The sequence below is a fragment of the Legionella birminghamensis genome (assembly GCF_900452515.1).
Taxonomy (GTDB): Bacteria; Pseudomonadota; Gammaproteobacteria; order Legionellales; family Legionellaceae; genus Legionella_C; species Legionella_C birminghamensis.
The window spans coordinates 3,538,187-3,585,102 of record NZ_UGNW01000001.1 but is presented as its reverse complement, the minus strand read 5'-3'; the positions used below and the strand labels follow the sequence as shown (position 1 = coordinate 3,585,102).

Sequence of the window (46,916 nt, the reverse complement as noted above, 5' to 3'; positions counted from 1 at the left end):
AGAACACTCCTCATAACAAATCACATTGCAACAAATCGCAATCAATCAAGGTAACTGCCATTGAATCCATCCTGCTATCAGCAAGTCAACCCAAAAGGGGAAAACATTGAATATTGAAATATAAACACAACGAAAAAGCTTTTGAATAGCTTGCGTTGAATGGCAAAAAAATTATTGGGGAGCTAATTATACCTGCTGGCAATGAAAAAAACAGGCTTATCCACAAATTTAAGTCATTTAAATGCCATCTCGTGTTTATAAACACCTAGCCGAATCAGTTGCACAATGTCAAATCATAGTGAATTGAATCATCCCAAAGAGGAGAGAGCAGCTATTCAGATATTATTTTATTCGTTGTATTGCACCTTCTTCAAAATTGCTTAACTCAATTAATGCCTCACCTTGCATGCGAACAGGAATAGAATCCGGCCTAAAGGTACAATTCAAACTGGTATAAAAGCTAATGGCCTGAGTATTCCATGAAAAAGTATGCCATTCCATGCGGCAGCATTCCTTCTGCAGAGCAATCTGCGCAAGTCTGGATAAAAGAAGTGTCCCCATACGATGGTGCCGATGATTTTCAGAAATAAACAGATCTTCAAGATATAAAGCAGGAGCGCCAGCAGAAACAGAATAAGTAAAATGATAAATGGCCAATCCAGCTACTATATTATCTTCTTCAGCGACCAATAATGAAATATACGGTTGGCTGCCAAAGGCATGTCTGAGAAGCTTTTCCCTGGTCAACCCATTATCCTGGGGGGATTTATCCTCAAATACAGCTAGTTCATCAAGCAACTTGGTAATTGCTTCGAGATCATTAATCTCAGCTTCTCGTATTTTGATACTCATAACAGAAATCGAAACCAGAAAACTAACAGACTTAAGATGAATTTACGACATAAATAATAGTTTGTATATATGGTGATAGGAAATCTGTGAATAAACCTGGATAAAATAGCGCTGAATACAAGGGCATGAAGAATAACAACAATCGGTTCATTGCTGGATCAAGGCTTATGAACAAGATTTAACACGCCTTAACTCTATGTTTTATATAGTTATTTATGAGTTATTCACAGATCTTTCTGCTCTATATAATAAACACAAAATATAAACTATATTATTTTTTTATAATTAGTAACCGCGACTACAAAAACAGAAATTTGACAGAACATTTAAAGTCCACTATCATTGCCCACCTCTAAATCCTAAAGATCCGGTTTATTATGAAAAGAACTTTTCAACCCAGTAACTTGAAGCGCAAGCGCGATCATGGCTTTCGTCAACGCATGTCTACTCGAGGCGGACGTCTGGTTTTAAAACGTCGTCGTGCAAAAGGACGTAAACGTTTATCTGCTTAAGTGTATCGATTCACCAGAGCACGCCGGTTAACCAATAAAAAAGAGTTTAATCGCGTGTTTAATCAGGCTAATAAAACTGTAACATCAGATTTTGTAATACTTCATTGCAAAAATCCTGAGCAGTGTGCACGGATTGGGTTTGCTTTATCAAAAAAAGTGGTTCCCCAAGCCTGTCAAAGAAATCGCCTGAAGCGGCTTCTGCGTGAGAGTTTCAGGCACAGCAGTTTACCTGCTGTGGATATTGTAATCCTGGCACGCCCTGGTGTAATTAATTCAAGCAATGAGACCATACGTACAAAATTGGGTTCAGCATGGGAAAAATTAATCAAATTTTACGCCGCTTAGCTGTAATGCCCATACGATTGTATCAATTATTCATTCGGCCAGTTATGCGGCCATGCTGCCGGTTTTATCCGAGCTGTTCAGAATACGCCCTATCAGCAATTCAACAATTTGGCATTTGCAAAGGAACATGGTACGCCATTGCTCGTTTGCTCCGTTGCCATCCTTGGGCTGATGGAGGATTTGACCCTGTATTATCGAAAGAAGAGAAACCTTAATGGATACCCGACGAGTCGTTTTATATGCAGCCCTGGCGCTGATAATTTATGTTTTATGGACCAATTGGCAAATGGACTATCCAGCGCCGCAAACTACGAGTGCTGCAAATACATCCACCAGCAGCAAGCATCTGCTGCCTAATTTACCTGTAACAAACAGCAACACATCTGATTCTTTAGTCACCGATAAATCAGAGCCTTCTGCAAAGGAAAGTTCTGCACAATTAATCCATGTGAAAACTGATGTGTTTAACATTCTGATTGATCCCAAACAGGGCGATGTTGTACGGGCTCAGTTGTTAAATTACCCGGTCAGCGTTACCGAGCAAAATAAACCAATAACCATTTTGAATGAACAGGCTGACCAGCAGTATGTTGCTAATAGTGCTTTGTTTGTTCATGATGGGAAGCAAATCGACACAGTTGATTTTAATTTCACAAGTACCAGCAATGATTACCAGCTACAATCGGGTGAAGACAGTTTGCAAGTCTCTCTTGATGGAGAAACAGCTGATGGATTAAAAGTTAAAAAAATATTCACTTTTACCCGTGGAAGTTATTTAATCAACGTTGCCTATGTTATCAATAACCAGGGAACCGACATTTGGCAAGGTTACATGAATACGCAGCTGCTGCGATCTACTCCAGAAGAGGACAAGTCCAGCATGTTTCATGTTGGATCTTATACCGGCGCTTCCTATTCAGTTCCTGGCCAGTATAAGTACAAGAAAGTCAGCTTCAAAGACATGGAAAAAAATAATCTGAATGCAGATGCAAATGGCGGCTGGATAGCCATGCAGCAGCACTATTTTCTTAGCTCATGGATCCCCGCCAAAGAGGCTAAAAACACAATCTACACTCGTGCTTCTTCCGGCGATTACAGTATAGGTTCTGTCAGCCAGGCAATCCAGGTTAAACCCGGTCAGTCTCAAAATGTAAGTGCCGGTCTCTATGTAGGCCCCGAGAACACTGAAGTCCTTCAAGGTATAGCCCCTGGTCTTGATTTGACAGTGGACTACGGCTGGTTGTGGTTTCTATCCTCTATTTTGTTCTCGATAATGAAAGCAATTCATTCCGTTGTCGGCAACTGGGGTTGGGCGATTGTACTGGTAACTGTTTTAATCAAACTGGCTTTTTACCGTTTATCAGCAAGCAGTTACAAATCAATGGCGGGTATGCGTAAGCTGCAACCCAAATTACAGGCTCTGCGCGAACGCTATGGGGATGATAAGGCAAAATTAAGCCAGGCCACTATGGAGTTATATCGTGCTGAACAAGTCAATCCATTAGGCGGCTGCTTACCGATTCTGGTGCAGATCCCTGTTTTTATTGCCTTATACTGGGTTTTACTTGAAAGTGTTGAATTGCGTCAGGCTCCTTTTATATTCTGGATTAAAGACCTGGCTGCGGCTGATCCCTATCATGTTTTACCGATTATTATGGGCGCTACCATGCTTATTCAGCAGAAGTTAAATCCTGCGCCGCCCGATCCGACTCAGGCTAAAGTTATGATGTTTTTACCCGTATTGTTTACTGCCTTGTTCTGGAGTTTCCCCGCAGGCCTGGTTCTATACTGGATAGTTAACAACACACTGTCGATTCTGCAGCAATGGTATATTACGCGAAAGTACAGTGACGATAAGCCTTCAACCAAAAAACTGGTTACTGCGAAGTAATGAACAGTGAAACAATAGTTGCTATTGCTACTCCTCCCGGTCGTGGAGGAGTAGGTATTGTTCGTGTTTCCGGCAGCTTAGCCTACTCCATTGGTCTCCAGTTGAGCCGCCAAATCAAGTTAATCCCTCGACAGGCGATCTACAGCAATTTCTATAATCAAAATCAGGAAGTGATCGATCAGGGCTTGATTCTCTATTTTCAAAACCCAAATTCCTTTACCGGTGAGGATGTCATTGAATTTCAGGGACACGGTTCCCCAGTGGTGCTGGATTATCTTGTCAACGAATGTTTAGCTTGCGGTGCACGCTTAGCCCGTCCTGGTGAGTTTTCCGAACGCGCATTTCTAAATGACAAAATTGATTTGACACAGGCTGAAGCGATCGCTGATCTTATCCATGCCAGCTCACTGACAGCAGCAAGAATGGCTGTCCGTTCGCTGCAAGGGGAGTTTTCAAAAAAAATCCACGCCTTAAATGAACAAATAATTCATCTGAGAATGTACGTTGAAGCAGCAATTGATTTTCCAGAAGAAGAGGTAGACTTCTTAAGCGATGGGAAGATTCTCGGCCAATTGCAAACCATTCTTGCTGAACTTCAGGCAATTCGTGCTAATGCTAATCAAGGCGCATTATTAAGAGAAGGGCTTTCAATTGTTATCGTCGGTAAACCCAATGCCGGTAAATCGACACTGATTAATCATTTGGCTGGACGTGAAGTGGCTATCGTCACTGATATTGCAGGCACTACCCGGGATATAATGCGTGAGGAAGTATTGCTGGATGATTTACCCGTTCACTTTATCGATACGGCTGGCCTTCGTGAAAGTGAAGACACTGTAGAGCAGGAAGGAATAAAGCGTGCCTGGCAAGCTATCAAACAGGCGGACTGTGTGCTGATGATTATGGATATCACAAATAATCAGCCTGAATGCAGCATCAGTAATGAGGTTAAGGCCAGTCTTCCCGAGAATATTCCTTTCATTAAAGTCTATAATAAAATTGATCTTCGCCCTTCACTTTCTTTGCCTGATGACGAATCGATCTATATTTCGGCGAAGGCTGGAAAAGGGATTGAAGCTTTGAAAAACAAAATTAAGTCAATAGTTGGCTATCAGGCAGCTGAAGGCCAATTTATTGCTCGCAGAAGGCATTTACAGGCTCTCGAACAGGCGCATCTTTTTTTAATCAATGGCTTAAATCAACTAGTTGAACTTAAGGCAGGGGAACTCCTGGCAGAAGATCTCCGGCAGGCTCATCAGCAATTATGTGAAATTACCGGTGAATTCAGTTCCGATGATTTACTAGGCAAAATTTTTTCAAGCTTTTGTATTGGCAAATAATTCGAAAAGTCTTCAATCTGATAGCTAATCAAGCTAATCTAATTCTGCCTTTGATCAATCAGGAAGCATGATGTTCATTCTAAGCTGTGGCAGAACCATAGTGCAGGTAAAACAAGGTATCCCTTCCCAATATAAGAAAATTTTGACATTGGGTTTAATGGAAAAAATACTATTCTGTGATGATGAGCATCAATATTATTTGGGTAAAAAACCAGCTCCGCTCGCCATTGCCGAGGTCTATAGAGGCTACATACCCGATTCTGAATTGAGAAAACCCAGCCCAGTCCATCATCAACACATTTATAGTTTACAGCTTGAGAGTGCCTTTATTGAAGTACTCGTCCCCATTATGGCCAGAGCATTATTTTCAGAATTGCTGGTTACCCCGGAAAATTATTTGATCGTAGATCAGAATAAGGAAATAACACTCATATCTAAAATAATTCCCGGATTTGAGGAGTTTCTGGCAAAAAAAGAATGTGTTAATTCGCATACCCTTTTTTACAACAAGCAACTGCCAACACGAAAAGATTTACAGTTAAATGAGAAAGAAGCAGAAATCATTGGCGTTCTTTACGCAGTGGCTTTGGTATTTAATTTATGGGATTTACTCAATTCCTCGTTACAAAACTCAGGATATGTTGGAGGTATAAATGAGAAGAGAGCCTGCATCGTAGACTTTGGCTGCGCTCTGCATCTCGGTTATAAAGGACGGCATGCCGACAGTCTTTCAGCGGATGATCCGCAGTTTGCATCGACTGAAAAATTAATCTATCCCTTTACGCCGGATTATTTCCGCGATCATTATCGTCATCAGAACGCACTTCCCTTTGATGTGCTGGTTGGTCCCCTGCTTCCCCACATGATTATTCATGATCTGTTTGAACTTTCAGGAACAGATGAGTTTAGCCGGATAGCCTTGCAATCATTCGAATCTTGCCTGCAACGGGCCAAAACAAAGCTTTTAGCTAATCCTGTTTTGTTGCCTGAATGCATTAGTGAAGCCAAAAAACACATTTCGCTTGATGAAAAATGGAATGAAGATTCTTTGTTTGAATTTTTAAACGAATGTTTTTATCAGCAAAACGAAGGTCACAATCTCTGCAATATTATCGCCGGGCGTTTAGAGTCAACACTAAACTTGGCAAAGCAATTTAAACAAGGGATTCCTGCACTGGAAATCCAGGAGGAAGTCCGTGACTGTTATTATCTCGCGCAACCCGGCTAAACTATATTAAAGAATTGTTGACAAAGGATGTGCCATGAAAACTCGACCTGTGTATATTGCCGGAGGTATCCGCACGCCGTTTGTTAAGTCCATGGGAACTTATAGCCAGATAAGCACCCAGGATTTAATGATTGCCTCACTGGAGGCATTAGTGAAGAAATTCCGGCTCGAAAATCAAATTGTCGGCGATGTAGCTTTAGGCGCTGTGATTAATAGTTCCTTCAATTGGAATTTATCACGTGAATGTGTTCTGGGAACCAGTTTAAACCCGGCAACACCTGGATATTCAGTACAGCGTGCCTGTGGAACAAGTCTGGATACCAGTTTACAGATTGCTTTAAAAATATCCAATTATCAGATAGAGGATGGTATTGCTGGGGGTGTCGATACGAATAGCGATTTTCCGGTTATGTTTCCAAGAAGTTTTGCTTTGAAGCTAATGCAAATCCGACAGGCAAAGGATTTTAACTCAAAGATGAAAGCGGTTTTGGCGCTTAGACCCAGTGATTTTATGCCGCAATATCCCGGGGTTATTGAACCTCGAACGGGTCTGTCCATGGGGCAACATACCGAAAAAATGGTAAAGGAATGGAATATCAGCCGACAAGCGCAGGATGATCTAAGTCTGTTGAGCCATCAGAATGGGACAAAAGCCTATGACGAGGGCTTTTATGAGGATTTAGTAATGGAATTCATGGGCCTTAAACGAGACGGAATTTTACGAGCCAATGCCTCTTTGGAAAATCTTGCCAAACTGAAACCGGCTTTTGATACCCTCAGTGGTAAAGGCAGCTTAACTGCTGGCAACAGCACCCCTTTGACAGATGGATCTGCGGCCGTTTATATGCTCAGTGAAAAGCAGGCTGAACGGTATAATCTGCCTGTCCTTGCCCGTTTTGTAGATGCGCAGGTTGCCGCAGTCAATTTTGTTGCTGGTGAAGGATTACTGATGGCTCCGACGATTGCCGTTAGCGAATTACTGAAACGCAATCAGTTAACCCTTCAGGATTTTGATTTATATGAAATTCATGAAGCATTTGCGGGCCAAGTCCTCTGTACCTTAAAGGCTTGGGAGTCGCCGGAATACTGTCAACGTGTCCTGTCAAGAAATACTCCTATGGGTGCCATCGATCGCTCACGCTTGAACATTAAAGGTGGAAGCGTTGCCCTGGGCCATCCCTTCGCAGCCACGGGCGCACGTATCGTCGCCAGTTTGGCTAAAATGCTGCACCAAAGGGGCAGCGGACGCGGCTTGATTTCGATCTGCACGGCAGGTGGAATGGGAGTTGCAGCTATCCTTGAAGCGTCATAAGCAGAAAACAAGAAGTAGTTTTTGAGTGGTGGTGCTTTTCAATTGTCAGATTGAAAAAATAAAATACAGAAAGTCTTGTTTGTTGGCTTGTCTCATGATAAGTTATAAACTCGGCTTTCTGTGCATTTTATGGATTGAATTATGAGTAACCATGCATATACAAACTTCCTGAATCAAAAAAATCACTTTTTTGAACAAAAACTGCGAACTACAGCTGCAGTGGAAGAGTATATGGGGCTTACCATCAAAGAAGGCAGGAAACTGGATGACTATGAAGCAAACCTCATTGACTATCGCTTTATTGCTCCCAACAAAACGTTGATTGAACAGGAGTTTAACGATTTATTCGTCAGCATGGAAAAAAAGCTGAACAAACAGCAGGAAAACGATGAGCTATGGGCATGGGCCTATTTCTGCTGCCGGGCACTTGAGATATTTTACAACGCACAGGATCAGAAAGCCAAGGCTCAGCAGTTTGCAGCATATTGCCAGCAAATTAAAAACCGTATTGACAAAAAAAATATAGAGAATCGAAAAGCACACGAGTCATTCCTGACCCATTTACGAAAAAAAATCAGTGCAGCACTGCAGGATCTGGTTGAGACGCCTGCCCATTTATCCCTGGCTCGAAACAAGATTGCCTATTTGAATGTGTGTCGTCTTTGGTTGACATTCTATCGTTTGACCTTAAGCAGCGGTTTACGCCTGGCACGGGATACTCATGTTCTTGAGAAATTAGACAAGTTAGTGGGACATCATATTGATGCCGAAAAAATTATTCACAATCTGGAGCTACCTAATTCCATTTTCCGCGCATTGAGCGTTGGCTTTTTTGCTGCGCGTTTCATCCTCGATTCAGGCGCATTGATCAAGCATACGTTTTTCCCTAGCGAAGAAGAGAAACTGCGCAGCAGAACTGAGCGCTTTTTAGATGAATTGTATAAGCGTCATTGCAATTTTTTAAACGATATTGTGTGGTCTGTTGTGAATGGCGTGACTAACTATAATACTGTTTTCCATATTGCTGCCCCAGTTGCCGGCTGGATTACTGCCGGGTTTTTGGTCTTTGACGTGGGCATGATTATGTGGCGTCGTTTTCTTGCCCAGAGAGAGTTTCAGATCAAAAGAGATCAATACCGGCAAGAACTTGAAGATATCGATAAACGCTTGAAGAAAACTGATGATAAAGTGGAACAGAAAAGCCTGCTGGACCGCCATGAATCAGTACGGGCTCAACTGCGCGAACTGGAACTAAAATGGGAAGCGGCCAATTCCAAGTTTTTGTTTAATGCAACGGCAGCCAGTTTATTGGTCATGGGATTTTCAGCTTCGCTGTTATTTACCCCGCCAGGAATGGTATTGGCTTCCTATGCCCTGTGTACGATTGCCATTGGTATGTATTTGTCAGCTGATGCCTTCGGTGACTATCGCGAAAAATCTTTAAGATTACAGGAAGCAGTTGCCTTGGCTAAGCAACACCGTGATGATCCTTTTGATATGTTCTATGGTGAAGAATATTGGGCTGATCAACTGATCCTGGATGACCGGGTAAGAAAGATGACCCAGGAATTTGAGAATGCCCGCCATGATTTTATTTTTGCCATGGTAAAAAATACGGTAATGCCTGCTTTAATCATTGGAACCTTTGCAATTTGCTGGCAAGCCGCTTTAGTAATGGTTGCCGCCTATGCCGTCTATGAGCTGGTAAATGCCTATGTGAGATATCGTCAGCAGCAGGCTGCACTACCCCAACCGGAAAACGGGGATGAAGAACAATTGCTATTATCCCGAGAGGAGGAAAAAGTTGACGATCTTGATCTGGAGAGTATGGAGGATCACAGGCAGTGTTGCTTTGCTTGATACTAAAACAGTTTATAAATAGATCTGCCTTGAAGCGGCCACTGGCTTAATCAGGGTTTATACTTGCTTTTTTTCAGCCAATATGCAAATAGTATTTTTGTTGTAATTGAATCTATGGATAGAGAAAATAACAATAAGGATAATTATGACCTTGTACAAACGTTTAAGTGCTGAATTTTTAGGGACTTTTTGGTTAGTCTTCGGCGGCTGCGGAAGTGCCGTTTTGACGGCTGCGTTTCCAGAGGTTGGGATTGGAATTTTAGGTGTAGCGCTCGCTTTTGGCTTAACAGTACTAACCATGGTTTATGCTTTCGGTTATGTATCAGGCGGTCATTTTAACCCTGCTGTTTCTGTTGGCCTTTTTGCTGCAGGCCGATTCAATAGCCGCGATCTAATTCCCTATATCATAACTCAGGTCATCGCTGGAATTATCGCTGCCTGGCTGCTGTATTTTATTGCCAGTGGAAAAGCCGGATTCAGCCTGGCCAATGGTTTTGCAGCGAATGGTTACGACAATCATTCCCCTGGAGGCTATTCGATGATTAGTTGTCTGGTAATGGAAATGCTGATGACTTTTATGTTTCTGATTATCATCCTCGGGGCGACTAATGAGCTTGCACCCAATAATTTTGCACCATTAGCGATTGGTTTAGCTTTGACATTAATTCATCTGATCAGTATCCCTGTCACTAACACCTCGGTTAACCCTGCCAGAAGCACAGGCCCTGCATTAGTGGTTGGCGATTGGGCAGTAACACAGCTGTGGATGTTTTGGGTGGCACCGATCGTTGGAGGTCTGTTAGCTGGCTGGTTGTATCGCCTGATGGGCTTTAATAACCGTACCCCTTCTACATTGGAAAGTTAATCTCCGCTTTAGTTTGCTGGGCTTTGCAGCCCAGCCTATGATTAGGTTTCTGGATACATTGCTTTGACCGCAGCAATATCTCTATCGCTTAATCTTACCCGTTGTCCAATTTCGACATCATCCATTAAAGGAATAATTGTCCTCTGGCCGTTTTTAGAAAAAGCATAGGCGCCGTAATGCATAATCGATTGATAATCATACTCGCCAAAATCTTTACCGTCGGTTAATTGCTGATCAAAGTTATAACGATGATCCTCATCAATGTTTTCCCAGACAATGCGGATATAATTGGCACGATCTGCGCGGGATTGCTCATGCCATAAACCCAGGGCATGGCCGATTTCATGAACAGTATTCATGGTGGTGCAGCGCGGTGATAGATTAATCTCCTGCCTGCCGCCCATTTTGCCGACATAGGAAGAACAGGTTGTCCCTGCTGCGGGTATAAAATAGATATAATCTTTATATTCCGCGCGGTTTTTTGAAGTTAACTCGACAAATTCCAAAGCCGTATACTGCTGCCAGTGCGCAATAGCTTGCAGCACTGCTAACTTGTTCATCAGCGGCAGATCTTCCGACATTTCGAAAGGGATTACACCATGCTGCCAGCGATTACCGCCAATTTTTGGGCGAAATACAGCGCCGGCCTTGTCCAGTTCCCTGGTTTTGGCAAGCAGGATATCCCCTTCGGCCACGGCAAATTCATTGATTTTTTCATAGACAATCGTTCGGCTGCCAAGCACTGGATCACTAACAATCATGTGCCCGAGATTCGCAGCATTGGCGAGAGACAGAGATAAAAAAAGGCTGGAAAAACCGAGGTGTTTTGCAATAGTCATTATTAAAATCCTTATTAATAGAACGACGCAGATATACTATTGCAGAATTCAGGAAGAATTTAAATCGAGGCTGGTATTATTTTGCTGTTTTTGTCACTCGATCTTTGCGAGCCCAAGGCGAATCAATCCAGAGCGAAGCGCTGTCGGCACCGCTCCGGATTTCAATATATCAGCCGAAGCCTGGTCCTGTAGCAGGTAATTCGTTTTCAGATTCGAAGAATTTTACAGCTGAAAATGCCTCCTTCAAAACCATTAAATTATCGCTAATTTCATGAACGGCTTTATGTTTATCTGCTGGACTTAGTGCTTTGCCATCAACCGATTCCATTTTTAAATCCCTGCCGCTCGCAGTCAGTTCAATTTTGACATTACCTACTTTAATAAAGGGCTGTTGCGATTTAGGGTTTAGACTTATACTGGCATCCGCGGGCATTCCAGGATCAGCAAAGATATCCATTGTTTCCATAGCGTTTACTAAAGGAGTGGGACTTTTATCCGCAATGCCTTTTAGTTGCTGAAGAACATGGACCAGGAAATATGCATGTACTGATTCCTTGGGGAGTTTAGTCATAATTTTATACACGGCCTCGGTTTTATCCTGACCTGAGACCTCCTGCCATTGACCCGCCAAATCTTTATTCTTTTTATCTAAAAGCACCAGAGCACTGTCAACCACATCCAATTCATAGGATGGAGTTGCCAAGCCCTTATTACCGCTGGTGTTACTTGTGCCAATCTCAATGTAGTGATCGTCCAGTTTTACAAAAGAACCATCTAATTCTAACAGACGGGCCCAACCTAGCTGTGGTGCGGCATTAGTTATAAAAATTTTTACAACCTCAGCTACATGAGGGCTTAAAGGCATTACTGATTCATGACGGCCAGTTTGTGGCGGGTTGAAGAAACCATGCGAACTGCTGGATGTACTGCTTGTTTGTGAAGAAGCGGCAGTTGCTTTATTGAGTGCAGAAGATTCTGGTATTAACTGGGGTTCTATTATTTCATTCGACGACTCATCCGGTGCTTTTTCCAGAGAAATGCTACTAGTTATCTCTGCATGAGGTGCTGCATTTTTTATCGGTGGAGCGGAAAGCGGGATAGTGCGTAATTGCATATGAGGATTATAGGCCGCATTCAATACATCAAGACTGGCATTGGATGCCATGGCAGCATCAACGCTGGAATATCCTCCTTCATTACCGGTCATCGCATGCGGATCACCGCAATTGGTGCAGGCCACAACATAATTTTTATTATTTATATTTTGTCTTGGGGCAAAAGCATCATCGGAAGGCGTTCCTCCCCACTCAAGGCCTAATTTACCGACTATTTCTCCAATCTGCGTCAGTGTATCGTCAAAGCCTAAGGGTTTGGGTAGGTTACCTTGTATGCTCCCGGAAAAAGGCAATTCCAAGCGTTTGATTTTACCAATAGCCGCCTGCCGCTCCGCCTCTGGAAGAGCAGCGATTCCTTGTAAAGCCTTTAGAATGCCTTTTAATCGAGCATGCTCCAGATCGGGTTTAACATTCGTGGAAAGGCCCGAAGCGAAAAAGCCCATTCCTGCTTTTAAAAATTTGAAGGCCACCCCTGTCTCATTGGCGGTTAATTTTAATTGATTGCTTTGTGCAGCGACTGCAGACCAGGCTTGAATAAATTCTGCGGCAATGGCGTTGCTGACCAAATCGAAATCCAGAACGCCTTCAATGCCATTCCAGTGAACAACGTTACTATTGCCGGATGGGCTAATTGGCCGGTCTGAGCCATATATCGCCTTAAAACTATCCCTTTGCCAGGCGGCATAGCCTGCGGGCAGGTGTTTATCATTTGGATCCTTGGGATAAAACAACATACCGCCAGTGTTGCGAAAATCAGCCTGCCACTGTAATCCTGCCTGATCAACTACAATCATCTGCTGGGGTATCGGGAATTTTTTATTCTTTGAATAATAGCCCCCGTAAGCATGCACCGTTACAATACCTGCCGTGTTTGTTGCTTTAACCAGAGCCCGCAGTTGCGCAATCTGGTTATCGCTTAACATTCTCTCATACAGATTGGTAATCATCGCCCCGGTTACATTTGAAGACTCATTTCGCGCAAGCATTTGCAAATGTCTTCCGGTTAATTCTTCCGCCTTTTTGGGAAACCTTTCCGTTTTTTTGGTATAGGGATTATAAAATTTACTACCAAGGATAGAAGAGCCTGTTAATAGCGTCTTAAAGTTTTTAAGTACTTCATCAGGACAGTTCAGGTGAAATTGATTGGCGTTTTTGGGTAAGGAATTGGCTTTAAATGCTTGTACTGCTTCAATTTTAACTTGCGGCATTTTTGATCCTTAGCAGAGATGGTTTTTGTGTTTTTATAACACATAATAGTTATTGTTTGATCATAACACAAAGAAAACTTTTCTGCTTTCATCTTTCTAATCCGGTTGCTTTAACTGCAATGCCAATTGATAAAGTTCATTTTTTGCGGTTTTACTTAAACGAGAGGCAATTTTTACCGCCTGTTTTAAGGGTAACTCTTCGAGTAAAATTTCCAGCAGCTGATGGTCGTTTGTAACTTCCTCCTGGATAAGCGGTGGAAATAATAGAACGAACTCGCCTTTGCTGCGCCCGGATTCAGCCTGCAACCAGTCAGTAATTGCCTGGGCAGTTCCCTGCTCAAAATGCTCATAGGTTTTGGTAAGCTCCTTGGCCAATACCAGACGGTAATCAGGCCCATACACTTCGGCAACATCATTGAGACAATCGAGAATACGATGGGTTGATTCATAAACAACCTGAGTTTCAGAGCGGGCTTTCATAGCATGCAGCTGGTCTTTACGCGCCTTGCTTTTTGCGGGTAAAAATCCTAAAAAGCTGAAAGTATCGCAGGGAATCCCAGAGGCAGAAAGGGCCGTAATCAATGCACAGCAGCCAGGTACAGGTACCACAGGTATAGACTGCTCACGAAGCAGGCGTACAAGGACAAACCCGGGATCGCTAATGAGTGGTGTTCCCGCATCGCTAATCAAAGCATAGGACTTGCCTGACTGCAGCCAGGCAAGCACCTGCTCTGCTTTTGAGCTTTCATTATGTTCATGCAGGGAAATCAGAGGCTTTTCAATACCCAGCGCATGACAGAGCTGACCAGAATGCCGGGTGTCTTCTGCTAAAATCCCATCGACCTGTTTAAGCGTTTCCAGGGCGCGAAAACTGATATCCTGCAAGTTTCCAATGGGTGTGGCGACAATATAAAGGGTGCCGGGAACAGTTGCCGAAGTATTTACCATGGTTTATCCTATGTGGTTCCAGCGTTTTGGACTCATTTTCATGCTTGTTAAATCTCGTTTTGCCAAACTATCGTTACTGACGGTGTCAGTATTTTTTCTAACGTATTGCACCAGGGCGACGGTCGAAAACCGGCCTATGGTTCGGCAGTCTCAGGCGCCATCCCCGTTTAGTATGCCGGCTGAAGCTTATCTTGCCATGGCAAATAATCAATCGGGCGATGAAAAGAACGGGTTGCTCATTCTGGCTGCGGGCCGCTACCTCAATGATGGGCAATGGCGCGAGGCCAATGATATTTTAACACAGTCAAATGAATTAAATGCAGTGCAAAACAGTGAAAAAAATATCCTGCTCGCAAAAATTGATATGATGCGTGATCAGCCGAAATCTGCTATTTCGCGCCTGGCGGCTATTCAACAGTCAGATGAAATTCCGCCCTATTTTATTACCCAGTATCATGAGGTTCTGGCTAATGCCTATGAGGCGGGAAATAATGCAGTCTATGCGATTAATGAGCGAATAAAACTGGATAAACTGCTTGCCGATGAGAGTAAACTCAATAACCAAAAGCTGCTTTGGCTAGACCTGACCCGATTGCCCATTGCCGAATTAAATACCATGGACATGGAAGCGAAAGAGGGTTCGGAACTGAAGGGCTGGTTAAGACTGGCGTTGATTTCCCGACAACCTGACAGTGGCTCAAATCTGGTTTATAAGGTTCAGAAATGGCAGGAGATCTATGGCGACCACCCGGCTAATGGCCTTCTTCCTTCTTCGCTTGCAGCGATTAAACCCAATTTTCATGATAGTGGGCCTCAGCAGATTGCCTTGCTGCTGCCTTTGACCGGCGCATTGGCAGGGCCGGGCACTGCGATCCGTGATGGATTTATGTCTGCCCATAATGCAGATAATTCAGGCAGGACAGTAAATGTCCAGGTTTATGATACCGCTTCGGCTGATGTGGTCGGGCTTTACCAGCAGGCCATTGAAAATGGCGCCGATTATGTAGTGGGGCCTTTAACAAAAGCGGATGTCTCCCGCGTTGCTGCTGTTGATCATCCCGTTCCGACCATTTTTCTGAATGATGCAGAGGTAGAGAATAACCAGAATACTTATCATTTTGGCCTTTCTCCCAGCAATGAGGCCCGACAGGTTGCTGTTAAGGCTAGTAAAAAAGGCCTACGGCGTGCCTTAATCATTGCACCAGCGGGTTCCTGGGGAAGTGAAATAGTCACTGCCTTCAATGAACAATGGAAGTCTTCAGGCGGTCTGATGGTTGATCAATTAACTTACGATAACCAATCTGACCTGAATAAAGGCATTCGCGAGTTACTCCATGTTTCCGAGAAAAAAGCGAGTGAGAAACAGTTTAAGCCGGGTAGCGAGGAGGCGAAACTGGCCGGTCCTATTCGCCGCCAGGATTTTGATATGATTTTCCTGCTCGCCTATCCATCCAAGGCACGGCAGATTATGCCCTTGTTAAAATATTATTTTGCGGGCGATGTACCAGTGTTTGCCACCTCTACGGTCTATGCCGGTACTCCCAATACCATGCGGGATCGGGACTTGGACGGTATAATTTTCTGCGACATGCCCTGGGTATTTAATCATCAGCTAGCCAGCAAGAATTGGCCAGAACAATATAACAGCTACAATCGCCTCTATGCCATCGGTGCTGATAGTTATACCCTTGGTACCCAGTTGAACCAGTTGCTATTGTTTCCGGCTATGGGCATTAATGACAACAATGGTGTGCTCTATTTGAATCGGTCACAGCAGGTTGCCAGAGTCATGGCCTGGGGGCGCTTCAGCGGCGGCGTTGCCCGTTTAACCAGCGAAACAACCTAGAAGACTAAAAGAACAGTATGTCAGTAGCATTTGGGAAACAGCTTGAACAGCGGGCAGTCACTTTCTTAAGCAGACAGGGTCTGCAGCTGCTTGAATCCAATTTTCAATGCCGCTGGGGGGAAATCGACTTGATTATGCGCGAGGGATTAACGCTGGTGTTTGTGGAGGTACGTGCGCGAAGCTCCTCCGAATACGGGGGCGCAATTGCCAGTATCACTGCTGCCAAGAGGCGAAAACTAACCAAAACAGCAAATTATTATTTATTAGCCAAAAAACTGCAAGACAAGTGCGCGGCACGCTTTGATGTGGTTCTTTTTGAAGGTAAACAGCTAGAGATAGAGTGGATAAAAAATGCATTTGATAGTTATTACTAAACCTGGACAGGGAAAGTTATTATCATGACGCAAATGGAAGAAAGAGTGAGGCAATTGTTCGGTATCAGTATCGAAGCCAAGTTGGCGGTGGCCGACAGTCTGTCATCCTTGATTGCAAAAGCAGGCATGCGCCTGGTGAATTGTCTGTTAAGTGATAATAAAATACTGATTTGCGGCAATGGCGGCTCTGCAGCGAATGGCCTGCATTTGTCGGCAGCTATGCTCAATCATTTTGATGTCGAACGCCCTTCCCTGCCCTTTATTACGCTAGGCAGTGATCAGGCGGCGGTGACCTCGATTGCCAATCATAGTCATTTTGATCAAATTTTCGCCCGCCAGATCTATGCTTTGGGTCAGGAAGGTGATGTATTGCTGGTGATTACAACCTCTGGAAATTCAAACAGTATTTTACAAGCTGTTAATGCCGCCAATGATCGGGGCATGGATACTATTGCATTAAACGGCCGGGATGGCGGCCTGTTGGCCAACCATCTTGGTCCGGAGGACATAGAGTTACGCGTTGCCGGGGACAGCGCCGCACGAATAAGGGAAACACATTTGTTTATCCTGCACTGTTTTTGTGATTTAATTGACCAGTCGTTGTTTGGGCAGATGTTGAGGTAATCTATGAAATTTCGTGCGCTCTGTTTTTTATTGATCAGTGCTTTATTAAGTGGTTGCGTAGCTGCCGTAGTAGCAGGTGCTGCGGCTGGTGCCATCGTTTATGACAGGCGTAGTCTGACGATGCTTGAAAGCGATGCTCGAATATTCCATCTGGTACATAAAGAAATAGTCACGGATCCGCAATTTGCCGGTTCCCGCGTGGCAGTAGTGAGCTTTAACCAAATTGTATTGCTCGTAGGGCAAACGCCAACTGCATCCCTGAGAGCGATGGCAGAAAAAATAGCGCAAAGAACCCCTAATGTGCGGCGGGTATATGATGAAATCACGGTTGGCTACCCCTTGTCGATGTCACAACAAACCCGCGACAGCTGGATGACCAGTCAGGTACGCAGTCACATGCTAACCCGGAAAAATCTGGAATCTGGTTCTATCCGCGTTGTTACTGAGAATGCCGTGGTATATCTAATGGGGATTGTTACTCATGAGCAGGCCGATCTGGCTGTAGAAGTTGCCAGACAAGTACCGGGAGTACAAAAAGTGGTTAAAGTGTTTCAGTATATTACTTGACTATGAAACCAGGGATGGCGCGCGCCTTAATTATTCTCATGTCGCTGCTGCTTGGCGGCTGTCTCGGCAGTGTCTGGACAGGTGCCAATATGATTTATGATCGGCACGATATTTATAAAAAATTAAATGATTATCAGCTGGCTGCGGCCGCTCATCATGCATTATTTGACGATCGTATTCTCAAACAATCCGGCTGCTCTCTTGATTTGGCGGTGTTGAATGGCGATGTGCTGCTGGCAGGCCATGTTCCTTCGGAACGTCTTCGGGATCTCGCTACCCGCCGACTGAACAGCCTGACCGGCTATAGGGAGTTATTTAATCAGGTGGATGTAAGCCTGGCCGTAAATAATAGCTTGCAGGACAGTTGGATTACCGCAAAAATTCGCAGTCAGATTTTTGCAGACGCAGCAATCGATCCAAATGCTTTCAAAATTATCACTTCCGACAGGATTGTTTACATTATGGGGGATGTAAGGCCGAGACAAGCTGACCGTGTCATATATATTGCCCGAAATACTAGCGGTGTGCTTCGCGTGGTAAAACTGATGCGTTACTATAATTTAAGCGAGACCCCGTCTCCGAATGGATAGAGATCTGTGGCCTGTTTAAATGCAGGCCACAGTGTACCGACCCAAACCAGGAAGTGGCTAACCTGGAGGTTAGCATTAACTTTATCAATGGAATCGACCTTTATCCAGTCGTTTACGAATTTTTCTTAATTTAAATGCACGCAGCAGTCCCGTTGATTCATTATTTTCGTTCTCATCGAGACCATTGAGCGCCTGTACAGGATGGGATTTACAGTGTTTTCGGTAAGTGAAGTGATTTTTATTGTGTTTGTGGTGATGGCCATCATCATAGCGATGAAGCATTTTTTCCCGCATATTGGCTGCGGTGCCTTGTTGCTTTTCAGACATAATCTAATTCCTTAACTTGCCAAATCAGTTCAGACAGGAATAAATATCCCTATCTAAAATATAGGCAAAATGTTCTGAATAAGCCATGCAATAATGTGAAGATCTTGAAAGCTTGATTATTCTGCGCTTCCTCAAGGTGACAGTTATTCATGTAAAACGTTGCTTATCCAAATTGATTACATTATAATCCGCGCCTGAAAAGGTAGGTTTATTTGTGAAAGTTAATAATAATGTCAGGGGTGTCAAAAAACTTCAGGAAATACAGTTGCTAGTTATCCTGATAATTGTACTCAGCACATTACTGATGAATGGCAGAGAAGCTGGAATGTCGGCGTTTCTGGGCGGTATTATCGCGTTAGTCCCATCATTATTATTTGCAAAACTGCTTTTCAGGTATCGAGGGGCGAGAGCTGCGCGGCAAATAGTAAAAAATTTTTATTTAGGGGAATTTGTTAAATTAACTTCCTCCATTTTACTGTTTGTGCTGGTTTTCAGCACGTATAAAGTGCAGCCCATGGCGTTTTTTTTAACCTATATTGTAGTGGTAATATCACACTGGTTTTCTCCACTGCTTATTGATAATCAACGAAATAGGCCAGAAAGTGACTGAAATGGTATCAAGCACAGATTACATTAAACATCATTTAACTTATTTGACCTTCAATGTTAAAGAGATGCAGTTCGGTTCGGGTGGTTTCTGGACCTTAAACTTAGACACATTGTTTTTCTCTATTACACTCGGCGCAATAGTTCTTTTGCTGATGTATTTTGGAGCACGCAGAGTTACAACTGCTGTCCCTGGAAAATTGCAGAACTTTACGGAATTGCTTCTGGAGTTCGCTGACAATCAGGTTAAAGACTGTTTCCATGGCAAAAACAAGTTGATTGGCCCCTTGGCGCTGACTATTTTTGTCTGGGTATTCCTGATGAACTTCATGGATATCGTCCCTGTGGACGTGCTTCCGGAAGCAGCAAAATTGATGGGCGTACATTATCTCAAAGTTGTACCTACCAATGATTTGAATATGACTTTCGCAATGTCGTTGTCAGTATTTATTTTGATACTGTTTTACAGCATCAAAATTAAGGGAATAAAAGGCTTTACGAAAGAGTTGGCCTTACAACCTTTCAATAAATGGTATTTTATTCCTGTTAATCTGGTACTTGAGCTGGTTGGCTTAATTGCCAAGCCTATATCTCTGGCGTTGCGGTTGTTTGGAAATTTATATGCTGGTGAATTGATATTTATTCTTATCGCCCTGCTGACCTTAAATTCCATGTCTTCAGTAGCTGGAACTGTAACATTAGGTGTGGCCCAGTTCCTGTTATCATTGGGATGGTCTATTTTCCATATTTTGGTAATCACGTTACAGGCATTTATTTTCATGGTGTTGACAATTGTTTATTTAAGTCTCGCCCATGAGGATCACTAGGTTTAACTTTAATCATCGTCCATAAAGGGGATTTTTATGCAAGCAGCAAATTTAATAGCACAAGTTCAAGGTATGACTGTTATCGCAGTAGCCTTGTTGATTGGTTTAGGTGCCTTGGGTACAGCAATTGGTTTCGGATTGCTGGGTGGCAAGTTCCTCGAAGGTTCTGCTCGCCAGCCAGAAATGGTGCCTATGCTTCAGGTTAAAATGTTTATCGTTGCGGGTCTTTTGGATGCGGTAACAATGATTGGTGTAGGTATTGCCCTGTTCTTCACTTTCGCTAATCCATTCTTAAGCAATCTGGGTTCTTGATAACACCGTCTAGGGGCGTTTAACACGCCCTGAACTGTTACAGGGGAGAAACTGCGTTGGAAATTAACTTAACACTGATAGTACAAATGCTCGTTTTTGCAGCGTTTGTCTGGTTTACCATGAAGTTTGTATGGCCGCCATTAGCGAAGGCAATGGAAGAGCGTCAGGAAAAAATTGCCGACGGTCTTGCCGCTGCGGAGCGTGGACGGAAAGAGCTTGAGCTGGCTCAGCACCGTGTTAAAGACGAGCTGAAACAAGCAAAAGCACATTCTGCTGAAATTATCGAAAAAGCAACCAGAAGAGCCAGTCAACTGATTGAGGAAGCTAAAGAAGAAGCCAAACTGGAAGCACAGAAGCAGGTGAAATTGGCGCATGAGCAGTTACAGCAGGAAATTAATCGTGCCAAAGATGATCTGCGCAAGCAAGTAGCTCAATTAGCCGTTGCCAGTGCCGAGAAAATTCTAAAGAAAACGATTGATATTCAGGCAAACAGTGCCTTGTTAGATAACCTTATTGAAGAGATTTAACATGCCAGATACTGTAACCCTTGCCCGACCTTATGCTAAAGCCATTTTCGAACACGCCCTGAACGAAAAGAAATTGGCAGTATGGTCTGATTATTTAAATCTCTTGGCTTCGCTGGTAATGAATGAGCAAAGCGAGGGCTTTATCACGAATCCAGCGACAACGGCGTCACAACATAGTCAGTTTCTGTTGTCTCTGCTTCCTTCCGATACTGGTGCAGATTCTGAAGGCCTGGAAAATCTAGTCCGCCTTCTTGCAGACAATAAACGACTGATGCTGCTGCCGGATGTGATGGTTCTATTTGAAGCGGAGCGGGCTGAGCATGAGAAAACACTCGAAGTAGAGGTTCGCAGTTACTCCGAGTTATCCCATGACCAGCAGGAAAAATTGGCAAAGGCTTTGAGTGAGCGTCTGCAGCGTAAAGTCAAGTTGAATATTGTAGTTGATAAGTCACTGATTGGTGGCGCGATTATCAATGCCGGGGATTTGGTAATTGATGGTTCGGTTAGTGGTAAATTGAATACGCTTCGTACCAGCCTGGCCGCATAACAAGAGGATATATTCATGTCACAAGTTGCACTAAACCCTTCTGAAATTAGTGAATTAATCAGAAAAAAAATCGAACATTTTAATGTTGCCTCCGAAGCAAGAAACGAAGGAACAATCGTTAGTTTAAAAGACGGCATCGTCCGTCTTCATGGCCTGGCCGATGCGATGCAGGGTGAAATGATTGAATTCCCCAGTGGCGTTTATGGCTTGGCGCTGAACCTTGAGCGGGATTCAGTAGGCGCGGTAATCCTGGGTGATTACTCCAATCTTTCTGAAGGTCAGAAAGGTAAATGTACCGGCCGTATTCTTGAAGTACCTGTCGGTAAAAAGCTTTTAGGACGCGTTGTCGATGCGCTGGGGAACCCAATTGACGGAAAAGGTCCAATTGAAGCAGATAAAATGGCTCCAATTGAAAAAGTGGCGCCAGGAGTAATTGCACGCCAGTCAGTTGATCAGCCTGTACAGACAGGATTAAAAGCCATTGACGCGATGATTCCAGTTGGACGTGGTCAGCGTGAGCTGATTATTGGTGATCGACAAACCGGTAAATCGGCTATTGCCATTGATGCGATCATCAATCAAAAAGGCACTGGTGTTAAATGTATTTATGTAGCCATTGGGCAGAAAGCGTCTTCTGTGGCCTCTATCGTCCGCAAACTGGAAGAGCACGGTGCCATGGAACACACCATTGTCGTCGTTGCTGGTGCTTCTGATTCTGCTGCACTGCAATTTATTGCCCCCTACTCCGGCTGCTCAATGGGTGAATACTTCATGGAGCGCGGTGAAGATGCACTGATTGTCTATGATGATTTAACCAAACAAGCCTGGGCTTACCGTCAAATTTCCCTGCTATTACGCCGTCCGCCTGGACGTGAAGCTTACCCTGGGGATATTTTCTATCTGCATTCCCGTTTGCTGGAAAGAGCTGCAAGAATCAATGCTGCCGAAGTAGAAAAATTGACAAATGGTGAAGTAAAGGGCAAAACCGGTTCGCTTACCGCGCTGCCAATTATCGAAACACAGGCTGGCGACGTATCGGCCTTCGTACCAACCAATGTTATCTCTATTACCGATGGTCAGATCTTCCTGGATGTTGATTTGTTCAACTCGGGTGTAAGGCCAGCAATTAACTCCGGGCTGTCTGTGTCCCGGGTTGGTGGTGCTGCTCAGACCAAGATTATGAAGAAACTTGGCGGTGGTACGCGATTGGCGCTGGCGCAATTCCGCGAACTTGAAGCATTCTCGCAGTTCGCTTCTGATTTGGATGATGCGACACGCAAACAGTTGGAACGCGGCCAGCGGATTACAGAGTTAATGAAGCAAAAACAATATTCGCCATTATCTGTCGCTGAAATGGGACTCTCGCTGTTTATTGTCGAAAAAGGCTATCTGGATGATGTCCCGGTTGCTGAAGTCAGCGCGTTTGAAGCGGCACTACGCAGCTTTATGCATAGTTCATATGCTAGCCTGATGAATAAAATCAATGAAGCAGGTGCTTATGATAACGATATTGAATCTCAACTGAAAAATGCAGTTGAAGAATTCAAACGTACAGGCAGCTGGTAACAGTAAGAACTAATTGATTACGCAGGATGGGTTAACCATCCTGATAATTAAAGGCGAAGCAAGATATGGCTGGAGCAAAAGAAATCCGTACAAAAATCGCGAGTGTGAAAAACACACAAAAGATCACTCGCGCTATGGAAATGGTGGCTGCAAGCAAAATGCGTAAAACCCAGGATGCAATGAAAGCCTCTAAACCCTATGCAACAAAAATCTATAATGTCGTCAAACATATCGCACGCGCAAACTCAGAGTATCGCCATCCTTTTATGACTGTTCGTGATATCAAACGAATCGGCCTTATTGTGATTACAACCGATCGCGGCTTATGCGGTGGTTTAAATGCGAATCTTCTGCGTGAAACGATTCGAAGCATGCGCCAATGGCAACAGGAAGGCAAAGAGATTAGCCTTTGTGTGATTGGCCGTAAAGGGCAGGCTTTTTTCAGACGGGTAGGCGGTCATGTGGTTGCCAGTGCAGATCATTTGGGTGACAGGCCAGGCGTTCGCGATATCATCGGTGTTGTAAAAACCATGCTTGATGCCTTTTATCAGGGCGAGATTGATGCTTTGCATGTGGTCTATAACGAATTTATCAATACCATGACGCAGAAGCCGGTAATAAAACAAATGCTGCCCCTGCCTACTGATGATACAGATACTCAGGAGCTGGGCCATCATTGGGATTATATTTATGAGCCGGATTCCAAAGAGTTGCTGGATGCTTTATTAGAACGCTACAGTGAGCTTCAGGTTTATCAGGCAGTCGTTGAGAATATTGCCTGTGAGCAAGCGGCTAAAATGATAGCAATGAAGAGCGCCACTGATAATGCTGGTGCTTTGATTAAAGAATTTCAATTGGCATATAACAAAGCCCGACAGGCGGCTATTACCCAGGAATTAGCAGAAATTGTCGGTGGCGCAAGCGCATTATAAGAGGGTTTGAATATGAGTTTAGGAAAGGTAGTTGAAGTAATCGGCGCGGTAGTCGATGTGGAGTTTCCACGTGACAACGTTCCAAAAGTAAATGATGCCTTACACCTGATTGATGGTGACTTGGTATTTGAAGTACAGCAGCAGCTGGGCGATGGTGTAGTCCGCACGATTGCCATGGGCAGCACAGACGGCTTAAAGCGCGGTCTTGAAGCAAAAAATACGGGTGAGCCTATTCAAGTGCCAGTCGGTAAAAAAACACTTGGCCGTATCATGGACGTTCTAGGCCGCCCCGTGGACGAAGCTGGCCCAATTGATGCTGAAGAGCATTGGGCAATCCACCGCAAGGCGCCTTCTTATGAAGAACAAGCCGGAAGCCAGGAGCTGCTTGAAACCGGGATTAAAGTAATTGACCTGCTCTGTCCTTTCGCTAAAGGGGGTAAGGTTGGTCTATTCGGTGGTGCCGGTGTGGGTAAAACCGTTAATATGATGGAATTAATCCGTAATATTGCGATTGAGCATAGCGGATACTCCGTATTTGCCGGAGTGGGTGAGCGAACCCGCGAAGGAAATGACTTCTATCATGAAATGAAAGACTCCAATGTATTGGATAAAGTGTCACTGGTTTATGGTCAGATGAATGAGCCGCCAGGAAACCGTCTGCGTGTTGCTTTAACTGGCCTGACCATGGCAGAGAAATTCCGTGACGAAGGCAGGGATGTTCTCCTGTTCATCGATAACATCTATCGTTATACGCTGGCTGGGGTAGAAGTATCTGCATTACTTGGACGTATGCCTTCAGCAGTAGGATATCAGCCGACTTTGGCCGAAGAAATGGGTATGCTGCAAGAGCGAATCACCTCTACCAAGACAGGTTCTATTACTTCTATCCAGGCAGTGTATGTTCCTGCGGATGACCTCACGGATCCATCACCTGCAACGACATTCGCGCATCTTGATGCGACCGTTGTATTATCGCGACAGATTGCTGAGTTGGGTATTTACCCTGCAGTAGATCCGCTTGACTCCACTTCACGCCAGCTTGATCCATTAATTGTTGGCCAGGAGCATTATGACACGGCTCGCCGCGTTCAGCAGACACTGCAGCGCTATAAAGAATTGAAAGATATTATTGCTATTCTTGGTATGGATGAATTGTCTGAAGAAGACAAGCGTGTTGTATCCAGAGCACGTAAAATTCAGCGTTTCCTGTCTCAGCCTTTCTTCGTAGCAGAAGTATTTACTGGTTCCCCCGGAAAATATGTCGCTCTTAAAGATACCATTAAAGGCTTCCAGGGAATTCTGGCGGGCGAGTATGACGATTTGCCAGAACAGGCCTTTTATATGGTTGGTAGTATTGAAGAGGCTGTTGCTAAAGCCAAGACACTATGAGGCAAGAAAAAATGGCTATAACAACCCATTTGGATATTGTCAGCGCTGAGCGTGAGATTTTCTCGGGCGTTGTCGAAATGGTGGTCGCGACAGGCGAGCTGGGAGAAGTGGGTATAACTCCCGGCCATGCTCCGCTGCTTACTGTACTGAAGCCAGGTGAAATCCGTATTACTCATATGGGTGGCGCGCAGGAAGTGTATTATGTTTCCGGCGGCATGCTGGAAGTTCAACCTTTCTACGTTACCATACTTGCTGATGAAGTAGAGCGTGCAGAAAGCCTGGATGAAGCGGCAGCACTTGCTGCTAAAAGCAGGGCTGAAGAAGCGATTGCCAATAAAAACGCTGATATTGACTACTCCATGGCCGCAACTGAACTGGCTCGTGCAGTTGCCCAGATCCGCGCTATTCAGAAAGTCAGAAAGAATCTTAAATAATACTGCTTGATGCGCTGTGCCTTGGTATAGCGCATCAAATATACAAGCTATCAACAACCTCCTAAACCAGCTATAATAGACCCAATAAATTCATCCTTCTGTAAAACATCCAACGACCATGCCAGCAATTGATAATATCGAGCGGAAACCGCTTACTGAATTCACTGAGAAAGCCTACCTTGATTATTCAATGTATGTGATTCTTGACCGTGCGCTACCCCATATTGCCGATGGTTTGAAGCCGGTACAACGCCGAATTGTCTATGCAATGTCTGAACTTGGACTGAAGGCCACAGCGAAGCATAAAAAATCGGCACGCACAGTGGGGGATGTCTTAGGTAAGTTTCACCCCCACGGCGATTCGGCTTGTTATGAGGCGATGGTCTTGATGGCCCAGCCGTTTTCCTACCGCTATCCCTTTGTTGATGGGCAGGGAAACTGGGGTTCGCCTGATGATCCCAAATCATTCGCGGCGATGCGTTACACCGAAGCACGGTTGTCAAATTATGCAGAACTGCTGCTTTCGGAATTACAACAGGGGACAGTCGAGTGGGTAGACAATTTTGACGGCAGCCTGCAGGAGCCGGCGTTATTACCAGCCCGCTTGCCCAATGTGCTGCTAAATGGCGCAACTGGTATTGCCGTGGGGATGTCTTCCGATGTTTTACCTCATAACCTGAAAGAAGTGGCCAATGCCTGTATTCATTTACTTGACCACCCAGAGGCACAGCTGGATGATGTATTAGCTCACATTAAGGGGCCTGATTTCCCTACCCAGGCAGAAATTATTACTCCGTCGCAGCAAATTAAAGCGCTTTACCAATCTGGCCAGGGCTCCGTTAAAATGCGAGCCATCTATCATGTTGAATCGCATCAGATAGTGATTAACGCCCTTCCCTATCAGGTATCGGGCGCGCGGGTTATAGAACAGATTGCCGCCCAAATGCAGCAGAAGAAGCTGCCAATGGTAGAGGATTTACGGGATGAATCGGATCATGAACACCCAACGCGTTTGGTTATTGTGCCTAAATCAAACCGGGTTGATGTGGAAGGTCTAATGTCCCATCTGTTCGCAACCACCGATCTGGAACGTAGCTACCGCGTCAACTTCAATATGATTGGCCTTGATGGAAAACCCAGGGTAAAAGATCTCCTAACGCTATTGAATGAATGGCTGGTTTTCCGGCTTGCCACAGTCACCAGGCGTTTAGAATATCGTTTGAACAAAATCCTTGAGCGCATCCATGTACTTGAGGGATTAATAATTGCCTATCTGAATATTGATGAGGTGATCCGCATTATCCGTGAAGAAGAACAGCCCAAGCTTGCCCTGATGAAGCGGTTCGCCCTGAGTGACAGACAGGCTGAAGCAATTCTGGAAATGAAACTTCGTCATTTGGCCAAACTTGAAGAAATTCGATTGCAGGCTGAACTGGATGAGCTCAGCAAGGAGCGCGATCATATTCAGGCGCTGCTGGCCAATGAGGGAAAATTACGACATCTGGTTAAAACAGAAATAACAGCTGATCGGGATGCGTATGGAGACGTGCGTCGTTCGCCCTTAATGGAGCGCCAGGATGCACAGGCCTTAAAGGAAGAGGATATTCTTCCTAATGAACCCATTACGGTGATTCTGTCGCAAAAAGGCTGGGTACGTGCAGCGAAGGGTTATGATGTCAATGGTCAGGAGCTAGGTTATAAAGCCGGCGATGGATTTAAAACTCAAGCCAACGCACGCAGCAACCAACAGGTGGTTTTCTTTGATAGCGAAGGTAAAGTATATACTTTACCGGGCCATGTCCTGCCTTCAGCCAGAGGCCAGGGAGAACCGCTAACCGGTAAACTAAATCCTGCTGACGGCATGATGTTTGAAGCGGTAACGGCGGGTGAAGCCGAGAATCATATTCTGCTGGCTAGTGACGCCGGCTATGGCTTTATCACCCAACTGGGCGAACTTTATGTAAAAAATCGCAATGGTAAGGCCTGTCTCAAACTGCCGGAGAACAGCCGACTTTTAAACCCGAGAATAGTGAATAAGATAGAGACTGATCTGATTGCCTGCGCAAGTAATATTGGCCGCCTGCTGATTTTTACTGCCAAAGAATTACCCATCTTAAGCAAAGGCAAGGGAAATAAGATGATAAGTATTCCGGGCAGTAAAGCGAGTATACGCGAAGAATTCGTAGTCGATTTCCAGGTTCTTTCCGAGATGGATCAATTAACAGTTCATGCCGGCAAGCGCCATTTTACTTTGAAACCTGCTGATTTAAATCATTACCGAGGCGAGCGTGGACGTCGCGGCAATCGCTTGCCCCGAGGTTTGCAGGCAGTTACTTCGCTAGAAGTCATTAAAGCAACTGACAAATCCAGTGAGCCAACAGCATGAAACTTACTGCAGGTCGATTACGCTGGATCATGAATATCTGGCCGCCCTTCTGGGGGGCTGGGGTTCGTGTGGATGAAATAAAGCCGGATTATAGCTATATCCGGGTTTCACTCAAGCTGCGTTGGTATAACCAGAATTATGTAGGCGTCCATTTTGGCGGCAGCTTATTTTCGATGACTGATCCGTTTTTCATGCTCATCTTACTGCAACGTCTAGGCAAGGATTTCATTGTCTGGGACAAACAGGGAGAGATACAATACTTAAGCCCTGGAAAAGGCCGGGTGACTGCCGAATTTAAATTAAGTGATGAAGAGATTGAACAAATTCGCCAGGATGCTTTGAATCAGGGCAAAACCAATCCCTTTTTTTCGGTTACTATCTACGACGAAAATCAGCAGCCTGTTGCTATTGTGAAAAAAACACTTTATGTGAAGAGCAAGAATTTCAAGCGGTCGCAAACGGAATAAGCAGAGAAAGAGCCATTCAGATTGCACCAGAACCGTTCTGCCCTCAGAGCTCGGTCGAAGCCCCATAACTATCTATCTAAACCAATATTTTCCCCGTCCGAATCCCCGCGGCAACTGACCGCGGGGCCCATGCCTGTTGGAGTAGTATGATCCTCAGACAAGTTTCAATGTTGCCAAAAAATAGGGTTTAACAGGTAGTCATAAACAAGTGTGCTTAACATTCAATTGGCTTCGTGTGGGCCCCGCGGTCAAAGCCGCGGGGATTCGATAGCTTTTAATTCTCATGCGCTTGTGTAGATAGCTATGGGTCGCAGCCCCATAGCTATCTATCTACACCAATATTTTCCCCGTCCGAATCCCCGCGGCACTGACCGCGGGGCCCATGCCTGTTGAAGTAGTATGATCCTCAGACAAGTTTCAATGTTGCCAAAAAATAGGGTTTAACAGGTAGTGATAAACAAGTGTGCTTAACATTCAATTGGCTTCGTGTGGGCCCCGCGGTCAAAGCCGCGGGGATTCGATAGTTTTTAATTCTCATGCGCTTGTGTAGATAGCTATGGGTCGCAGCCCGGGCTGATGGATTTCTGCCTACGCGGAAACGACACTATTTAAAGTCATTTTGACCTAATAAGGTACGTATTTTTTGAATGAAAAAATGAGGGGATTCCTCAGGCCGAACGGATTGAGTTAAAAGCTGAAGTTGGGCTGTCCAAACTATTAGATTAGATCTCCAGTAAAGACCGCAAGTCCTGCTTCTTCTGCTCATTTAACGAAGCAAACTCAAGGGTTGCCAAACCTGCTTTGCGATATAAAGCTTGCACAAGCGGATCAGAAATTGCTTGCAGATGTTGCTTAACGGTTTGAATGTCCCCCCGGGCGATAGGTCCGGTTAAGGCCTCTGCGCTGCTGTCGGCCTTACTGATATTTGACAGGCTGGCTTGCATCAGGGATACAATGACCTCTTTTGCCAAATCATCCCCTACCCCTGCTTGCTGCATGCATTTACCGGCCACGTCAGCGAGGGTCACCAGGTAATTCGAGGCGATGGCGGCTGCTGCATGATAAAGCATCTTCTGTTCGGGCTGAATCGTAAATAATCGGGCGCCAAGGTTTAAAAACAAAGGCGATAAAATGTCGATTGCTTCAGAATCGCCCTCAATGCTGCAATAGCAGCCCTCGAAAATTTCTGCATCCGGCAATTGCCTTGGAAAAGGTTTCAGAGGGTGCAGGCAAACAATGTAGCAACCGAGGGCATGCAAGGGCGCTAATACCTCAGAGGACAAGACGCCGCTGCAATGAACTACTACAGAGCCTTTCAGAACAGGACCTGCTTCCTGGAGCTGTTGAACAATATGGGTGATCGCTGCGTCGGGCGTTGTAATGAAATGCAGATTCGCAGGCGCAAGTTTCCGCAAGTCGCTAATTGCGGTTCCTGCCCCCAGTATGCGAATCGATTCTTCAGTTGATGAAAAATGTCGATTAAATACGGAAAGCAGTTTCCCCTTTCCTGAATGAATTAAGGCATAGGCAAGTTGTGTTCCCAGCCGGCCTGAACCAATCAGATTAAAGTCCATAATGCCTCTGAAAATAAAAATGTTTTAAATGATAACAATATTTACACTATATTATCAGTATGAGCATTTAATTAAGAGTATAATTATACTTTACTGATAGCTTGAGGCCACTATATATGCCTTATTTGATAAGAGGAAGCTTTAAAAACATATTTGCCGCGTTTGGCCGGGATTTTTTCAGCTCAGACGGTTCGAATATTGAAGACCTGAGACGCGATCTGGAGCGCTCCCCTTTATTAGGAACGCCAGATCAATGCAAAACACATATTGAGACCTGGATGGATCCCGAACTGAGTGATCATGAACATTACTCACAGGGCAATATGTTTGGTGAAATACTGAAAATGCTTCTGGGCGCGGATGTTTATACCCACCCCTTGAAGCTGGCCAACGAACAACCCGAGGAAGCTGCGAAAAATATCGGCAAGCTCGATTTTGGCTTCATTGACCACGCGGGTCAATTGGCTGCTTTCCATCTGGAATATCGAAAAGATAAGCCGGGGCAATGGCTGGCAGGTATTATTAAAAACACGAATAAAATACCAGAAGAAAGAGAGGTCATATTTATAAGCAGCTTTAAACCGAAAGTTGTTGATTCTAAGCAAGGCATAGAGGTTGTCAATGTTGAATCAGGCCCAATTCCTTTGATTGGGACTAAAGATAAACCCTTGGTTCATAATCCATTAGTTCGCAATTTAGTGCAGAGCATCATTCAGAAAAATGGCGAGGTGCATCCTGATAGCAGTATTGCCAACCAATTTACTCAAATTGTCAGTGAAAAGGCTTATCAGCCTAATGAACGGTTGTTGGCAAGTCTCCATAAAAATGTGGGAAAGGCGCTTGCTAACCCCGGACTTAAAATTCTCGAGCAGCTTGATTTAGACACCTACAAGGTTCCGCATCTCGAAAAATGCCTTAACCAGAGTAAACCTTTTTTCCAGCATCTGCTTGCCTTAGGAAAATTAAAAGATAAGGCACTGGCACGAGACAAGGGAATACTGCTCCTGTTTCTGGATTCTTTAAATCTTCTTGAAACTTACAGCCAGCACAAGAATGCAGTCTGGCTCCCCGCGTTGGCCGATTACATAAAAAGAGACTTACTGGGATCATCAAGCCAGGACGTACTTTTAAACATCAGCCATGTGAGCCGATTATGGAGTATGCTGAGCAAAAGTTTAAGTGATAACAGCAAAGCCACCATCATTGATGCTTTTCTCCGTTCCTCTAAATCCCTTGGAATTGAGAAAAGCCTGCTTAACATTCAAAATGAGGATGAGGCAAAAGTCATTTTAAATCGTATTCGAAATGGCGAGAGTGAGCTTCAGCTCTTTCTGGATGAGATGCATAGATATGAGCACTTGGCTGGAGTATTGGTAAATCTGTCGTCAAGCGTAAGTATTCAGGAATTCCGTAAAATTGCGACTACACCAGCAATTCATGAAGCATATTTTCTTTTGCAGAAAAACAATATTATATTACCTGACAATAAGATTTTACTCGATCCGGTTCAGTTTGAGCAGCTGAATCTTTTTATCTCAGAACTAAAGACCCCCGATGCTGACAAAATCGCTAGGGTCGAGGTCATGCTATGGCTCAGTTATCAAAAGCGGTTTGACTATTTTACAGACAATCAGGATAACAATGAGTACCTGCAATTGTTGCAGCAATTGATCCACCTGCATGCGCTTGACGCAAGGAATCTGGACGAAAGTTTGCATAAGGTTGAGGTTTTTTTAAAGGATATCAGGCCTGAGATTTTAAAGCAGGGAAAGTCACACAATGTAAGAAGCATGGCAATGCTTATTCAATGTTATTTGAACTATCCGGGTGACAAGCCTCTGTTGGTACTGCCGCGTTTGCTAGATGAAACACAAATTCGATTATTCCAGTATTTGATAAAACATGAAAACAATGAATCGCTTCTCATTGCCCTGGTTGATCAGTTGCAAACCTACCCTGGTTTGGCTGGGCAATTATGGCGAATGGTTGACAGAGGGGAGTCAGTCAGCGGCATCATTAAGATTGGCACCGATCCGGCTCTAAGCCTGTTGCAGTCAGAAAATGTAGCGTTTAAAGCGGAGGGGGCGAGTGAGCTCACTCCGTTTGTGTCCAAATTACAGGAAATTACCCGGACAGAGCCGAATGCGGCCCTGCGCAAAAGCTTTCTGGAGGCAGCGCTGGTGCTTGCCAAAGATAATTCACTTAAGATGGAACTTCTTAACCCGCGGGCACAACTGCAGAGAAAAACCCTTGCTGATTTGCAGCATGCAGTACCCGGTAATGAAGACTATTTGAGACTGGCAGCTGGCGATGACAGCAAGTCACATGACTTCAATCTAATATTACAGCAGATATTCAGCCGGCAATTACCAGCATCTGGCCAAAAATTACTGATCGAGGCGGCCTATACCGCTCTAAACAATAATAAACTGGATAGTTTACAGGCAGATTCCCCCGAGAAGAAACGATTGGCCAAGCCTTTAGGGCAGATGCGTACCCAAATGCAATTAATGGATCATTTCCATGGATTGCAATTGGAGCAAAAATACCTGGATTTATTAATGGGACAGGACACCAATAGCCAAAGGTTCTTTAATGCTGCTGTTTTTGTAGAGACCCAGTGTGAGGAAATGCGCAAGCGTTTACTGAAAACCAATCCTGCAAAACATAATTTAATGCTCGAGCATGAAGCAAATTACCGTAAAGCACTCTATTCAATTTTATACGATGGATTGACCAGTCCTGCCGGTTCTAAGAATAAAAACGAGCTCTCTCAACGCCTGAGGGATGCAGAACAACCCTTATTATCTGTTCTGGATGTGGACAGTCGTCCTGCCCTACGGAGAACCATGAAAGTGATTGCCAATTTTTTCAGCATACTTCTGATTGGTATTCCCAATATGATTCATCACAGACGGACTGGTCACTGGGCATTTTTTGACAGAACTCGATCAAGCGAAACAGTGAGCACTGTCAGCGAGAAAGTAAGGAAGGAAATCGAATCACCCTCACCTAAAGCAGGGGGCTAAGGTTAAATTGAAGATTCTATGTTTTTATTAAAGCTTGATCGCTACAGCCTCAGCCTCTCTGGGATCCCGCGAACGAGTCCATCGATATCTACACAAATGTTTCCGCTCCGCAGCTCCTTCGAATCCCCCCGGCAGCGCCAATCCGAATCCCCCCGGTAGCGCCAATCCGAATCCCCCCGGTAGCGCCAATCCGAATCCCCGCGGCAGCGACCGCGGGGCCCATGTCTGGTGCCGAACATGCTCTTCAGAGGAATCCTATGTTGCTGAAAATAGCAATTAAAAGCAATTAGGAACAAGTCTTTCAAACATTTAGGCTTCGTATGGGCCCCCGCGGTCGTTGCCGCGGGGATTCGGATGGCGCTGTCGCGGGGATTCGGGTTGGCGCTGTCGGGGGGATTCTGAGCGAGAAAAAAATTGTGTAACACCTGTGGAACAACCCACAGAAACGCCCGACCCACGCGCAGTAAGTAGACGAAGCCTAATGCTTTGTCAGTAAAACCTTCATATTAAATATAAATATCTATATTAATCATAGTATTATCTAAAATTGCATAAATTTCATTCTTTCCTTGAGGATTTTTTGCACTTTGCTTCGTATCATTCAGCAGCAGGTTAATTAATAAGCAGTTTACTATTGAATTCTGGCAAGGTTTCTGCTTAATATGAATAATTCTGCACTGTACAGAAATTAAGGACGAGCCATGCCATTGAAGGCCTTTCAACAGGACCAATTAAAATTTATCACCACGGGAACAGAAGTTCCCACCTCTGGCCATAAAATAAGCCGCGTTGAATTTCTTGATACGGATGGTACAGTCAAAAAAGGGTTTTTTAAACCGGTCGATAATAGTCTTTACCCTGCTCTATTGGCAAAATACTCTGTAGCCAGCAGCGTGGCCTTGCGCATGTCTCTGGGTGATTTTTTTGCTGAAGAGCGATTAGTCTATGAAAAGGGGCAAATTGTAGGAACAGTGTCCTTTGCCCTGGACAATTATAAACCGCTACTACGATACAGACAAACGGAGCCCGAAGATCCCTTCGAGCGGGAATTGGTAAATCCCTCTAAAGAGACATTGCTCGATAAGAAAGTGGCGAAGCAAATAGCTGCCTGGCTGAGTATTGGTGATGAAGACAGGCATCCTGACAACTTCAGCCTGCTGGGGGGCATTGATTATGACATGTGCCATTACCGCTACACCAGTATAATCCGCGGGCCTCGGGCAATTGATGGTATTATAAAAGATCCGGAAGACGTGCGGATGACCTGCGCTAAAATCAGTGATTTGCCCATTGTCGAAGGCAGAACTCACTGGCCTGCCAATAGATATCCTGAGAATTTTTGGTTGCCAAAAAAATACTTGTCGACAACCGCCTTTCGCGATCTGGCCGGCAGTGAGGAATTCAAAGAGCAGATGTTTGAAGCGTTGACCCATCAGTTATTGACCTATGATCCTGACGCTTTGCGATCACGCCTTGAAGAATATCTTGGCGATGAGCCGCTGGATTATCGAAGCCTTTCTCAGGAAAAAATATTAGGACTGGAGAAGGCAAACCCGGTATTGTTTAATGCTGAAACAGACCGGAAATCGATGGTCGATCATATGCTTGCGGTATCACAGGAAGAATATGACGAGCTGTTTCGGGCAGTGGTTTATTATCCAGGCTGCCCTTCCAACAGAAGAGGAATTAGAGTCCCCAGTTTCAATGAATACCTGGCAAAAAAACCTAAAGTGGTCGAGCGTGTTAAACAATGGACATCTGCAGAAAACCAGAAGGTTGACGTTGCAGTTGAAACACACAATAAACTGATGCCGGAAATACAGCGGCGTAAACTTAGCCTTCAGGAAGAACTTGAAGCGCATAAAAAACATGTGCCTGAAGTGCCGGACAAAAAAGGCAGTGCTTTAGAGGAGTCCCTTGAAAAACTGAAGAAGATGGAGGCTTCATGCGCCGCATACTGCATGAGTGATGCCGGCAGGTATGATAATGAAAAAATTTCAAAGCGCTTTCATAAGGTCTGGCGTGATTCCTTCCTGCCTTATATCAATCAGATATTGCAAAGCCTTGATGGGTTGGAAAGAAGCATTTTGCAGGGGCTTAACTCCCACAGCTTGCCCTCAATTGAAAGTAAACCGGTTCCACTTGATCAAACCAAGGCCACTGAGTCCTGGCAATTGCTGTCCAAAGGCGATGATTTATCTACTATACAGGTGCAATGCAGCGAGAATAACTCGCAGTTGCTTGCTTTGAAGCAAATCAGACAATTTCGCGAAAAAATTTTTAAATGCTCAGATTCCTATTTCAAGACGGAGCTGGCTGATCTGACGCAAAGCAGAAACGACATTTTCCTTGAGGGAATACAAAGGGCCATTAATGAAGATGAAAATCTGATTCGTGAATCCCTGGGGCAAGGATATCAGAAGGAATTTACAGACATAATCGATCAGATCGATTCTTATAAAGTCAAGATGTACTGGGCCAGATATGCGAGCGGACGGGGCGATCAACCGCTCTATGATGCCAAAGCAGGGCAGCCGGATGAGGAGAAAAATTCGCATATGGATCCTCAGGTCATAGAGGGCTGCTTCAAACAACTGTTTGCCTGGGCGGATGAACAGGAAAATGGGCCAAAGAAAAATGGGGATTCCCCCTTGACCCAATTTATCGCAGAGGTGATTGAGCGGTGTTACACTCCAAGTCCCTTTAATTATCTTGCAAATCGTTGCCGGGGGGAAAGTGTTTTATGTTTCATTAAAAACTCTTCCTTAAAGGGATCTGAAAAACTGGCCTGGATCTTCAGTGCTGGAGGCCACGAAAAAAACTCGCTTAATACCTTATTGGTTATCCATCTAATTAATACAATGCTGGTTCATTATAAGGATCAGGTAGGCTGTAATTTATCCAGTGTGAGGCATGCTATCAATACAAAGACATTTAACAGCGCAGCCTACACCAAACTTATCATGGAGCATTCCAGCCAAAGCCCGGCATTTAGCCATAGCCGTAGCGTGAGTGCAGTCAGTAATTTTCATCAGGCAATGTATCGATGGGTGGACTCTTTTAAAACAGATCAGGAGTTTAAACTATTTATTGATAAATCGGTAAGAAAATATATGGAGCCGACTCTGTTAAATTATTTCTGGAAAACAAAAAACAGAGATGAGGAGGTGCCTAAATATTTCGATCCCAAGTTTGGTTATTCACGCAGCAATATATTAGCCCTGATATTAACGAAGGGTGAAACCAAGGAGACTTCACTCAATTCCATATTGATAAAAGATATTCTTGCGGATATTCAGAATAAATGGGCAGTTCATGAAGCGAAAGTGAATAAGCAGCAGGTTTCTGCACATGAAAAAGCCGGTAAGGGAGAGGGATCAGATACCCAATCGATATCTGAGCTCGAGCAGGATGCTAAGGAAATGGAGACGTTTGCCTATTATCATTCAGTGTGCCAGATGAAGCCTGAAGACATAACCTCTAAATTCTTAGAGGATTTGCGGATACAGTCTAAAGATAAAACGGCGGTGAGAAGAGCTGCGTCAGAGATGGTATGCTCTTAAACTCTTCCTGCAATACAGGAAGAGGGCTTTTCTAAGGCGTTTGAGTGCAGGGGTTACCAAGATGGTGCTCCTGGATAAAATCGTCCAATTCCAGAATCAGAGTATCTAATGCACTTTGATCATAGCGTTTGCCTGTTTGCTCCAGACGCAGCTGCTTGGCCGTACTGGTGAAATCTTCCAGGAGCAACTGATCCTCTTCATTTCCATAAGCCAGGATGTAGCCCGCAACTTTTGCCAGCGCATCATCGGCTGCGACCATGTCTTTATTAAATGTTGCAGGATCAGGGGTTTGCCGGCAATTATTGTCTTCAGCTTTTCCTGCTGTATGCCAGCTATCATAAAGAAGTTTCAGCAATAAAATTGTCATGGGTAATAAAAAAAGAGTGGCAAGAAAAAACGCAGGATTGATAACTGACACAGGCTGAACTGAACTTTGGGCAGTCGTTGAAGTGCTTGCCAGGGGTAAGGGTGAAGAAAGCGGCACGCGCTGTCCTGCGCTAATTGCGGGAGGTACAAACATCTGATTCAGAGGCTGAGGTGTTGATCTGAAAAAGCAATGCCCTGATTTTTGATTGCTTTTCTTTGGGTTGGGAGCAATTTGCTTTTTCCTGTTAGGCAGTTCATCTCCAGTATTTAGCAATTGCTGATTCTTAGGCAAAGGGGTAATTTTTTGCTGGGCAGTTAATTTTTCTGGCAGGCCCGCCAGACGATTTTGCTGATTGACCCAGGACTCCATCGATTGCATTACCTGTTGCATCAATTCCTTAGCGGAAGAAATTAATTCAAGTTGCTTTTCTTCAGATGCAAACTGGTGGAGGTGCGATTTGATCTGATTGGTCTGCTCCATGATTTGTTTTTCAACCTGATGTAAATCAACGGTAGTCACTCCAAAACGAGCCAGATTATCCTGGTTATTGATAAAGCTATCGAGTCTCTCCTGCTTGTCTGATACCCATTTTTCCCACCAGCGAATATCTTGTTTGTCTTGAATGGATTGATGGTAAGCGGCGCTGTTGGCTTCCAGAACTTCAAAAACAGGCGTTTGTGAACGTTTCACAAATATTTCAATGCCTTCAATCAGGTCAAGCATCTGCGTGCGGAATTGTGTGATTGTAAATACTTCTCCCGCCTGATCCAAAAGCTGTGTCAGTTGCTCAAGAATATGCTGAAACCTCAGAACTTCCTGCAAGTCACTGATTGCCTGACCGTAGGACTCATGGACGAATTGCGGTAAATGATCGATAAATTTAAATTCTGCACATTGATTCAGGTCTTCAGCGGTCAGGCGGATGGGAGGCGGTGAGACCGCAATATTATCCTGATCGCCAAATGTCTGGATTGATTCGCCAACGGATTGAGCGCAGCGTTTTGCTGCCAGTGTAGGAAATTCGCGATGGGAGCTAACAGGCTCTGAGTGTTTATAGAGCTCCCAGAATGGGTGTGGATTTGCGTCATGGCCGGTAATGGCAAAATGCATTCCAGTATGTCTTTTTTCAGCGAGGTTGGTTAGTTCATGGTAGAGGCGTTCGATTTTAATCTTGAACTGCCTGGATTGCATTTTTTGCTGAATATCAAACTGGATGTCTTTTTCGATTTTATTCCGGCAATCATCCAGAAACAGGCGATCACTGCCTGAAGTCGGTGAAATCATCACTTCAACCGAACGCAGATACTGGGTCAGAGACCGCAATTGCTCGCTGACATATTCTGCGTCATTGATTGCTGCCAGTTTGCGTAGAATTTGCACACAGTCCAATAAAACATAATTGAATGGCTGGTTGAGATGGGCTGCCGAAAGATCACTGTTTCTAAGCAGCAGGTAATCGCCGATATGCCGCATCATGACACTCAAGCCTGACCAGCTCACCCGCTGAGGCGGCAGGAGTTCAACATGAAAGTCATCCAGGCTCAATTCATGGCGTGGACGGTATTGCAGATTCAGGATCCAGGAATTCTCATTCACTGCAAGGAACGCCTGTTCTTTGTCCTCGCTAAACCAGCTATCCTCTGTTTTCAGCAGTTCGGTATCGATTTTGCTGGTCGATCTGAGATTGATAATGCGTTGCCTGAATTGCAGCTCTTCTTCGGTGTAACATAATTCGCTATAAAATGGTTTTGCCAGAATGCCCAAGCGCGCTGCATCCTGCATGGAACGATAGGGAATGCGATGCTGTCCTTCCTTCATGAGTGGCCCTCCGTGCTGGCTAAATATTGATTAGTTTTGAATAAATCAACATCTTTAAAGCAGAGAAATCTTCCTGATGTCCATGGTTTGATTTTTTAAAGCCAACTATTAATTAGCCACATTACAGAGCAATTGTAAATGGGAATCATTTGCCCCTCAGGTGACAGAATGAAGAATTTCACATATTATTCAGGTAATATTCTGTTGCAGTCATTTTATGCTTATCGATTTTCTTAAAACTGTTCCTCAGTATCTCTTACCCAAACAGGCTATAACGGCTCTGGCTGGTTTGCTTGCCGGGGTCAAATCACCGACAGTTAAAAATTTTATAATCAGGCAATTTATTGCTAAATATCAGGTGAATATGCAGGAAGCCCTGGCAGAAGATCCAACGACCTATGCCAGCTTCAATGAATTTTTTATACGCCAGCTCAAACCTGACAGCCGCCCCCAGGCTCAGGCAGACGTTATATCCCCCGTGGATGGCGCCGTCAGCGAGTTGGGCCGGATTAAAAAAGGGCAAATGCTGCAGGCCAAGGGGCGCTACTATAGCGTTGCGGATTTTCTGGCGAATGATCCGGTGTACGAGAAATTTTATGAGGGTCATTTTATTACCTTGTACCTGTCCCCGCGTGACTACCACCGCGTTCACATGCCTCTCGATGGCGTTTTACGCAAAATGGTTTATATCCCTGGCCGTTTATTTTCGGTACAGCCCACAACAGCGCGTGTTATCCCCCAGTTATTTGCACGGAATGAACGCTTAGTCATTTATTTTGAAACCCGTCTGGGTTTAATGGCTATGGTGATGGTGGGTGCAACGATCGTCGGCGCTATCGGCACGAGCTGGCATGGCGAATTACAACGGCAAAAGACCGTCCAGACCTTTGAGTATCAGCAGGCTGAAACCCTGCTAAAACAAGGCAGTGAAGTGGGATATTTTAAACTGGGATCTACGGTCGTTTTACTTTTTACAAATGAGCATCCACTGCAATGGGCAAACAATCTGCAGGCGGGAGCACCAGTACGTTTTGGCCAGGAATTGGCTGTGAGCAAGGATTGATTCGCTTCGTCTTTACGTGCAGAACCTGCCCTGTCCCTTAATAGGCTTTAACTGGCGATATAAACCCTGGTGGCTTAAGTGCCCAAAGGGAACAATTGATTTTTTGCAGGATATTCTCAGCCGTATTTCCAATTATAAATCCCGCCAGCCCGGTGCGTGCAACGGTTCCCATGATTAAAACATCGATCTGCTTTTCACTGACCATGTCGGGAATAATTTCGCTAGGCGTTCCTCTCATATAATGTATAGTTGGTTCCTGGATGTTTGCTTCCTGAAGCAATGCAAGCAGTGTCTGATACATTTTTTTGCTCTCTCGCATTGCCATTTCATCTACATCTGTTGCGGATGCATTAATAAAAACACTGCTTCGCAGATAGTGTTCCCAAATGAAACTCCAGCAGGTAATCACACTTAAATGCCCCTGATAGTGCTTGGAAAGTGTCTGAGATAATCTTAATAAATCAAGGGCTAAATCGTGACCGGAGATATCTTTATCTTTTGGGTCAATGGCAACGGCTATATGAGGGTTCTCAGTTGCTTTAAAGGGTCGATGCAAAAACAAGGTACAGGGGCATTTCCGTAATAAAGACATATCCAGAGCCTCAAACCCTTTCGCCTCCTCTTTATTCTCCACGGCTTTGATTACAAGATCATATGACTCGCGGAGTACGCGTTGAATAATGCGGATATCAGGGGTGTCTCCCCATTCAATCTCTAAGTTAAACGAGGTATTTTCCTTAGCCAGTGATAGAGAGGCTTTCGCAGAGTCAATTGACTGCTGCATTTTCTCTAACAGAAATGCTTCATAGGAGTTTCTATGTTCTTCGAGACTGGGTGGGAATGAGGGGCAAAAAATCAAAATATTTAACCTGGCATTATTGGCTAAAGCCAGGCTTATTGCCTCTTGCAGAGCTTGTGTGTCTTTTCCAAGTCCATTACTTACAAAGAGGATATTATGAAATTGATTCATTCTTGCACTCTCCCTGCCAGATTAGCGGTGTCCTATACTGCAACAGATGTGCAGTTGCATTGAATACCATAAGTGTAGCTTAAGTTAACTCATCATTTAAAGAATCTTGCCCAACAAAAATGGTCGCATTTAAGCCACTTCGGTGGTTTCAAAAGCTGCCGGCGTTATGGCCAAGCATTGAATGAAGCCGTTTTTGATTATAATAAATTTCAATATATTCGTAGAGTCTAGTGTGTATTTTTATTCTTTTTCTTACCCAGTAACCAGTCCACACTAACCTCAAGTTCACTGGCAATGGTTTGCATAGTGCCTGCGTCAACCATCATCCCATTTAGAACTGCTTCAGCCTTAAATCGAGGCAGTTTGAGCATTTTTGCGAAGGCTTGAATCCTGTCGGACATTAAATCGGGAACTCCTATCGCATCCAGTTCCTTATTCAAACGTTCAGACAATCCCCTATTAGACATGACAGTCTCCTTTTCTTTTTGTTTTAGTGTAAAACAGGAATGCTTAAGGTTTGATTAACAAAATAATTTATAATTCATTACATTACTAACACTAGGAATACAGCCGGATAAGTGTGAATCTGTAGTTAATAAGTTGCTTAAGTTGAATTGTCATTGTGCAAACACATGCAATTAGGTAAGGCCATTAAGATGAATAGACCCTATGCCAACCGACGACTTAATAGGCCTTTTTGAGGAGAATGCTAGCTTTAGATTTATCAGATCCTGGCAGACAATGTCACATACACTCAGAAATTGCTAGAGCTTGAGCGATATGGATTGAATGGAAGATTTACGAATTATTTAATATTGTGTTAAGAGTACTGAATGGTACCGAGAAGAGGACTCGAACCTCCACGGGGTTGCCCCCACTAGCACCTGAAGCTAGCGTGTCTACCAATTCCACCACCTCGGCATTGCGGCTAAGTTACTCAAGAAATGTGTTAATGTCAATCATTATTTATCGATTGATATAAAAAGCATTCGTTAACACCTTGGTGAAAAGCTGCTACACTTTTTATTTTAGCCAGGGATAGAATGACTTTTCTTGAGTGTCTTGAAAAAAGTATAGATCGATATTTCGCTTGTGTGCCCCGTTTGCAGCCAAAGAATCGATTATTTGACAATGTATATTTAATTGCCCACCGAGGGGCCCATAGCAGGTCTTTGAGAGTAATTGAAAATACGCTGCCTGCTTTTGAGCGTGCGCTGGAGTTGGGTTGCTGGGGAATTGAGTTTGACATACAAATGACTGCGGACAAGGTACCGGTTGTTCATCATGATCCCGATTTAAACCGCCTCTGGGGCCAGGATCTCTTAGTCAGCGATCTAAGCTATTCCCAATTAAAAAAAGTCGCGCCCATGATCCCTTCCCTGGAAGAAGTGGTTAGCCTCTATGGGAAAAAGATGCATTTTTTTATTGAGCTCAAGGCGCCTTTCGCTGGCGAAGACAGCCTGTTCCAGGTGTTAAAACCATTGCAGGCTGAAGTCAACTATCATCTTTTAAGTCTGGATGAGCGCATATTTCACAGACTGTCGTTATTTCCCAAACAGGCATTGCTGCTGGTGGCAGGACATAATAACCTGGGCCGTTTTTGCAAAGACAGCCTGAATTTTCAGTATGGCGGTGTTTTAGGGCATTACCTGCTGTTCTCCAGCAAAAAACTGAGAGCATTACAGGCCGCACAGCAAAAAGTCGGTGTGGGCTTTGTGGATTCCAGAAATGTATTGTACCGGGAGGTACGAAGAGGGATGCGCTGGATTTTCAGTAATAATGTCGCTGCTATGAGCAAACTATTAAAAGCACTGCGGGAGTGATCCCGCAGCATGGGGTATCAGCCAGCCGACACCATTTTTTCAGGTTTCACATACTCATTGAATTGTTCAGCGGTCAAATAACCTAACTTGACAGCCGCCTCCTGTAATGACGTATTATCATGGTGGGCTGTTTTCGCAATTTTCGCCGCTTTGTCATAACCAATATGCTGATTAAGGGCTGTAACCAGCATCAGTGAATGATGGAGGTAATAGTCAATCTGCGTGTAATTGGGTTCAAGGCCTTCGGCGCAGAATTCACGGAAAGAGTGACAGGTATCCGCTAGCAAGTTCAGTGAATGAAGTACATTAAAAATGATAACCGGTTTGAATACATTCAGCTCAAAATTGCCCTGACTGTCGGCTATGCCAACTGCGGTATCATTCCCTAACACCTGCGCGCAAACCATAGTCATTGCCTCGCACTGGGTAGGATTCACCTTTCCTGGCATAATGGATGAACCCGGTTCATTTTCGGGCAAAATCAATTCGCCAATCCCACAGCGGGGGCCAGAACCCAGCCAGCGGACATCATTGGCAATTTTCATCAGCGCACAAGCCAATGCTTTAAAGCTGCTATGCACCATAACCAGGGGTTCATGAGAGGCCAGTGCGGCAAATTTATTGGGCGCTGACACGAAAGGAAGTCCGGTAATCTGGGCAATATGGGCGGCCGCTTTTTCGGCAAATTGCGGGTGAGTATTTAAGCCCGTACCGACGGCTGTACCCCCCAATGCTAACTTATAAACGTCCGGCAGGGTCTGCTCGATATAGTGCAGGCAGGCGTCTAGTTGGGCCACATAACCGGAAAATTCCTGGCCTAAGGTTAAGGGCACTGCATCTTGCAGATGGGTGCGGCCAATTTTTACAATGTCCTTAAACGAATTCATCTTTTTGGCCAGGGTATCCCTTAGCTCGCGCACTGCGGGAAGCAGGCGCTTTTGTATAGCGATGGCAGTCGCAATATGCATCGCCGTAGGAAATGTATCATTAGAAGATTGCGACATATTGACATGATCATTGGGGTGCACCGGTGTTTTACTGCCCAGTTTGCCGCCTGCCAGTTCAATTGCCCGGTTTGATATCACCTCATTGGCATTCATATTGGATTGCGTACCGCTGCCTGTTTGCCAGACATGAAGGGGGAAATGTTCATCCAGTAAGCCGGCGCTGACTTCATCAGCCGCTTTAATAATTAAATCTGCTTTTTCCTTAGGTAGTTTTCCCAATTCAAGATTGGTAAGTGCGGCGGCCTTTTTCAAGATCCCAAAGGCATGGGTGACTTCTCTTGGTATGATGTCATGGCCAATGTTAAAATGATGCAGCGAACGTTCGGTTTGTGCCCCCCAGTAACGGCTGGCGTCAACCGCAATTTCGCCCATACTGTCGGTTTCAATGCGTGTGGCGGTCATTATTTTTCTCCAGAATAGAAAGCTAGAGATAGTAGCATAGTCATCGGCGGAAATTTAGAGGTTTTGTAAGAGGATCATTGTGCGCTTAATTCGAATATACCAGCCTGGCCAATACCAGGTTGGCGATGTCATTGAACTATCATCCGAAGCCGGACAGCATGTAGGTGTTGTCTTAAGAAAACAGCCTGGCGACCGGCTCAGTTTGTTCCGCGGTGATAATCTGGAATTTGAGGCCGAAATCATTCAGGCCCATAAAAAGCGGGTGATGGTTAAGCTGATTTCCGAACAGGAAAATAACCGTGAGTCGCCGTTGAGAATCCATCTTGTCCAGGGTATTTCGAAGGGCGAACGCATGGAGTTGGTGGTGCAAAAGGCAGTGGAGCTTGGGGTATCCAGCATAAGCCCTGTCATAACCGACTATTGTGCAGTAAAGCTCGATGAAGAGCGGATGAAAAAAAAGCAGGCCCAGTGGCAGAATATTGCTATTTCCGCTTGCGAACAAAGCGGTCGTAATACTATTCCTTTAATACAGCCAATATGCACATTTAATGCGTTTCTGCAGAAAATGCCAGCCGGAACCTGTTTTGTGCTGTCGCCGCTTGCGACTAAACACTTGCGATCCTATGAATGCAAAGAGAGGGATATTCGTTTATTTATTGGACCAGAAGGCGGTTTCTCAGATGATGAGCTTGCTAGATTAATTGATAAGCACTGCGCGGCGCTTTCTTTAGGGCCAAGAATTCTACGAACCGAAACGGCAGCGATTGCGGCATTGAGTATTTTGCAGGCTGTATGGGGCGATTTGTAGTACTCTTCTCTTGTGTATATAATCAATATCGACTTTTTTAAATTATTTTAAATCCTAGAGGCAATCACATGAGTGAACATATTAAAACGGTAACCGATGCGAGTTTTTCGCAGGATGTGTTGAATTCAACCAAGCCAGTGCTGGTGGATTTTTGGGCCGAATGGTGTGGTCCCTGCCGTGCGTTGACACCGATTCTGGAAGACGTCGCCGCCAGCCATCATGAAAATATTACTTTTGCCAAAGTAAATATTGATGAAAATCCGCAAACGCCCTCCAAATATGGCGTTATGAGTATCCCTACCCTGATCATTTTCAAGAATGGCCAGGTTGCGGCTATGAAAATGGGCTTGTTAAGCAAGTCTCAACTGACTGCTTTTGTTGAAAGCAATAGTTAAACAGTTGACTTCCTGCGGGACCAGTAGTGTTGGGCTTTACAGCCCAACCTGCACTATTTGATTATAATCTTGTTACCGCCTTGCAGCTTTCCTTCCTGCAGTGCCTGCGCTGCTTCAGTCAGCATATTGACGGTATTATGGTGCGTTTTGGGATCAAAGAACACTACGCCCAGTGTTGCCGTGGTACGTACCCGGCCAATTCGCGTCAGGTGCGATTCCTCGGCGATATTTTTTCGAATGCGATTGGCAACAGCCAGAATATCGGGTTGCTCTTCACAGGGCAGAACAATAACGAACTCCTTTCCTCCCCAATAGCCAAGAGAGTCCTCGCAGCCGCAGGAGTTAATCAGGGATTGTGTAATCGCCTTAAGCAAATCATTCCCCGCTTCCGCGCCATATTCGGTTACAAAGGCCTGAAAGCTATCAATGGAAAGATGGATTATTCCAAAATCACTTTTGTTGAACTTACTGAGTTTTCTCTGGTATTCGACTACCTGGGTAATTCCAGTTCTATTCCATAGACGGGTTAAGGGATCGAGCAATTCCCGCCTTTTTTCCGCGTTTAATTCATGAAGCTTTTTTTCCGGCGGGTGAATGTGCTGATGGTTCCTGATTTCTGTATCAACCAGCGAAGCAATATCTTTAAGAATCATTTTGTCATGAGCTGATATCTGCCGGGGGCGTGTATCAATAATGCATAAGGCGCCGATGCGGTGTTCATTGACAGTATGGATGGGGCAGCCGGCATAGAAGCGAATGGATGGCGGTTCGACCACCAGAGGGTTATCAGCAAAACGCGGATCAAGCTGCGCATCATCAACCACCAGTACTTCGTCCTTCAAAATAGTATGGCCGCAGAACGAAATATCGCGGGGGGTGGTATTTGCATCCAGGCCGATAATGGACTTGAACCATTGATCCTCTTTGTCAAGAAGACTGATTGCCACAATGGGGACATCAAAAATTTTTTTCGTAAGACGAGTGATCCGCTCAAAACCCTGCTCAATGGGAGTATGCATCAAGTGACTGTCGTAAAGGGATTTTAGCCGATCCGGTTCATTGTCCGGCTTGCCTGGCACTATCATATAACCTCCATTTACTATACTTTAATTTTAGGAAGAAAAGCCGGATAAAGCAAAAATAGCCTTTAATAAAAGACTGGATTTATGATTAACCCTGTGTTAGTCTCCTAATAACGAGGTCATTTGACATCTGTTTGACTTCAGATGCTCGTGTAATATCTAAACAACTGTCAACAATCCTCGGCTTTGGCTATATTCAGCAAATCTTATTAACCATTTGGTTTTGAGGGAAAGAGATATTCTTCACAAATGAGATTAAAATAAGTAAACTGATAATATAGCTTAAGTGGCAACAGCTTTCTCAAGCTGACCTTCCGTTTTTAAATAACCCCGGACAATCCAATTCTTTTAACCAATACATCAAGTGAGAAGTATGAAT

The 46,916-nt window shown here is 44.5% G+C and carries 43 protein-coding genes and 1 tRNA gene (1 of these 44 cut by a window edge); 32 read left to right on the top strand and 12 right to left on the bottom strand.

Features of this window, described 5'->3' with window-relative positions; all coding sequences use genetic code 11:
- Nucleotides 1-342: 342 nt before the first annotated feature.
- Entirely contained in the window at nt 343-852 is a 510-nt protein-coding gene (locus DYH42_RS15360) for a GNAT family N-acetyltransferase (protein WP_058524311.1), read from the bottom strand.
- A gap of 377 nt (nt 853-1,229) precedes the next feature.
- Here DYH42_RS15360 and rpmH point away from each other — a divergent pair, with 377 nt between their 5' ends.
- The 9 genes from rpmH (at nt 1,230) to aqpZ (ending at nt 10,205) form a co-directional block, all read left to right on the top strand.
- A complete protein-coding gene (gene rpmH / locus DYH42_RS15355; RefSeq protein WP_028372496.1) occupies nt 1,230-1,364 on the top strand; it encodes a 50S ribosomal protein L34 in 135 nt (44 codons plus the stop codon).
- Nucleotides 1,365-1,709 (top strand): ribonuclease P protein component, encoded by a 345-nt coding sequence (rnpA, locus tag DYH42_RS15350; protein WP_058524312.1) that lies wholly within the window; start codon nt 1,365-1,367, stop codon nt 1,707-1,709.
- A complete protein-coding gene (gene yidD / locus DYH42_RS15345; RefSeq protein ID WP_083503166.1) occupies nt 1,676-1,924 on the top strand; it encodes a membrane protein insertion efficiency factor YidD in 249 nt (82 codons plus the stop codon). The genes rnpA and yidD overlap by 34 nt, the downstream gene beginning before the upstream one ends.
- A complete protein-coding gene (gene yidC / locus DYH42_RS15340; protein WP_058524313.1) occupies nt 1,924-3,600 on the top strand; it encodes a membrane protein insertase YidC in 1,677 nt (558 codons plus the stop codon). The genes yidD and yidC overlap by 1 nt, the downstream gene beginning before the upstream one ends.
- Nucleotides 3,600-4,940: a tRNA uridine-5-carboxymethylaminomethyl(34) synthesis GTPase MnmE gene (gene mnmE / locus DYH42_RS15335; RefSeq protein ID WP_058524314.1), complete on the top strand. Its 1,341-nt coding sequence runs from the start codon at nt 3,600-3,602 to the stop codon at nt 4,938-4,940. Before yidC ends, mnmE begins: the two co-directional genes overlap by 1 nt.
- A 67-nt stretch (nt 4,941-5,007) precedes the next feature.
- The gene (locus DYH42_RS15330) at nt 5,008-6,168 is read left to right on the top strand and encodes a hypothetical protein (protein WP_131793025.1); all 1,161 of its coding nucleotides are present in this window, start codon (nt 5,008-5,010) and stop codon (nt 6,166-6,168) included.
- A gap of 34 nt (nt 6,169-6,202) precedes the next feature.
- Nucleotides 6,203-7,480, top strand: a complete 1,278-nt coding sequence (locus DYH42_RS15325; RefSeq protein WP_058524316.1) for an acetyl-CoA C-acetyltransferase — start codon at nt 6,203-6,205, stop codon at nt 7,478-7,480.
- 141 nt (nt 7,481-7,621) lie between these two features.
- Nucleotides 7,622-9,340 (top strand): hypothetical protein, encoded by a 1,719-nt coding sequence (locus DYH42_RS15320; RefSeq protein WP_058524317.1) that lies wholly within the window; start codon nt 7,622-7,624, stop codon nt 9,338-9,340.
- Nucleotides 9,341-9,485: 145 nt separating this feature from the next.
- Entirely contained in the window at nt 9,486-10,205 is a 720-nt protein-coding gene (aqpZ, locus tag DYH42_RS15315; RefSeq protein ID WP_058524318.1) for an aquaporin Z, read from the top strand.
- A 41-nt stretch (nt 10,206-10,246) separates the two neighbouring features.
- On the opposite strand, the gene legP is transcribed toward aqpZ, so the two are convergent.
- The 3 genes from legP to rsmI all read right to left on the bottom strand — a co-directional run bounded on the left by legP (nt 10,247) and on the right by rsmI (nt 14,315).
- Entirely contained in the window at nt 10,247-11,044 is a 798-nt protein-coding gene (legP, locus tag DYH42_RS15310; protein WP_058524319.1) for a Dot/Icm T4SS effector Zinc-dependent metalloprotease LegP, read from the bottom strand.
- Nucleotides 11,045-11,213: 169 nt separating this feature from the next.
- Nucleotides 11,214-13,367 (bottom strand): hypothetical protein, encoded by a 2,154-nt coding sequence (locus DYH42_RS15305; protein ID WP_058524320.1) that lies wholly within the window; start codon nt 13,365-13,367, stop codon nt 11,214-11,216.
- A 96-nt stretch (nt 13,368-13,463) separates the two neighbouring features.
- A complete protein-coding gene (gene rsmI / locus DYH42_RS15300; protein WP_058524321.1) occupies nt 13,464-14,315 on the bottom strand; it encodes a 16S rRNA (cytidine(1402)-2'-O)-methyltransferase in 852 nt (283 codons plus the stop codon).
- A gap of 40 nt (nt 14,316-14,355) precedes the next feature.
- On the opposite strand from rsmI, the gene DYH42_RS15295 reads away from it, so the two are divergent.
- Genes DYH42_RS15295 through DYH42_RS15275 form a run of 5 tightly spaced genes read left to right on the top strand, consistent with a single transcriptional unit; the run spans nt 14,356 to nt 18,316 of the window.
- Complete coding sequence (locus tag DYH42_RS15295; RefSeq protein ID WP_058524474.1) at nt 14,356-16,161, top strand: penicillin-binding protein activator; 1,806 nt, start codon at nt 14,356-14,358, stop codon at nt 16,159-16,161.
- Between the two features lie 17 nt (nt 16,162-16,178).
- A complete protein-coding gene (locus DYH42_RS15290; protein ID WP_058524322.1) occupies nt 16,179-16,535 on the top strand; it encodes a YraN family protein in 357 nt (118 codons plus the stop codon).
- 24 nt (nt 16,536-16,559) lie between these two features.
- Entirely contained in the window at nt 16,560-17,159 is a 600-nt protein-coding gene (locus DYH42_RS15285) for a D-sedoheptulose-7-phosphate isomerase (protein WP_058524323.1), read from the top strand.
- A 3-nt stretch (nt 17,160-17,162) separates the two neighbouring features.
- A complete protein-coding gene (locus DYH42_RS15280; RefSeq protein WP_058524324.1) occupies nt 17,163-17,726 on the top strand; it encodes a BON domain-containing protein in 564 nt (187 codons plus the stop codon).
- A 14-nt stretch (nt 17,727-17,740) separates the two neighbouring features.
- Nucleotides 17,741-18,316, top strand: coding sequence for a BON domain-containing protein (locus DYH42_RS15275; protein ID WP_242604331.1), 576 nt, complete (start codon nt 17,741-17,743; stop codon nt 18,314-18,316).
- A gap of 84 nt (nt 18,317-18,400) precedes the next feature.
- Here DYH42_RS15275 and DYH42_RS15270 read toward each other — a convergent pair whose 3' ends face one another.
- Nucleotides 18,401-18,643, bottom strand: coding sequence for a hypothetical protein (locus DYH42_RS15270; protein WP_058524325.1), 243 nt, complete (start codon nt 18,641-18,643; stop codon nt 18,401-18,403).
- Nucleotides 18,644-18,857: 214 nt separating this feature from the next.
- Between DYH42_RS15270 and DYH42_RS15265 the strand changes: the two genes are divergently transcribed.
- From DYH42_RS15265 to DYH42_RS15215, 11 genes are all read left to right on the top strand, one after another.
- Nucleotides 18,858-19,253, top strand: a complete 396-nt coding sequence (locus tag DYH42_RS15265; RefSeq protein ID WP_058524326.1) for an ATP synthase subunit I — start codon at nt 18,858-18,860, stop codon at nt 19,251-19,253.
- A gap of 1 nt (nt 19,254) precedes the next feature.
- A complete protein-coding gene (gene atpB, locus DYH42_RS15260; protein WP_083503167.1) occupies nt 19,255-20,076 on the top strand; it encodes a F0F1 ATP synthase subunit A in 822 nt (273 codons plus the stop codon).
- A gap of 36 nt (nt 20,077-20,112) precedes the next feature.
- Nucleotides 20,113-20,388, top strand: coding sequence for a F0F1 ATP synthase subunit C (gene atpE, locus DYH42_RS15255; protein WP_028385819.1), 276 nt, complete (start codon nt 20,113-20,115; stop codon nt 20,386-20,388).
- A 56-nt stretch (nt 20,389-20,444) separates the two neighbouring features.
- Nucleotides 20,445-20,915: a F0F1 ATP synthase subunit B gene (locus DYH42_RS15250; protein ID WP_058524327.1), complete on the top strand. Its 471-nt coding sequence runs from the start codon at nt 20,445-20,447 to the stop codon at nt 20,913-20,915.
- 1 nt (nt 20,916) lies between these two features.
- Nucleotides 20,917-21,462, top strand: a complete 546-nt coding sequence (locus DYH42_RS15245; protein WP_058524328.1) for a F0F1 ATP synthase subunit delta — start codon at nt 20,917-20,919, stop codon at nt 21,460-21,462.
- Nucleotides 21,463-21,477: 15 nt separating this feature from the next.
- Nucleotides 21,478-23,028, top strand: coding sequence for a F0F1 ATP synthase subunit alpha (gene atpA, locus DYH42_RS15240; protein WP_058524329.1), 1,551 nt, complete (start codon nt 21,478-21,480; stop codon nt 23,026-23,028).
- A gap of 65 nt (nt 23,029-23,093) precedes the next feature.
- Nucleotides 23,094-23,960 carry a F0F1 ATP synthase subunit gamma gene (gene atpG / locus DYH42_RS15235; RefSeq protein ID WP_058524330.1) on the top strand — a complete coding sequence of 289 codons (867 nt, stop codon included), beginning with the start codon at nt 23,094-23,096 and terminating at the stop codon, nt 23,958-23,960.
- Nucleotides 23,961-23,972: 12 nt separating this feature from the next.
- Nucleotides 23,973-25,349 (top strand): F0F1 ATP synthase subunit beta, encoded by a 1,377-nt coding sequence (atpD, locus tag DYH42_RS15230; protein ID WP_058524331.1) that lies wholly within the window; start codon nt 23,973-23,975, stop codon nt 25,347-25,349.
- 11 nt (nt 25,350-25,360) lie between these two features.
- Nucleotides 25,361-25,783, top strand: coding sequence for a F0F1 ATP synthase subunit epsilon (locus DYH42_RS15225; RefSeq protein ID WP_058524477.1), 423 nt, complete (start codon nt 25,361-25,363; stop codon nt 25,781-25,783).
- A 118-nt stretch (nt 25,784-25,901) separates the two neighbouring features.
- Nucleotides 25,902-28,169, top strand: coding sequence for a DNA topoisomerase IV subunit A (parC, locus tag DYH42_RS15220; RefSeq protein WP_058524332.1), 2,268 nt, complete (start codon nt 25,902-25,904; stop codon nt 28,167-28,169).
- Nucleotides 28,166-28,636, top strand: a complete 471-nt coding sequence (locus DYH42_RS15215; protein ID WP_058524333.1) for a DUF4442 domain-containing protein — start codon at nt 28,166-28,168, stop codon at nt 28,634-28,636. The genes parC and DYH42_RS15215 overlap by 4 nt, the downstream gene beginning before the upstream one ends.
- Before the next feature lie 722 nt (nt 28,637-29,358).
- Here the strand turns inward: DYH42_RS15215 and DYH42_RS15210 are convergent.
- Nucleotides 29,359-30,210: a Rossmann-like and DUF2520 domain-containing protein gene (locus tag DYH42_RS15210; RefSeq protein WP_058524334.1), complete on the bottom strand. Its 852-nt coding sequence runs from the start codon at nt 30,208-30,210 to the stop codon at nt 29,359-29,361.
- A gap of 116 nt (nt 30,211-30,326) precedes the next feature.
- Here DYH42_RS15210 and DYH42_RS15205 point away from each other — a divergent pair, with 116 nt between their 5' ends.
- Together DYH42_RS15205 and DYH42_RS15200 are read left to right on the top strand one after the other, a co-directional pair.
- Entirely contained in the window at nt 30,327-33,239 is a 2,913-nt protein-coding gene (locus DYH42_RS15205; protein WP_058524335.1) for a hypothetical protein, read from the top strand.
- A 701-nt stretch (nt 33,240-33,940) separates the two neighbouring features.
- The gene (locus DYH42_RS15200) at nt 33,941-36,802 is read left to right on the top strand and encodes a hypothetical protein (protein ID WP_058524337.1); all 2,862 of its coding nucleotides are present in this window, start codon (nt 33,941-33,943) and stop codon (nt 36,800-36,802) included.
- Between the two features lie 31 nt (nt 36,803-36,833).
- Here DYH42_RS15200 and DYH42_RS15195 read toward each other — a convergent pair whose 3' ends face one another.
- Nucleotides 36,834-38,987: a hypothetical protein gene (locus DYH42_RS15195; protein WP_058524338.1), complete on the bottom strand. Its 2,154-nt coding sequence runs from the start codon at nt 38,985-38,987 to the stop codon at nt 36,834-36,836.
- Nucleotides 38,988-39,204: 217 nt separating this feature from the next.
- On the opposite strand from DYH42_RS15195, the gene asd reads away from it, so the two are divergent.
- Entirely contained in the window at nt 39,205-40,050 is an 846-nt protein-coding gene (gene asd / locus DYH42_RS15190) for an archaetidylserine decarboxylase (protein ID WP_058524339.1), read from the top strand.
- A 37-nt stretch (nt 40,051-40,087) separates the two neighbouring features.
- Here the strand turns inward: asd and DYH42_RS15185 are convergent, their stop codons facing one another.
- The 3 genes from DYH42_RS15185 to DYH42_RS15175 form a co-directional block, all read right to left on the bottom strand.
- Nucleotides 40,088-41,020 carry a universal stress protein gene (locus DYH42_RS15185; RefSeq protein WP_058524340.1) on the bottom strand — a complete coding sequence of 311 codons (933 nt, stop codon included), beginning with the start codon at nt 41,018-41,020 and terminating at the stop codon, nt 40,088-40,090.
- Nucleotides 41,021-41,247: 227 nt separating this feature from the next.
- The gene (locus tag DYH42_RS15180; RefSeq protein WP_058524341.1) at nt 41,248-41,487 is read right to left on the bottom strand and encodes a hypothetical protein; all 240 of its coding nucleotides are present in this window, start codon (nt 41,485-41,487) and stop codon (nt 41,248-41,250) included.
- Between the two features lie 367 nt (nt 41,488-41,854).
- A tRNA-Leu gene (locus tag DYH42_RS15175) sits at nt 41,855-41,941 on the bottom strand.
- Between the two features lie 122 nt (nt 41,942-42,063).
- Here DYH42_RS15175 and DYH42_RS15170 point away from each other — a divergent pair.
- Nucleotides 42,064-42,843, top strand: a complete 780-nt coding sequence (locus DYH42_RS15170; protein ID WP_058524342.1) for a glycerophosphodiester phosphodiesterase — start codon at nt 42,064-42,066, stop codon at nt 42,841-42,843.
- 17 nt (nt 42,844-42,860) lie between these two features.
- Here the strand turns inward: DYH42_RS15170 and fumC are convergent, their stop codons facing one another.
- On the bottom strand, nt 42,861-44,252 hold the full coding sequence (fumC, locus tag DYH42_RS15165; protein ID WP_058524343.1) for a class II fumarate hydratase: 1,392 nt from the start codon (nt 44,250-44,252) through the stop codon (nt 42,861-42,863).
- Between the two features lie 79 nt (nt 44,253-44,331).
- Here fumC and DYH42_RS15160 point away from each other — a divergent pair, with 79 nt between their 5' ends.
- Both DYH42_RS15160 and trxA read left to right on the top strand, forming a co-directional pair.
- Entirely contained in the window at nt 44,332-45,060 is a 729-nt protein-coding gene (locus DYH42_RS15160; RefSeq protein WP_058524344.1) for a 16S rRNA (uracil(1498)-N(3))-methyltransferase, read from the top strand.
- A gap of 68 nt (nt 45,061-45,128) precedes the next feature.
- Nucleotides 45,129-45,455 (top strand): thioredoxin, encoded by a 327-nt coding sequence (gene trxA / locus DYH42_RS15155; RefSeq protein WP_058524345.1) that lies wholly within the window; start codon nt 45,129-45,131, stop codon nt 45,453-45,455.
- A 53-nt stretch (nt 45,456-45,508) separates the two neighbouring features.
- Here trxA and DYH42_RS15150 read toward each other — a convergent pair whose 3' ends face one another.
- The gene (locus DYH42_RS15150) at nt 45,509-46,540 is read right to left on the bottom strand and encodes a sensor domain-containing diguanylate cyclase (protein ID WP_058524346.1); all 1,032 of its coding nucleotides are present in this window, start codon (nt 46,538-46,540) and stop codon (nt 45,509-45,511) included.
- A 370-nt stretch (nt 46,541-46,910) separates the two neighbouring features.
- Here DYH42_RS15150 and rho point away from each other — a divergent pair, with 370 nt between their 5' ends.
- Nucleotides 46,911-46,916, top strand: partial view of a transcription termination factor Rho gene (gene rho / locus DYH42_RS15145; protein ID WP_058524347.1) — the beginning only. 1,257 nt of this gene lie beyond the right edge of the window; 6 of the gene's 1,263 nt are visible here — the first part of the coding sequence; the start codon lies at nt 46,911-46,913; the stop codon falls past the right edge of the window.

Coding starts and splice junctions, on each gene's coding strand:
- DYH42_RS15360 (WP_058524311.1), bottom strand. CDS start 852: ATGAGTATCAAAATACGAGAAGCTGAGATTAATGATCTCGAAGCAATT.
- rpmH (WP_028372496.1), top strand. CDS start 1,230: ATGAAAAGAACTTTTCAACCCAGTAACTTGAAGCGCAAGCGCGATCAT.
- yidD (WP_083503166.1), top strand. CDS start 1,676: ATGGGAAAAATTAATCAAATTTTACGCCGCTTAGCTGTAATGCCCATA.
- yidC (WP_058524313.1), top strand. CDS start 1,924: ATGGATACCCGACGAGTCGTTTTATATGCAGCCCTGGCGCTGATAATT.
- mnmE (WP_058524314.1), top strand. CDS start 3,600: ATGAACAGTGAAACAATAGTTGCTATTGCTACTCCTCCCGGTCGTGGA.
- DYH42_RS15330 (WP_131793025.1), top strand. CDS start 5,008: ATGATGTTCATTCTAAGCTGTGGCAGAACCATAGTGCAGGTAAAACAA.
- DYH42_RS15325 (WP_058524316.1), top strand. CDS start 6,203: ATGAAAACTCGACCTGTGTATATTGCCGGAGGTATCCGCACGCCGTTT.
- DYH42_RS15320 (WP_058524317.1), top strand. CDS start 7,622: ATGAGTAACCATGCATATACAAACTTCCTGAATCAAAAAAATCACTTT.
- aqpZ (WP_058524318.1), top strand. CDS start 9,486: ATGACCTTGTACAAACGTTTAAGTGCTGAATTTTTAGGGACTTTTTGG.
- legP (WP_058524319.1), bottom strand. CDS start 11,044: ATGACTATTGCAAAACACCTCGGTTTTTCCAGCCTTTTTTTATCTCTG.
- DYH42_RS15305 (WP_058524320.1), bottom strand. CDS start 13,367: ATGCCGCAAGTTAAAATTGAAGCAGTACAAGCATTTAAAGCCAATTCC.
- rsmI (WP_058524321.1), bottom strand. CDS start 14,315: ATGGTAAATACTTCGGCAACTGTTCCCGGCACCCTTTATATTGTCGCC.
- DYH42_RS15295 (WP_058524474.1), top strand. CDS start 14,356: ATGCTTGTTAAATCTCGTTTTGCCAAACTATCGTTACTGACGGTGTCA.
- DYH42_RS15290 (WP_058524322.1), top strand. CDS start 16,179: ATGTCAGTAGCATTTGGGAAACAGCTTGAACAGCGGGCAGTCACTTTC.
- DYH42_RS15285 (WP_058524323.1), top strand. CDS start 16,560: ATGACGCAAATGGAAGAAAGAGTGAGGCAATTGTTCGGTATCAGTATC.
- DYH42_RS15280 (WP_058524324.1), top strand. CDS start 17,163: ATGAAATTTCGTGCGCTCTGTTTTTTATTGATCAGTGCTTTATTAAGT.
- DYH42_RS15275 (WP_242604331.1), top strand. CDS start 17,741: ATGGCGCGCGCCTTAATTATTCTCATGTCGCTGCTGCTTGGCGGCTGT.
- DYH42_RS15270 (WP_058524325.1), bottom strand. CDS start 18,643: ATGTCTGAAAAGCAACAAGGCACCGCAGCCAATATGCGGGAAAAAATG.
- atpB (WP_083503167.1), top strand. CDS start 19,255: ATGGTATCAAGCACAGATTACATTAAACATCATTTAACTTATTTGACC.
- atpE (WP_028385819.1), top strand. CDS start 20,113: ATGCAAGCAGCAAATTTAATAGCACAAGTTCAAGGTATGACTGTTATC.
- DYH42_RS15245 (WP_058524328.1), top strand. CDS start 20,917: ATGCCAGATACTGTAACCCTTGCCCGACCTTATGCTAAAGCCATTTTC.
- atpA (WP_058524329.1), top strand. CDS start 21,478: ATGTCACAAGTTGCACTAAACCCTTCTGAAATTAGTGAATTAATCAGA.
- atpG (WP_058524330.1), top strand. CDS start 23,094: ATGGCTGGAGCAAAAGAAATCCGTACAAAAATCGCGAGTGTGAAAAAC.
- atpD (WP_058524331.1), top strand. CDS start 23,973: ATGAGTTTAGGAAAGGTAGTTGAAGTAATCGGCGCGGTAGTCGATGTG.
- DYH42_RS15225 (WP_058524477.1), top strand. CDS start 25,361: ATGGCTATAACAACCCATTTGGATATTGTCAGCGCTGAGCGTGAGATT.
- parC (WP_058524332.1), top strand. CDS start 25,902: ATGCCAGCAATTGATAATATCGAGCGGAAACCGCTTACTGAATTCACT.
- DYH42_RS15215 (WP_058524333.1), top strand. CDS start 28,166: ATGAAACTTACTGCAGGTCGATTACGCTGGATCATGAATATCTGGCCG.
- DYH42_RS15210 (WP_058524334.1), bottom strand. CDS start 30,210: ATGGACTTTAATCTGATTGGTTCAGGCCGGCTGGGAACACAACTTGCC.
- DYH42_RS15205 (WP_058524335.1), top strand. CDS start 30,327: ATGCCTTATTTGATAAGAGGAAGCTTTAAAAACATATTTGCCGCGTTT.
- DYH42_RS15200 (WP_058524337.1), top strand. CDS start 33,941: ATGCCATTGAAGGCCTTTCAACAGGACCAATTAAAATTTATCACCACG.
- DYH42_RS15195 (WP_058524338.1), bottom strand. CDS start 38,987: ATGAAGGAAGGACAGCATCGCATTCCCTATCGTTCCATGCAGGATGCA.
- asd (WP_058524339.1), top strand. CDS start 39,205: ATGCTTATCGATTTTCTTAAAACTGTTCCTCAGTATCTCTTACCCAAA.
- DYH42_RS15185 (WP_058524340.1), bottom strand. CDS start 41,020: ATGAATCAATTTCATAATATCCTCTTTGTAAGTAATGGACTTGGAAAA.
- DYH42_RS15180 (WP_058524341.1), bottom strand. CDS start 41,487: ATGTCTAATAGGGGATTGTCTGAACGTTTGAATAAGGAACTGGATGCG.
- DYH42_RS15170 (WP_058524342.1), top strand. CDS start 42,064: ATGACTTTTCTTGAGTGTCTTGAAAAAAGTATAGATCGATATTTCGCT.
- fumC (WP_058524343.1), bottom strand. CDS start 44,252: ATGACCGCCACACGCATTGAAACCGACAGTATGGGCGAAATTGCGGTT.
- trxA (WP_058524345.1), top strand. CDS start 45,129: ATGAGTGAACATATTAAAACGGTAACCGATGCGAGTTTTTCGCAGGAT.
- DYH42_RS15150 (WP_058524346.1), bottom strand. CDS start 46,540: ATGATAGTGCCAGGCAAGCCGGACAATGAACCGGATCGGCTAAAATCC.